Genomic DNA, 57,494 nt, shown 5'->3' with positions numbered 1-57,494 from the left:
AAGGGCCAGGCATCGCCAGCGCGCCGGTCTTGTCGGCCGAGAAGCCGAAGCGGCCGTAGTAAGGCGCATCGCCGACCAGCAAGATCGCGGCATGACCGAGACGCGCGGCCTCGGCCAGCGCATGACGCATCAGCGCCGAACCGATGCCGGCGTTCTTCAGCGCCGGGTCGACGGCGAGCGGGCCAAGCAGAAGCGCTGCCGGACCGCCCTCGCCCAAGCGCACATCCCACAACCGCACGGTGCCCATAACCGCGCCGGCCGCATCGCGCACGACAAAGGCGAGGCCTTCGGAAGGCCGGCGGCCGCGCCGCAGCTTTTCCGACGATTTCTTGCGCCGCATCGGGCCCATGGCCTCGTCCAGCAAGGCTTCGCGCGATGCAATGTCTGCCGCAGTTTCGGCGACGATGACAATGGCGCGGGCACTCTCCCCCCTTGAGCGGGAGATGTCGCCGAAGGCGACAGAGGGGGTCGCCACGCGTGAAGCGCTAACGCCCTTTATCGCAAAAGAAGTCGAGGCAGCCGAAGCGACCCCCTCTGGCCTGCCGGCCATCTCCCCCTCAAGGAGGGAGAATCCCATGGCACCGTCAACGATGAAATTTGCAATATCCATTTCCGCGATCCTTCACGAGCGGAGCTTGTTCCACAGGCGAACCCAAGTGGGCGACTGACGCCTACTTGGGATGATCTGATCGGTTCTCAGAGCATTTTCAGGCGAAGTGGAAACCGGTTCGCCGTCCGAAAATGCGCCAAATAAAGAACCGTCAGATCACGTAGGATCGGAGAGGCTCGAAGCCGTTGAAGGCGACCGCCGAGTAGGTGGTCGTGTAGGCGCCGGTGCCTTCGATCAGCACCTCGTCGCCGATGGTCAACGACAGCGGCAGCGGATACGGCGTCTTCTCGTACATCACGTCGGCCGAATCGCAGGTCGGGCCGGCGAGCACGCAAGGGGCGGTCTCCGAACCGTCGTGGCGGGTGACGAGCGGGTAGCGGATCGCCTCGTCCATCGTCTCGGCCAGACCGCCGAACTTGCCGATGTCGAGGAACACCCAGCGCACATTGTCGTTGTCGGCTTTCTTCGAGATCAGCACGACTTCCGACTTGATGACGCCGGCATTTCCGACCATGCCGCGGCCCGGCTCGATGATGGTCTCCGGGATGGCATTGCCGAAATGCTTGCGCAGCGCCGAGAAGATCGCCTGGCCATAAGCCCGGGCCGCCGGCACGTCACGCAAATAGCGCGTCGGGAAACCGCCGCCCATATTGACCATCTTCAACACGATGCCTTCGTCGGCGAGCGTGGCGAACACCTTCTTGGCGTCGCCCAGCGCGCGGTCCCAGGCCGTCAGGTCGGTCTGCTGCGAGCCGACATGGAACGACACGCCATAGGCGTCGAGGCCGAGTGTCTTGGCATGGCGCAGCACGTCGACGGCCATGTCAGGCACGCAACCGAACTTGCGCGACAGCGGCCATTCAGCACCTTCGCCGTCGGTCAGGACGCGGCAGAACACGCGGGCGCCGGGAGCGACGCGGGCGATCTTGTCGACTTCCTCGACGCAATCGACCGCGAACAGCCGGATGCCGAGCTGGTAGGCGCGTGCAATGTCACGCTCCTTCTTGATGGTGTTGCCGAAAGAGATGCGGTCCGCCGGCGCACCGGCGTCCATCGCCATCTCGACTTCGGCAACGGAAGCGGTGTCGAAGGACGAGCCCATCGCAGCAAGCAGGCGCAGGATTTCCGGCGCCGGGTTTGCTTTCACCGCATAGTAGATCTTGGAATCGGGCAACGCCTTTTCGAAGGCGCGGAAATTGTCGCGCACGACATCGAGGTCGACGACGAGGCAGGGGCCGGACGGACGTCGGGTGGCGAGGAAGTCAAGGATGCGCTGGGTGGCCATCGGGGTCTCTCCATAAACGCCTTGCGGCGCGCAATAAGGCTGCGGGACGCGGGCTGTCAGCCTCGCGAACTCGCGGTGGACAAAGGCGGGACGGAAATTCATGGAACCAGCCGGTGGAGACCCCGGAACCATGAAACGCCGTCTCGCGGCGGTGAACCTTGGCCTTGCCCGGCCTCGGTTCGCTTTGTCTGCCTTGGCTTGGATGGGAGACCCGTCCGCACTGCCGGCAATGAAGGTGTGCCTCTTCAGTAACCCCGGTCTTTGGACAACCGGCAGAACACCAGAAAGGCCCGCACCGTCGTTGCTTCAAGGTGTCCTCGGGCTGGCGGTTGGCCGCTAGACCGACTGGAGGGGTTAGCTCCAGTTACCTTACCGATTTCCCTCACCATTCGAGGATCGGCGGACACCCACAGGCACGTGCGACTTTGGGCAAGCGCGATATAAGATCGAAAGATTTCACAATCAATAAAAATCGTATCCCAGGTTGTAAAATTTCTGGCATCGAACAATGCTGCGCCAACCGTATCCGGATATCGAACGATGACAGGCACGCACGGCCCGCTCAACGCCTTTCTCGATCTGCGTCGAATGCCGGTTGCCAATGCGGAACTGGGACCGCTGGCGGGGCTCAGGCTGGCCGTCAAGGACATTTACGACGTCGCCGGCTATCGCACCGGTTGCGGCAATCTGGTGAAATTCGCCGAAGCCCACGCCGCCTCCAGCACCGCACCCGCCGTGCAGAAGATTCTCGATGCCGGCGCACGCTTCATCGGCAAGACACAGACCGATGAGCTCGCTTTCTCGCTGATGGGCCAGAACGCGCATTTTCCGTTTCCGGTGAACCCGGCCGCGCCCGACCGCGTCACCGGCGGCTCGTCGTCCGGGTCGGCGGCAGCGGTGGCCGGCAAGCTTGCCGACATCGCCACCGGCTCCGACACCGGCGGCTCGATCCGCACGCCGGCGAGCTTTTGCGGGTTGATCGGACTGCGCACCACGCATGGCCGCATTTCGCTGGAAGGCACGATGAAGCTGGCACCGAGCTTCGACACGTTCGGCTGGTTCGCCGACGACATCGAGACCTATGAGACGATCGGCAAATTGCTGCTCGGCCGCGACCCGCACCAGCACCCGCTTAACCGTCCGCTTTCGATCCGCTGGCTGGATGCCTTCGTCGCCGGCCCCGCCGAGGCCGCCGAGTATGCCAGGATGAGGGCGCTGGCGGCCACCGTCGTCGGCGAACCAAAGCCGGTGGAATACGTCTTCGCTTCCTTCCCGGACGAGCTCTACTGGTGCTTTCGCCGTCTGCAGGCGGCCGAGGCCTGGAACCAGCACGGCGGCTGGATCATCTCGGGCGAGCGTGATCTCGGGCCGGGCGTCGAGGAACGCTTCGGCTTTGGCCGGACGATCGACGCAAAGACGGCGCAGGCCGAAGCGGCGCGCCGCTTGGCCTTCCGCTCCGAGCTCGCCGCTCTGCTCGGCCAGGACGGGTTTCTGGTCCTGCCCACGGTTCCAGGCCCCGCCCCTCTCGTCAACAGCACGGCTGAACAGCTCCAGGCCTACCGCGAAAGGGCCTTGCATCTTCTGTGTCTTTCGGGTCTTTCAGGCTTTCCGCAAATCACCTTGCCGCTCGGCTCGGTTGACGGCGCCCCTTTCGGCCTCTCGCTTCTCGGCCCTCCCGGCAGCGACATTGCCCTGATACGGCTCGGCCGGCGGCTTCTCGATACGGCACGAAAGGCCTGATCCATGGACACACTGACCCGCATGCGCGCCTTCATCGACGTCGTCGAGGCCGAAGGCTTTTCGGCCGCCGCGCGCAAGATCGGTCGCTCCAAGGCGCTGCTGTCGAAATATGTGCGCGAACTCGAGGACGAGCTCGGCGCGCTGCTCCTCAACCGCACCACGCGGCAGTTCTCGATGACCGAGGCCGGCCATACCTATTACAGCCGCGCTTCGGAAATCGTGCGCGAGGTCGACAGCCTGGCCGACGCCGTGCGCGAATCCTCGGGCGACGTGCGTGGCCGGATCAAGCTCTCCGCGGCGCGCACCTTCGCCGACGCGCCGATCGGCCAGTCACTGATCGACTTCGCCAAGCAGCATCCCGATATCGTGCTCGACATCCATCTCGACGACCGTTTTGTCGATCTGGTCGAAGAAGGCTTCGATCTTGCCGTGCGCATTTCGCGGCTGGAGAACTCCTCGCTGATCGCCCGGCGGCTCGGGCCATTTTCGGTCAGGCTGTGCGCATCGCCGGAGCTGATCGCCAGGCACGGCAAGCCGACGCGCCCGCAGGATCTCGCCAACATGCCCTGCATCGTCGACACCAATGGCCGTTCACTCGCCAACTGGCGCTTCAAGGGCGAGGGCGAGGAGTCGGTCAGCGTCAACGTGTCGGGGCCGATCGAGGTCAACAGTCCGATGGCCGCGCGTGCCGCCGCCGTGTCGGGCCTGGGCTTCGCCATCCTGCCCGATTTCATCGCCGCCCCCGACCTCGCATCGGGCCGGCTGGTTTCTTTGCTCGACGACCGCATTCAGTCGGGCAGCGGCATTTTCGCCGTCTACCCGCATCGCCGCTATCTGCCGGCCAAGGTCCGCGTTTTTGTCGATTTCCTGGTGCAGTGGTTCAAGAACCGCGAGGGCGCCTGACCGGCTTTTGCCGTCAACGCGCTTTCCGCTTTGAGTTTTTGTTGGGTGCGTGTCGTTGTCCCAAAGCCACTTCGCACTTTTGGGCGACACGCAGCAGCGGTCCCAATTTCGCCCGCTTTCTGGTAACCTCTCGAAATCTCTCAGAGGCCGATGGAACAGCGACCGAGAATGCACCTGAAACAGCACGCAATCATGCTGGCTTCGGCCTTGGCGGCGACTTTTGCCGCCGTCGGAGCGGCTGGCGCGCATCCTCATGTCTTCGCCGAGGCCCGCCTCGACGTGATCCTGTCCCCGGATCACCAAAGTGTGAAAGCGCTGCGCCATCTCTGGCGCTTCGACGATTTGTTTTCGAGTACGGTGATGATGGAATTCGACAAGAACTCCGACCTGAAGCTTGACGACAAGGAGCTGAAGGATGTCGCCGACACCGTCCATGCCTCGCTGGCCGAGTTCAACTATTTCCAGCTCGTCACCGTCGACGGCAAGGACGTGCCGATGACGCCGCCGCCGCACCTGATGGCCAATTTCGACAACGACCAGTTGATCATCCTGTTCGAATCCGAACCGAAGGAGCCGATCAAGCTCGCCGGCAAGATCGATTTCGGCGTCTATGATCCGACCTTCTACACGGCGATCGATTTCACCGAGGATTCCAACATCACCGTTGAAGGCCTGCCCTCGAACTGCACCAGCAAGGTCATCCGGCCCGACCCGGACGAGGCGATCAAGGAAAACCAGAAGACCCTGACGGAAGCCTTCTTCAACGACCCGACAGGCACCGACATGAGCAAGATCTTTGCCACCAAGCTCGAACTGAACTGCCCGCCAGAAGGATAGATCCGGTGATGAAACCGTCCCTGCGTTTGGCATTCGGCCTCGTGGCCGCTGCCCTGGTGATGACGCACTTTCTCGGGCAGGCCCACGCCCAGAGTTCGCTCGGCATCGGCGTCAATGACGGCATGGCTCCTACCACCGGACCGTTCGCCCACATCCTGATGTGGATCAATCTGCGCCAGCAGGAATTTTATCGCGCGCTGGCCACCGCGATGAAGGCGATGCGCGAGGACGGCAGCAAGATGTGGCTGCTGATCGGCCTGTCCTTCGCCTACGGCATTTTCCACGCCGCCGGCCCCGGCCACGGCAAGGCGGTGATCTCCTCCTACATGGTGGCCAATGAAGTGGCGCTCAAGCGCGGCATCCTGTTGTCCTTCGTCTCGGCGCTGCTGCAGGGCCTGACCGCGATCGTGGTGATGCTGCTTGCCTATTTCGTCCTGCGCGGCACCGCCATCTCGATGACCGACGCGGCCTGGTTCATGGAAATCATGAGCTATGTCTTCGTCACTCTGTTCGGCGCCTGGCTGTTGTGGCGCAAGCTTGGGCCGACGGTCCAGCGCTGGTTCGGCAAGGCGCCCGCCTACAGCCTGTCGGCGGCGCATGCCGGCCATTCCCATGGCGGCCATTCGCATGCGGGCCATTCGCATGGCGGTCACTCTCACGCCGGCCATTCGCATACCGCTCACAGCCATGCGGCGCATGCGCATGCCTTGCATGTGCATGACGAGCACGACCATTCGCACGATCATCACGATCACGGCGCCCACGATCACGCCACACACGATCATACCCATCACGACCAAGCTCATCACGATCACGCGCATCATGATCACGCGGCGGGCGAGGTCTGCGACACGTGCGGCCATTCGCATGCGCCCGATCCGGCGCTGCTGTCGGGCGACCGCTTCGACTGGCGCACGGCCTGGTCGGCGGTGGCCGCCGTCGGCATTCGCCCCTGCTCCGGCGCGCTGATCGTGCTCAGCTTCGCGCTGCTCAACGGCCTGTGGCTCGGCGGGCTGCTGTCGGTGTTGGCGATGTCGATCGGCACCGCCATCACCGTCTCGGCGCTGGCGACGATCGCGGTCACCGCCAAGAACTGGGCGGTCTATTTCGCTGGCGACGGCCGCATGGGCAATCGCATCCACACATTCGTCGAAATCGGCGGCGCCGCCTTCGTCTTCCTGTTCGGATTGCTGCTTTTGTCGGCGAGCCTGTCCGGCAGCGTTTGATCCCTCCGATCAGGCCTGACCCACGACCTTCCCGCCCAGCTCATCCTCGATATGCGCGCGGATGATCTCGTCAAAGCTCTTCTCGGCGGTGAAGCCGAGGTCCCTTGACCGCTTAGCCTCGAAGCGCGTTGGCCAACCCTTGACGATCGCCCAGATTGTTTCGTCCGGCTGTTCGCGGATCAGCTTCACGACCTCGGCGCCGGCAATGCGTTCCAGCGCCTCGATCTGCTCGCCGACCGTGACGGCGACGCCGGGCATGGTGAGATTACGGCGCGGTCCGACGGCGGCACCATCGATCCCCGCGGCATGGATCAGGAAGTTCACCGCCGAGCGCGGGCTGGCGTGGGTGTGCAGCACCGAGCGCGGCACCGGCAGGATCGCCTCCTGCCCGCTCAGCGGCTCGCGGATGATGCCGGAGAAGAAGCCCGAGGCCGCCTTGTTCGGCTTGCCCGGGCGCACGCAAATCGTCGGCAGCCTTATGCCAATGCCGTCGAAGAAACCCCGCCTGGAATAGTCGGCGAGCAGCGCCTCGCTCATCTGCTTCTGGGTGCCGTAGGAGGTCAGCGGCGTCGGGTGGAAGTCGTCAGGGATGACATCCGGGAACGGCGCGCCGAACACTGCGATCGATGAGGTGAAGACGAGGCGTGGTGCAAAGCCCGCCAGCCGGACCGCGTCGAACAGCGCCCTGGTGCCGTCGAGATTGACGCGGTAGCCAAGATCGAAATTGGCTTCCGCCTCGCCCGACACGATGCCGGCGAGATGGAACATGACGTCGGGGCGTGAGGCGACCAGGCTCTCTGCGGCGCCCGCCTCAGCAAGGTCGCCCGTATGCGTGGCGATGCTGACGCCGTCCATCGCCGGCGCCTGTGGCGGCACGATGTCGTGCAGGTCGAGTGCCGTGATCTTGCGGCCGTTGAGCGTGCCGTCCTTGGCCAGCCGGGCGATAAGCTTGCGGCCGACCATGCCGGCTGCACCAGTGATTAGAATGCGCATTTGTAAGAGCCTCTTATTTGTCCTTGTTCTGGCGGCGCCCGCGCAACCAGAACACCAGAAAGAATGCCAGCACGAAGGCGGTGCCGACGATGCCGGCAAGTACGGTCGAGATACTGCCTACAGCCAGCATCACGGTCGGCAGATAGAACGCCGCGATGCCGAACAGCAGCATGATCCAGAGTGCGGCAATCGCCGCGTTTCGCGTGTCGCGATCCATCACGCCGTCCCGACGCTGCGGGAACTCGTCAAATCAGGTGCCAATGCCATGAAATTTCCTGTCAATGATAATGGCCGTGATGCGGTGGCGCACCATGGTCGTGGTCATGATCGTGGTCGTGCTCGTCATGGCTGTCGGCGCACTGGCCGAATTCCGGCTCGACGGTGGCATGGCTGATGCCGTGTTCGGCGGCGAGCCGCTTCTTGATGGCGCTGACCGCCTGATGCGCATCAACGCCATCATTGAGGCAGGCATGCAGCGTCGCCATGTTGCTGGAGCCATCCAGCGACCAGACATGCATGTGGTGCACCTCGCGCACGCCCTTGACCGTGCCAGCGATATCCTTGGCGATGAGATCGCGGTCGAGGCTCGCCGGCACGCCTTCGAGCAGGACATGGGCGGCTTCGCGCATCAGCGACCAGGCGGTGGACAGGATCAGCACCGAGACCAGCACCGACAGGATCGGATCGATCGGCGTCCAGCCGGTCGCCAGGATGACCAGCGCCGCGACGATCGCCGCCGCCGAGCCGAGAAGGTCGCCCAGCACATGCAGGATGGCGCCGCGCATGTTGAGGCTGTCGCGGTCGCCGCCATGCAGCACGAAGAACGATGCGATGTTGACCGCGAGGCCGACGACCGCCACCACCAGCATCGGCCCGCCGAGCACCGGCGCCGGCGTCATCAGGCGGCCCCAGGCTTCGTAGATGATCCACAGCGCGATGGCGAAGATGGCGATGCCGTTGGTGTAGGCGACCAGCGTCTTGACCCGGCCGAAGCCATAGGTGAGGCGCACCGTCGCCGGCCGTCCGCCAAGATGGAAGGCATACCAAGCGAGACCGAGCGCGATCGAATCGGCGAGCATGTGGCCGGCATCAGCCAACAGCGCCAGCGATCCCGTCAAAAGGCCGCCCAGCACTTCGGCGACCATGAAGCCGGCGGTCAGGCAAGCCGCGATCAGCACGCGTTTCTTGTCGGTCGAGCCATGCACGTGACCGGCGCCGTGGCTGTGGCCAGCATGCGAACCATGATCATGGCTATGCGCCATCGCCGAAACTCCTGTTACGCGCCGAATTCGGCGCGGAAATCCTCGAGCCGCCGCTTCTGCCCGCCTTCGCCATCGAAATTGGCCGGGTCGAGCCATGCCTCATAGGCTTTGCGCAAGGACGGCCATTCCTTGTCGATGATCGAGTACCACGCGGTATCGCGGTTTTCACCCTTGACCACAAGATGTTGGCGGAAAATGCCCTCGAACTTGAAGCCGAACCGTTCCGCCGCGCGCTTTGACGGCTCGTTGCGGTTGTTGCATTTCCACTCGTAGCGGCGATAACCGAGCCCGTCGAAAATATACTTCATGAACAGGAACTGCGCCTCGGTCGCCGCAGGCTTCCGCGAAATCAGCGGCCCCCAATAGATGTTACCGATCTCGATGACGCCATAGGTGGGATCGATGCGCATCAGTGTCTGCCGCCCGGCGACCTTGCCGCTGGCCTTGTCGATGACCGTGAAGAACAGCGGATCTTCGCTGGCCTCGACCTTGTCCAGCCATGGCTGGAAATCGGCGCGGGTCTGCGGCGGATAGTCGGGCAGCCAGGCAAAGCGGCCATCGATGTCGGGCACAGATGAGGCTTCATAGAGCCCATCGCCGTGCTTTTCGGCGCTCAGCGGTTCGAGCCGGACATAGCGGCCGTCAATGGGCTTGCGTTCGGGTCGCGGACGCACTTGCCAGTCTTTGAGATTTTCGGACACGTAAAACTCCAATCCGTTTGACTTTTGTGAGCAGACGCTCACAAAAACGCGACCCAACAGTAAGAACCACACGGACGGGAAAAATGCTCCACACGATTTCGGCCTTCGACCGCCTCGGCGAGGAAAACGCCTTTGCGGTGCTCGCGAGGGCGACGGCGCTGGCGCAACAGGGCCGCGACATCGTCAACCTCGGCATCGGCCAGCCCGACTTCAAGACGCCGCAGCACATTGTCGAGGCGGCGATCAAGGCGCTGCGCGACGGCCATCATGGCTATACGCCGGCCAACGGCCTGCTGGCGACGCGCGAAGCGGTGGTGCGGCGCACGCTGACCACCACCGGCGTCGAGGTCTCGCCCGAGAATGTGATGATCCTGCCCGGCGGCAAGCCGACCATGTTCGCGGCAATCCTGATGTTCGGCGAACCAAGCGCGGAGATCCTCTATCCCGACCCCGGCTTCCCGATCTACCGCTCGATGATCGAGTTCACCGGCGCTGCACCCATTCCAGTGCCGATCCGCGAGGAGAACGGCTTTGCCTTCTCGGCTGAGGAGACGCTGGCGCTGATTACGTCGAAGACCAGGCTCCTGATCCTCAACTCGCCGGCAAACCCGACCGGCGGCGTCACACCGCGCGCCGAGATCGTGAAGCTGGTCAAGGGACTGGAGAAGCACCCGCAGGTCGCCATCCTTTCCGATGAGATTTACGACGTCATGACCTATGACGGCGAGACGCATTTCTCGCTGCTCAATTTCCCTGAAATCCGCGACCGGCTGATCGTACTCAACGGCTGGTCGAAGACCTGGGCGATGACCGGCTGGCGCATGGGCTGGTCGATCTGGCCGAACGGCGACAAGGGCGCCCACCTCTACGACAAGGTGCGCAAGCTGGCCGTCAATTGCTGGTCCTGCGTCAACGCGCCCAGCCAGTTCGCCGGCATCGCTGCCATCGACGGCCCGCAGGACGATGTCGACAAGATGATGCGCGCCTTCGACAACCGCAGGAAGATCGTGGTCGAGGGGCTGAACGCCCTGCCCGGCGTCTCCTGCATCACGCCGAAGGGTGCCTTCTATGCCTTTCCCAACGTTTCGAAGACCGGCTGGAAGGCAAAGAAACTTGCCTCGGCGCTGCTGGAGGAAGCTGGCGTGGCCCTGATCGGCGGCCCCGATTTCGGCATTCTCGGCGAAGGCTATATCAGGCTCTCCTACGCCAATTCCGAAGAGAACATCCTGCGCGCGCTGGAGCGGATCGAGGCGTTTTTGAAGAAAGAAGCACAGAAATAGGCGGCTGTTTTCGCGCTAATGCAGCCGATGAATCCGCCTGTTTTGGTCGTACCACTGTTCAAGAAGTTCATTGTGCCGGTCAGAATCGATAGCGCTGATGAGCGCTTCGGCGCGGTCGATACAAACGGCGCACCAGTCGCGCCCGTCAGCGATGTAGTATGAGATTGCAGTTTTAAGAGCTTCCGTCGCTCGGACTTTATCAGAGGACCCGGCCTCGGCGACTCCGATTTGAAACCATCGGTGGTGTTCTGATCCCCAGCGCTGGGCGCGCAAATATCGGGCATGTTGTTGGTAGCTGCTGTTCTCCGCAAAAAAGTGCAACGCTTGAACGATCGCAAGCTGAAGCATTGTGATAGCCGATTTTTCTGCATCATCAGCGGACGCTGACGGCAACCAAACATCAGCGCCATTAGGCGCCGCCAGCCGAAAGCCAGGCTGAAGAACCGGCATGTCATTGCCCGCAATGCTGAAGGCTGCAACATTGACGCAGAAATCGCGCGATCCGGACGCCGAGATCTGGAAATTGAACTCGTGCAGGATACCACCACAAACTCGGACGAAATCGCGACGACCTGCCCGCTGAAAGCCATGGTCGTGCATTGCTGAACGCCATACCCGGTCAATAGCTGGGGTAAGTAAGTCCCGCACTTTCGCCATCTATGATGTCCTGCACTACCCCCTACCCACGAACGGCATCTTCGTCGCCATCACCGTCATGAACAGCACATTGGCGTCGAGCGGCAGGCTGGCCATGTGGACGACGGCGTCGGCGACGCGCTGGACATCCATCACCGCCTCGGCGGCGATCGAGCCGTTGGCCTGCGGCACGCCGACGGTCATGGCATACGCCATGTCGGTCAGCGCATTGCCGATATCGATCTGGCCGCAGGCGATGTCATAGGGCCGGCCGTCGAGCGCCAACGTCTTGGTCAGCCCTGTTATGGCGTGCTTGGTGGCGGTATAGGGCACCGAGCCCGGCCGCGGCGCATAGGCCGAGACCGAGCCGTTGTTGATGATGCGGCCACCCATCGGCCGTTGCTTGCGCATCGCGCCGAAGGCGGCGCGGGCGCACAGGAACGATCCGGTAAGATTGACGCCGACAATGTCGTTCCAGACCTCGACCGGGATCTCGTCGATCGGCGTCGACTTGTAGCTCATGCCGGCATTGTTGAAGAGCAGGTCGACGCGCCCGAAAGCCGCCGCCACGGTCTCGAACAGGTCATCGACCTGGCCGGCCTTGCTGATGTCGCAGGCAACCGCCAGCGCCTTGGCGTCCGTCTTGCCGGCCTCGGCGATGGCGGCGTCGAGCACCTGTTTGCGGCGGCCGCAGAACACCGTGTTCCAGCCCGCCTTGAGCAGAGCCGTGGCGACGCTCTTGCCGATGCCCGTGCCGGCGCCGGTGACGATAGCGGTTTTCTCTGTGAGGGCTGTCATGATTTTGCTCCTGCGCGCCGCGCATCCCCGGCACAGATCGGGATGCATCCGAATGCACCGAGGCATCGCAAATGACGGGGATCATGGCAAGCCGAACACGCGGTGATCGGCTGAACAAAAAGGGCGGTCATTGGCGACCGCCCCTGATCTGAACCGGGCTTGGGAGGAGGATAAGCCGATCCGACTGCTAGAATCATGCGCTTCCTCGGTAAACGAGACGTTAAAGCGCCTTCCAGCCTCGGTCGTGCTGCCTTAGCCGCGCCGCAGCGCCGGCTACCAGCGCGGGTTCGGCGCGGTCCCGGCCGGAACCGCCACCTTGGCCGCCGACACCGTCGCCTCGACATGGTCGACCAGCGCATCCGGCAGGCCGAGCCGGCCGGCGAGCAGGTCGAGATAGCCGCGTTCGGCGCGCGTGTCGGGATCGATGGTCAGCCGCGACGCCGTGTAAAGCTCAAGCCTCTGCTCGTCGGTCTTGGCGCCGGCGACCAGCGTGTCGAGATCGAGCGGGCTGTCCAGCTCGGCGAGCAGGAATTTTTCGGCATCGGAACCGACGCCGGCGAGCTTGAGCTTGCCGGCGATCTTTTCGCGCTCCGCGTCGTCGACATGGCCGTCGGCCTTGGCCGCCGAGATCATCGCCCGCACCAGGGTCAGCGTGAACTCGTCCTCGCCTTGCGGCGCCTGCGAGGGATGGAAGGCGGTGTCGGCGGGCGGCGGCAGCAATTCCGGCTGGCCGGCCGCCGGCGCCTGCTCGGGCGCATTGCCGGCCTTGTAGTTCTGGTAGGCCTTGTAAGCGAGACCGCCGATCGCAGCCAGTCCGCCGAGCTTGATGGCAGTGCCCGTCACCTGGCGTCCGGTGCCGGTCCCCAGCAGCACCGCGGCCAGCGCGCCGGCGGCCAGCGGATTGTCCTTGGCCATCTGCACGGCTTGCCCGGCCTTGTCGCGAACGGTGCCGGTGGTGCCGGGGACTTGCGAGCCGAGCAGGTCGTCGAGAAGCTTCTTGGGGTCGAACATGGTGCCTCCAGAAAAGGGCCCGCGCCTGATAGGAACGAGCAGGTTTTGGACGTTGCAGACGTAGGGCCCGCACATTGACATTACAATGACGGGTACGCCCTTTGCTATCGGCGCCGGCAATCCGCGAAATCGAATTCGATGTGTCGAAACCCGCCGCGGCTTCGGTTAGTGTCGCCGCGACATTGGCGAAGGAGTTTTGCTGTGACCGATCAGCCTGACCGCGAGCCGGCTCGTGATCCGCAGGATCTCGAGCGCCTGCTGATTGACCGGCAGTGGGTGGGAGACATTGACGGCATGGTGGCGCTGTTCGAAGCCGATGCCGTCGTCGACACCGGCGAAGCCGAATTGACGCGTGGTCACGGTGCGATCCGCGCTCTGTTCGACGCCTTTGCCGCCAGCGGGCGAAAATTCCAGCGCGGCGAGCAGCGCCCGGCGGCAATCAATGGCGACCTGGCGCTGACCTCGACCCGGCTTGCCGACGGCACGATAACCTCCGAGGTTGCGCGGCGGCAGAGCGACGGCACATGGCTGTGGGTGATCGACCGCTATTCCGTCGCGTGGTGACTGAGCCAGCGATACCGATCTAGCTGCCGATATGTCCCCTGCCCTGCGCCTGCGCCAGTTCGACCTGGCGCTGGCGCTCGGCGTAGCGGGCACGATCCTCGTCCGAGCGGGCTTCGAAGCAATGTGGGCAGGACACGCCGGTGGCAAAATGAGGCGACAGCCGGTCCTCCGGCGTCAGCGGATGCCGGCAGGCGCGGCACAGTTCGGCTTCGCCCTCTGTCAGCCCATGCGAGACCGAGACCCGCTCGTCGAAGACGAAACACTCGCCCTGCCACAGGCTGTCTTCGGCCGGCACCTCTTCGAGATATCTGAGGATGCCGCCCTTGAGATGGAACACATCCTCAAAGCCGAGCGACTTCACATAGGCCGTCGCCTTTTCGCAGCGAATGCCGCCGGTGCAGAACATCGCAACCTTGCGGCCATCGAGCGCGTCGCGATGCTTTTCCACCCAGGCCGGGAATTCGCGAAAGCTCGACGTCTGTGGATCGACGGCGCGCTCGAAAGTGCCGATCGAAACCTCGTAGGCATTGCGGGTGTCGATGACGATGGTGCCGGGATCCGAGATCAGCGCGTTCCAGTCGGTCGGCGCGACATAGGTGCCTGCACCCGTCGCCGGGTCGAGGTCTTCGACGCCCATGGTGACGATCTCGCGCTTCAGCCGCACTTTCATGCGATGGAACGGCATTTCGGCGGCGTGGCTGTATTTGACCTCGAGATCGGCAAGACCTTCGATGGCCTCGAGATAAGCGATCAGGTCGGCAATATCGGTCTCGCTGCCGGCGACCGTGCCGTTGATGCCTTCCTGCGCCAGAAGTAGCGTGCCCTTGATGCCGCGGCCGCAGCAGAAGGCGGCAAGCGGCGTGCGCAATTCCCGCAGCGCGTCGAAGTCGCCCAGCGCCGCAAATTTATAGAGCGCGGCGACGCGCACAGGTTCATGGTTGGACAATGTCATCGCCAAGCCACTAAACCGTGGTCAAAGCGGATTCAAGGCAGAGCTAAAGAAGCTTGGCCCGCCTTCAGCCGTCGGCCTACACATGTGACATCGCGGCAGGCCGGGTTTCGTGGACTCGGAATCTGCCTTCTGCTAATCGGTTGAAATCATCGTTGCCGGAGAGACAAGCCAATGCCCAGCAAGACCGAAAAGCTCCTGTCGCTGCTCAACGGCCAGCCGGTCATTCCGGTGCTGAAGATCGCCAATGTCGCGGACGCCGTACCGCTAGCCCGGGCGCTCGCCGCCGGCGGCCTGCCGGCGATCGAGATCACGCTGAGAACCGCTGATGCGCTGGAAGCGATCCGCCGCGTCGCTGGCGAGGTCGAGGGCGCCATTGTCGGCTCCGGCACCATTCTCGATGCCAAGCAGTTCGACGAGGCAGCGGCGGCCGGCTCGAAATTCATCGTCAGCCCCGGCATCACGCGTGAGCTGCTGGCAGCAGCCAAGGACAGTGACGTCCCCTTGCTGCCAGGCGCCATCACGCCCGGCGAGATCATGGCCGCCCGCGAGGCTGGCTTGCGCTTCCTGAAATTCTTCCCGGCCGAACAGTCCGGCGGCATTGCCTCGCTGAAGGCCTTCGCCTCGCCGCTGGCCGACGTAAAATTCTGCCCGACCGGCGGCATCTCGGCCAAGAACGCCGCCGACTATCTCAGCCTTCCCAACGTCATCTGCGTCGGCGGCTCGTGGGTGGCGCCGGACGAGTTGGTCAAGGCCGGCAAGTGGGATGAGATCGAGACGCTCGCACGGGCCGCGAGCAAGCTCGGAAAGTAGCCTCCGCAGGCACGAAAAATCCGGCCGGCTTACGCCGACCGGGTTGCTGCTTCCAGAAATACGGTCAGCCGCAGACCGTAATCTTCTTCACGATCTTCTGGTGATGCCGCCAGGTCGTGACCCACTTGGTCCGGCAGTGCTTCTTGTGCATGTGCATGTGGTTGTTGGTCTTGATGACAACGGTCGCAGCCTGTGTCGGGGCGATTGCGGCCGAAACCGTTGCCAATGCGATGGCCGACGCCTAACCTGCAACAGACTGAGTCGTTCCGGCTTCACGAGAAGTTCAGTCTCGCGTGATCGCCCGGGCTGGCGTGGCACAAATGTCTGCGATCGCAGATCGAAAGTTGGTTCCCGCTCATGGGCTCGAACCACGATTCACGCCTTCAAAGGGCGCTGTCCTACCATTAGACGAAGCGGGAATGCAGCCCGGTGGTTAGCATTCTGGCGCGCTGGAAGCCAGCCTGCGCGTTCTGCCACACGACAAAAAGCCGCGCAGGTTTTCCCAACGCGGCTTTGATACCTGTCCGTGTCGAGCCGTTACTTCGTCTGGAAGCGGGCGACTGAAAGGAATTTCACGGCATTGCCGGTGAAGCGGTTGGCGTCGGCCATCTGGTTGTCGGACTGGAAGCCTGCGGTGTAGACCTCACTCGGCGGCGTATGCACGATGTTGTAGGCATAGCGCGGCGCTGTCGTCGGGCTGGAAACGGTGGCGATATTCTCGCCGCTGCTCAGTGCCCAGCGCGCCGCCTGCGGTTCCGCCGCGACGACCACGGCCTTCGGCCCTGGCTTCAGGTCGCGGGCTGAGGCCCTGGCTTCCTTGCGCGTCGTCTTCACGCCGGCGCCGATCACTGAGGCCGGATCGGTACCGGCGGGACGGGCGGCAATGGCGCCGCGCGGCGTTGCGGCATCGACGCCTGACGGATCGTTGAACGCCGAGCGCGGCTCGAGCGAGGCGACCTGATAGTCATCGGTAACACCGGCGGTGTCAGCGGCACTGACCTGTTCGAGAACGGCCTTGACCTCATCCGGACGCTGCGACGGCAGCACCGAGAAGGCGTCCGTTGCGGTCTGCTGGTGGGCGGCCGTATCGGCCAGCGCCAGCAGCACGCCCTTGTCCTGCTGCGCAAGCTCAGCCGGCGGCGAAGAGCGGTCGGGACGCCAGGTCGGCAACGGGACGTTGACGGCAACCTGCGCCGGAGCGGCGGCTTGATCGGTGGCGCCAGCATCGGCCATGCCGAACGGCACATTAGCAGGCGCCTGCGCCGTTGCCACCGTCTGTTCGGTGGTGGCATCGGCCACGCCGAACGGCACGGTCTCAGGCTGCTGCGCACCGACATCGGCCTTCGGCCGCGGCGCGAAATCAGGCAGCGGCACTTCCTTGGCTGGGAGTGCGGCGATGATCGTCTCCGGCGTATCCTGCTGCGGCTCGGAATCGTCCGCGCTGTCGTCGGCAAGCTGCGGAATATTGGCGCGCTTGGCGTTCTGCGGCGACACGATCGCGATGCCGGGCAGATCGCTGTTGTTGTTGCTCTTGGCAGCCAGGACCGGCTTCACGCTTCTCGGCGACGGCGCGGCGGTCGCGACATCGGCGCTGTCGTCGGCTTCGTCTTCGCCGCCACCGCCAAAGAAAGCGGACAGGAACCCACCAGATTTCTTGGAGCTGCCCCCAGCGCTGGCCATCATGATGGCCGGAGAACCGGCGCCCTTGCGCGCCTTGTACGAGGCGAGCGCCTGGTCATAGCCCGGCAACGGCTTGCCGTCGCTCGGCACATGCAGCGTCTTGCCATTGGGGAACAGGCTGACCAGTTCCTGGCGGCTGATGCCGGGCCAATGGCGCACATTGCCGACGTCCATATGGACGAAGGGCGAACCCGACGACGGATAATAGCCGACGCCGCCGCCCTGCATCTTGAGACCGATGTTGCGCAGCTTCTTCAACGGCACGCCGGGAATGTAGAAGTCCATCGCCTTGCCCAGCATGTGCTGGCTTTCCTTGGCGACACCCCGGCTGCGGCTGCGCAGCATCGAGTTGGTCGCCGGCGAGCGATAGCCGCAGACGACCTGGATATAATCGGTAGCTCCCGCCTGCCGGTAGGCTTCCCACACCAGGTCGAGCAGGCGCGGGTCCATCTTGGTCGGTTCGTTGCGACGCCAGTCGCGCAGGATGATGTTGATCTTCCTGAGGCCTTCCGGATCGTAGCGGCCATTGCGCTTGTAGACGATCTCGGCCTTTTCATGTGTGTGGAGGTGATAGAGCTTGAGCGAGCGCGTTTCAGCGCTGGCGCCGCCGACAGCAGTTGCGGCAAGGAACCCGAACGCAACAATCACCGCTGCCAGCCATCTCGGCCAGACGCCAATGTGATAGTGCCGCCCGTTTCTGTGTCGTTCGACTTTGTTCAAATCAAAAGGCCTTGCAGGCTGCCGTTTGTCCCCGGATTTGCCCAAACGGATGCGTGGTTCTCACATCCGAATATCGATCCTAATGGTTAATCATCGCTTATTGAAGCCGAAATGCGGTAACACCGTGGCGATATCCCGTCAAAAATAATACACAGGATTTCTTGGTAAACTGCTGGTTTAGATCAAGATTCAGCCTTTTCCCGCAACACGATCTGTTACCGTTAGCCTTAATGCGTGAACACGGCTGTTCGCATCGGCCATATTCCCGCCGCAACCCCTTATGCAGTGCGGAAATATTGCCTGGCAAGCTGGTCCCGACCTTGCGTTGGCAAGCTGTGGAATTCGGTTTTCCAATGCATGTCGCTCAAAAGTGGTCCCGGTTTTGAGAGAACGACATGCATAATGCAAAGACCTGAAGCGCGTCGCCTGAATCCGTTCAAACGCGATGCGCTTCAGGAGGCAAGGCGGTCGAGGCGGCCGGTTTCCGGGTCGATGCCGTATTCCTTGAGCTTGCGGTAGAGCGTCGAGCGGCCGATGCCGAGACGCCGGGCTACCTCGCTCATCTGGCCGTTATAGTGGTCGATGGCGAGCTTGATCATTTCGAGTTCGACATCGGCCAGCGCACGCACATTGCCGCGCTCGTCCAGCGCCCTCAGCGTGCCGAAACGCTGAAGCAGCCTGGCCGGAGGATCTAGCTCGGCAGCGACAGTGCCGACGTCATCTGTCTGCGCGCTATCGCCTTGCGATTCGCTACTCCAGGCCATGCCGGAGTCCGACAGGGGCGCGTCGGCGTCGAGGTTGATTGTGCCATCGACCTGCGCCCGGATCTGCGGGAATTCGTCTGGTGTCAGCACGTCGCCTTCGGCAAGCACCGAGGCTCTGAACACGGCGTTTTCCAGCTGCCTGATGTTTCCCGGCCAGTCATAGGCCTGCAGCATGGCCAGTGCGGCTTCCGAAATGCCGTGCAGGCGATGGCCCGCCGGCGCCACCTTGTCCATGAAATGCTTGACCAGATAGGGGATGTCGTCGCGCCGGTCGCGCAGCGGCGGCACGAAGATCGGATAAACGTTCAGCCGATAGAACAAATCCTCGCGGAACTTCCCATCCTTGACCTGCTGCAGAAGGTTGCGGTGCGTGGCCGAGATCAGCCTGATATCGACCCTCACCGTGGCACGGCCGCCAACGGGATCGACCTCGCCGTCCTGTACGGCACGCAAAAGCTTGACCTGTACATCGAGTGGCAGATCGCCGATCTCGTCGAGAAATAGCGTGCCCGAATGCGCCTCGACGAACTTGCCGGTGTGTTTGTCGGTGGCGCCGGTGAACGAGCCCTTCTCGTGGCCGAACAGGATCGATTCGACCAGATTGTCGGGGATGGCGCCGCAATTGACGGTGACGAAGGGTTTTGAACGACGATCCCCTGTGCCCTGGATGGCGCGCGCCACCAGTTCCTTGCCGACACCCGATTCGCCCTCGATCAGGATCGGAATGTTGGAGGCAGCCGCCTTCTGGCCAAGGCGGATCACCCGGTCCATCGCCGGGCTGTGCGTGATCATGTCCTTGAAGGTCAGGTGGCCGCCGCGCCGCCGCGACGTGCGCTTGACCTCGTCCTCGACCGCCTCGACCTTGAGCGCGTTGCCGATCGCGGTCTGCAGCCGGTCGGGAGAAGCCGGCTTGACGACGAAATCGAAAGCGCCGTGGCGCATCGCCGAAACCACGGTCTCGATGCCGCCCTGCGCAGTCTGCACGATGACGGGAACAGTGATGCCGCGCTCGCGCATCGCCTTCAGCACACCGATGCCGTCGAGGCCGGGCATGACAAGGTCGAGGATAACCGCCGACACATCGCGCGCGCTGGGTCCGTCGAGGGCCTCCAGGCCGGCCTCGCCGCCATCCGCAACGATGGCGCTGTGGCCGAATTTCGTCACCGCCGCCTCGAGCAGCCGGCGCTGCACGGGATCGTCATCGACTATGAGAATGGAACCTGTCATGACTGATTTGAGTTGCCCGCCTGGGAAATCCCCATGGATCATCTTGGCACAGGGTTCTAAATAAGGTTTCAAAAAACCCGGTGAACGAATTCCTTAGGATTTGACCGGCTTGTCCTTTCCCGTTGATTCCAGAAGGTAATTGTTGATGCGCAGGATTCTCGGTCGGCAGCTTGCAGCGGCAGCGTCCGGTCAGGGCGCGGCGGAGCTCGGCGACCTGCCGGAATGGAACCTCGCCGACCTCTATTCCGGCATGGAGGCGCCCGAACTGAAGCGCGACCTCGCCAAGGCGGCCGCCGATGCCGTCGCCTTCGAGAACCGCTGGAAAGGCACGCTGGCCGCGGAGGCCGAGCGCGGCAGCGCCGGCAAGCTCGGCGAGGCGCTGGCAGCCTACGAGGCGCTGGAAGAATTGATCGGCCGCATCGTCTCTTATGCCGGCCTCGTCTATGCCGGCAACACCGCCGATCCGCAGCGCGCCAAGCTCTATGGCGACATCCAGGAGAAGATGACCGACGCCAGCGCGCATCTGTTGTTCTTCGCGCTGGAGCTGAACCTGATCGACGACAAGGCGCTCGAAGCCGCCCTCGCCGCCGACGTCGGCTTTGCGCATTACCGGCCCTGGGTGCTCGACCTCAGGATGGACAAGCCCTACCAGCTCGAGGACCGGGTCGAGCAGCTCTTCCATGAAAAGTCGATCACCGGGCGCGGCGCCTGGAACCGCCTGTTCGACGAGACGATGACCGATCTGCGCTTCGACATAGACGGCGAGGAGCTGACGCTGGAGCCGGCGCTGAACCGCCTGCAGGACGCCGACGGGGAGGTCCGCCGCCGCGCCTCCGAGGCGCTCGCCGCAACCTTCCGCAAGAGCCTGCGCACCTTCACGCTGATCACCAACACGCTGGCCAAGGACAAGGAGATTTCCGACCGCTGGCGCGGCTTCGAGGACATCGCCGATTCACGCCATCTCGCCAACCGTGTCGAGCGCAGCGTGGTCGATGCGCTGGCGTCGGCCGTGCGCGAGGCCTATCCGCGCCTGTCGCATCGCTACTACGCGATGAAGGCGCGCTGGCTCGGCATGGAGGTGATGAACCACTGGGACCGCAACGCACCCTTGCCTGAAACGCCGCAAGCGGTGATCCGCTGGGACGACGCCAGGAACACGGTGCTGTCGGCCTATCAGCGCTTTTCCCCTGATATGGCGGAGATCGCTCGTGTCTTCTTCGATCGCAACTGGATCGACGCGCCGGTCAGGCCCGGCAAATCGCCTGGTGCCTTCGCGCATCCGACCGTACCTTCGGCGCACCCTTACGTGCTGCTCAACTATATGGGCAAGCCGCGCGATGTGATGACGCTGGCGCATGAGCTCGGCCATGGCGTGCACCAGGTGCTGGCCGGCGGCCAGGGCGCGCTGATGGCCTCGACGCCGCTGACTTTGGCCGAGACGGCATCGGTGTTCGGCGAGATGCTGACCTTCCGTTCGCTGCTCGACCAGACCACCGACAAGCGGGAGCGCAAGGCCATGCTCGCCCAGAAGGTCGAGGACATGATCAACACGGTCGTGCGCCAGATCGCCTTCTATGAGTTCGAGCGCAAGGTGCATGCCGAGCGCAAGAACGGCGAACTGACCTCCGACAAGCTCGGCCAGTTCTGGCTGGAGGTGCAGGCCGAAAGCCTGGGGCCGGCGATCAAGCTGCGTGAGGGTTATGAGGTCTTCTGGACCTACATCCCGCACTTCATCCACTCGCCCTTCTACGTCTATGCCTACGCCTTCGGCGACTGCCTGGTGAACTCGCTCTACGCGGTCTACCAGAATGCCGAGCACGGCTTCCAGGACAAGTATTTCGAGATGCTTCGGGCCGGCGGCACCAAGCATCACTCCGAGCTCCTCGCCCCCTTCGGCCTCGACGCCACCGACCCCGCCTTCTGGCAGATCGGCCTTGGCGTGATCGGCGGCCTGATCGACGAGTTGGAAGCGCTCGACAGTTGACGCCTCGCACCCCGTGGCAGGGCGGCGCAAAACGATAGATTCACCGGCGGCCTCGACTTTACGAAATCGCAGAACAGTTTAGCCGGAATGCATGTGACGGCAGCTCTGTTCTTGTTCTAAATATCTGTTCTTGAAGAACTCTCCGGCGAAATTTTCCGTTAGCTTTCCAGAATCCGTATGATAGCCTTTCCGACTGAAGCTCAGCCGGGCGCGCGGCTCAGGCCGGACAGCATTCCGGCCATGGCAGCGGTCTGGCGAATGCGACAGCGACGGTTGGCAATGGGCGGGAAAGCCGGGCGCCGGCAGTCGACGACAGACCGGCTGTTCCGTGAACCGCCGAACCACCATTGGATGATCCGATCTGCCAAGGTCATGACTTGAGGCGGCGGCGGACGGGTCCGACTGGAGAGAGACGATGACCTTCTTCTACATTGTCCTGGCGTTCCTTGTAGGTGTGTTGGTTGGCTGGTTTATCTGGGGCCGGCTGCGCGGTGAGCTTGACAGCCTGCGCGGCGACCTCGACCGCACCCGCAGCGAGCGCGACAGGCTGCGCGCCGACGCCGATCGCCTGACCGGCGAACTCGACGCCTGCGGCAAGACTCGCGCCGATCTCGAACGCCGGTTGCGCGAAACATCGACTCCGTCTGCCAAGCCTTCCACCTCGGCGCCGGCCGCACTCGTGTCGACATCCGCAACGGCCAAGTCCGCCCCGGCCGCGAAGCCGGCCGCGCCCGCCAAACCCGCCGCGGCCAAACCTGCCGCCGCCAAGCCAGCTGCGACCAAATCCGCGGCCGCAAAACCAGCAGCCAGCAAACCTGCCGCCGCCAAGGCCGCGCCCAAGGTCGCGGCTTCAAAGCCCGCCGCAGCCCCGAAGAAGGCCGCACCGGCAGATGGGAAGGCTGATAATCTGCGCCGCCTGATCGGCATCGGCCCGGTCAACGACAAACTGCTCAAGGGCCTTGGCGTCACGACCTACGCCCAGATCGCCGCCTGGTCGGCTGCCGACGTCAAGCGCATCGAGGACACGCTGAATTTCGATGGCCGCATCGCGCGCGAAAAGTGGATCGAGCAGGCCAAGCTGCTTGCCGCCGGCGACGAGAAGGAATTCGCGCGCCAGTTCCCGACCGCCGGGACCGCCAACAACACCTGATCTGATCATCGGCAATAAGGCCGACAAGGCGGCGCCTTCGGGCGCCGCTTTTGTTTTCGCAAGCGCCACCGTCTTTGCGCCTTGCGACGCCGCTCCCTCGATTGCACGCTGCCCGGCCCCCATATAGAGCGGTTGTGGCGTCATTGACCGCAGCATCCGAGCCCCATGCCCCTGCCCTCTGCCATTTTCCGCAACGACGAAAGCGGCCGTCAGCTGGTCTTCGACCGCCCGGCCGACATCATCGTCGCCTATGATGCCAAGGATTTTCTGCCGGCGCTGGCGGCTGCGCAGGCGGCATCCGAGGCCGGCAAATGGCTGGCGGGCTATTTCTCCTACGAAGCCGGTTACCTGCTGGAACCGAAACTGGTGCCGCTGCTCCCCGAGGGCCGGCGCGCGCCGCTGGTCTGTCTCGGCGTGTTCGACGCCCCGGTTGAACAGGCGGTGCCGCAGAACAACGCGCCGGCCAGCAACGGCCCGATCTTCGACGCCAGGGCCGTCTGGTCAGAGCGGGATTACGCCAAACGCTTCGCGCGGCTGCACGATCACATCCGCAAGGGCGATTGCTACCAGGGCAATCTGACCTTTCCGGTCCAGGCGCAGTGGTCCGGCGATCCGCTGGCCGCCTTCGACGCGCTGACCGGGCGCCAGCCGGTCAAATACGGCGCGCTGATTTCGCTCAGTGATCCCATTATCTTGTCGCGCTCGCCCGAACTGTTCTTCGAGATCGACGCTGCGGGCATGATCGAAACCCATCCGATGAAGGGCACCGCGCCGCGCGGCGCGACCAAGGCCGAGGACGCGCGGCTGAAGGCGTTCTTGCGCAATGACGAGAAGAACCAGGCCGAGAACCGGATGATCGTCGATCTCCTGCGCAACGACATTTCGCTGATCAGCGAGGTCGGCACGCTGGAGGTGCCGGAACTGTTCCGCATCGAGAGCTACCCGACCGTCCACCAGATGGTCAGCCGCGTCAGGGCGAAGCTGTTGCCCGATCTCGGCGTCCGCCAGATCTTCGCGGCTCTGTTCCCCTGCGGCTCGATCACCGGGGCGCCAAAAATCCGTGCCATGGAAATCCTGCACGATCTGGAAGCCACGCCGCGCGATGTCTATTGCGGCGCCATCGGGTGGATCGCGCCCGGCGGCACGATGCGCTTTTCGGTGGCGATCCGCACCATCTCGCTCTTTTCCAGCGGCGAGGCCGTCTACAATGTCGGTGGCGGCGTCGTCTTCGATTCGACCGCCGAGGAGGAGTATCAGGAGTGTCTGCTGAAGGCGCGCTTCGCGACGGGAACACCGCCGACTTCGAGCTGATCGAGACCATGCGCTGGGAGCCCAGTCCGGGCTTCCTCCGCTTCGAGCGCCATCTCGCGCGCCTTTACGGCTCGGCGGAAGAACTGGGCTTTGCCTGCGATCCGCCGCGCATCGGCGAGGTGCTGGCAAACACTGTTGGCCGGCAGCAGACGGCACTGCGCGCCCGTCTCGCCTTGCAGCGCAATGGCGAGGTGACAGCTGCGGCTCAGCCCTACGAGGCGCTCGCTGCCGACAAGGTCTGGCGGCTGCAATTGGCGCGGATCCGGCTCAATTCCGGCGATACGCTATTGCGCCACAAGACCAGCCGGCGGCAGGTCTATATCAATGCTCGTGCCGAATACCTCGCTACTCGCGCCGACGAGGTGCTTTTGGCCAATGAGCGCGGCGAGATCTGCGAAGGCACGATCACCAATGTCTTTGCCGATTTCGGCGATGGCGTGCTGATGACACCCCGGCTCGACTGCGGCCTGCTGCCTGGCGTATTGCGCGCCGAGCTGCTGGACGAAGGCCGCGCCCAGGAAGCGATCTACAGCTATAGTGATTTGAAATCCGCCAAGGCGCTGTTCGTCGGCAATTCGCTGCGCGGCTTGATCCCGGCAACATTGGCCTGATACGAAGCGGCTGCGAGAATGACCGCCGGCATTGGACACTTTCTAGCAAAGCATGAATTCTCGTCAGCCCACCCACACGCCCTATGACGGATCGTCAAAGCTCTTCACCATCGGGCTGAAGCCGCTCGAGCTCGACAAATGGATCGAAGTCGACGGGCACCTCGTCGACCATCTCGCCGAGAAGCGGCGGCTCTATGCTGAAATTCCTGACAAAGTGTTTGTCGAGGAAGACGGCACCCGCGACGCCCAGCGCGAAGTGCGCGACCTCATCGAAGCGCATCTGATGGCGACATTTCCCGAAACCTATCGGCGCACGAGCGCCGGGATCGAGGTCATCGGCGCCAAAGGCAACAGAATTGATGTCTTCAGCGACGCCCCGTTGGTCGCAGCCTCGCTGCTCGTCCAGGAAGACCTGATCCTGATGCGCCGCGACGACAGCGGCTGGCGGCTCGCCGCCGGGTCGCTGTGCTTCCCCTCATCCTGGCTGCTGGTCGAAAAATTCGGTCGGCCGCTGCAAGAGATTCACGCACCGGTGCCGGGTTTCGGTCCGGGCACCAGGCCAGCCGAACTCATCAACCGCATGTTCGACGGCCTCCAGGGCCAGGCCGTCGAGCGCTTCAATTGGTCGATCCAGGCCGACGACGCACTCTATCATCCACTCTCCAATGTCGAGCGCATCGACCGTGCCACCAACCGCCCGTCGCGCTTTCCGGACGGCGACGTCAACGCACACGCCTTCATCCGCGTCGAGCGCCAGACGCTGCGCAAGCTGCCTTCCTCGCGCGACATCTTGTTCACCATCCGCATCCATCTCGATCCGCTGAAAATGCTGGCGCGGCATCCCGACCGGGCAACGCTTGCCGCATCTTTCGCCGCGCAATTGCTGGCGCTGGACGAGGCTCAGCTCGACTACAAGGGCATGACCGCCGACCGCGACCGGTTGATTGGCGTCCTTAACCACATGGCCAATGACGGCTAGCCACCAGTTGGCGCTTTTCACTGGTTTGTGACAATGATCTGTGATGTAGCGCTTGGTTGCCGGGCAAAAAAATGCCCGGTTTTGCGCATGTTTGCCCCAATTTCCCGGGTTTTTTGAAGGAGTGCTCGATAAAATGGCGAATGAAAACTGGCCCGTTTACGGTGAAATCACCGGCCCTGTCGTGATGATCGGCTTCGGTTCGATCGGACGGGGAACGCTGCCTCTGATCGAGCGTCATTTCAAATTCGACAAGTCGCGCATGACGGTCGTCGACCCGCGTGACACCGACCGCAAGCTGCTCGACGAGCGCGGCATCGCCTTCGTCCAGGAACACGTGACCGAGAAGAACTACAAGAAGCTGTTGACCCCGCTTCTGACCAATGGTGGCGGCCAGGGCTTTTGCGTCAATCTATCCGTCGATACCGGCTCGGTCGACCTGATGCGGCTCTGCCGCAAGCTCGGCGTGCTCTACATCGACACCGTCGTCGAGCCGTGGCTCGGCTTCTATTTCGACACCAAGGCCGACAATGCAAGCCGCACCAACTACGCGCTGCGCGAAGCCATGATCAAGGAAAAGCACGACAAGCCCGGCGGCGCGACCGCGGTTTCGACCTGCGGCGCCAATCCGGGCATGGTCTCGTGGTTCGTCAAGCAGGCGCTGCTTAACCTCGCCGGCGATCTCGGCCTCGAATTTTCCGAGCCGGCACAGGACGACCGTGACGGCTGGGCCAAGCTGATGAAGAAGGCCGGCGTCAAGGGCATCCACATCGCCGAGCGCGACACCCAGCGCACCAAGAAGCCGAAGCCGATGAACGTGTTCTGGAACACCTGGTCGGTCGAGGGTTTCATCTCTGAGGGCCTGCAGCCGGCCGAACTCGGCTGGGGCACGCATGAGAAATGGATGCCGAAGAACGGCCAGAAGCACAAGCATGGCTCCAAGGCGGCGATCTATCTCGAACAGCCCGGCGCCAACACCCGCGTGCGTTCATGGTGCCCGACGCCGGGAGAGCAATACGGTTTCCTGGTGACGCATAACGAGGCGATTTCGATCGCCGACTTCTTCACCGTGCGTGGCAAGAAGGGCAAGGTCCACTACCGCCCGACCTGCCATTATGCCTATCACCCCTGCAACGACGCCGTGCTGTCACTCCACGAAATGTTCGGCGCCGCAGGCAAGGCACAGCCCGTCCATCACGTGCTTGACGAGAACGAGCTGGTCGACGGTGTCGACGAACTCGGCGTGCTGCTCTACGGCCACGACAAGAACGCCTACTGGTACGGCTCGCAGCTCTCGCTGGCGGAAGCCCACAAGCTGGCCCCCTACCAGAACGCCACCGGCATGCAGGTCACCTCGGCCGTGCTCGCCGGCATGGTCTGGGCGCTGGAAAACCCGGAGGCCGGCATCGTCGAGGCCGACGAGATGGACTACAAGCGCTGCCTGGAAGTGCAGTCCCAGTACCTCGGGCCGGTCAAGGGCTACTACACCGACTGGACGCCGCTCGATAACCGTCCGGGTCTCTTCCCCGAGGACCTCGACAAAAACGACCCGTGGCAATTCCGCAACATCCTCGTCCGATAGCGGTTCCCTACCCCTGCCTCACTGCCTTGCAATCGCCCGGAAATCGGGCGATTGAAGGGATGCGGACGAGAGCAGTGTGCGCCCATTTGGGCGCACGAGGGACCGCTCTGGAAACTTGAGGCCACGCACATCGTGTTCCCAAACGTCGTTTGGCGATTGGGCCGATGCGCCAGGAGAGGATTTGATATGACGATTGCGCGCAAAATTCTTTCGGCGGGCGCGGCGGGCGCTCTTGCCACGATGCTTGCCGCCTGCACCACCGGCGGTTCCGACGGACCACCGATCTCATCGCAGTCGCGAGGCGTCGAAGGCTCATGGCTGAACGCCGAAGGCAAGGCGGTCTCGACCTTGAACGGCGGCGTCTTCACCACCGTTTCGGCAGAGACCGGCGAGAAATTCGCTGATGGCAGCTATACCAAGACCGGCGCCACCTCGGTCGAGATCAACGGAACCTCGCTGATCCGGCAGCAGCCGATCGCTTTCAACTGCCTGCTGGTGTCCATCAACCAGCTGAATTGCACCAGCTCCGCCGGCCAGAACTTCGTCCTGACCAGGCGCGGCTGAGCCTGTCTGATATAGCCTTCTAAAAAGGCGGCGGCGTGATGCCGCCGCCTTTTTTATGCCGGCAAACCGATGCCGATTTCGCTCGCCCTGATTCTTCTTGCATCGCTACAACCGCGATGTGAACATGACCAAAAGCTGGCTGTTATCCTGCAGTCAAGCAAGAGCGTTGAACGCTTTGATCAGGTTCCATCCAGGAGACGATGATGAAGAAGCTCGCTGCCATTGCCGCCCTTTCTGCCTCGACGCTCGGCCTGTCGGCCGCACCATCCTTTGCCGACTACACGTTGAACATCCTGCATTTCAACGATTGGCACAGCCGCATCGAAGGCAACAACAAATACGAGTCGACCTGCTCGGCCGAGGAAGAAACCAAGGGTGAATGCATCGGCGGCGCCGGCCGGCTGGTCACCGCGATCGCCCAGGAGCGCAAGAAGCTCGAAGGCCAGAACGTGCTGCTGCTCAATGCAGGCGACAGCTTCCAGGGATCGCTGTTCTACATCACCTACAAGGGCACAGCGGAGGAGGAATTTCTCAATCAGATCAAGCCCGACGCGGTGACGCTTGGCAACCACGAGTTTGACGATGGCGAGAGCGCGCTGGTGCCCTACCTCGACAAGGCGCAGTTCCCGGTCGTCAGCGCCAATGTCGTGGCCAACGACAAGTCTGGCGCCTCGGGCAAGATCAAGCCGTCGATCGTGCTTGAGGTCGGCGGCCAGAAGATCGGTATCATCGGCGCCGTGACCAATGACACGCCGGAACTCGCCTCGCCCGGCCCCAACATCACCATCGCCGACGACGTCAAGTCGATCACGGCGGAAGTCGAGAAGCTGAAGGCGCAAGGCGTCAACAAGATCATCGCCGTCACCCATATCGGCTACAGGCGCGAGCGCGACGTCATCGCCAAAATCCCCGGCATCGACGTGGTCGTCGGCGGCCACAGCCATTCGCTTCTGTCCAACACCGATCCGAAGGCGGAAGGACCCTATCCGACCATGGTCGACAACCCCGACGGCTCCAAGGTGCCGGTGGTGCAGGCGGCCTCCTATTCGAAATATCTCGGTGAATTCAAGGTCGTGTTCGACGACAACGGCAACGTCAAGGAAGCCAGCGGCGACCCGATCTTCCTCGACAAGTCGATCACCCCGGACCCGGCCGTGCTTGCCCGCATCGAGGAGCTGGGCGCCCCGATCGAGGCGCTGAAGAACAAGGAAGTGGCCGAGACCACCGAGGCCATCGACGGCAGCCGCGAGAATTGCCGCACCAAGGAATGCGCGATGGGCAACCTCGTCTCCGACGCCATCCTCGACCGCGTCAAGGGACAGGGCGTCGAGATCGTCGTCTCCAATGGCGGCGGCCTGCGTGCCTCGATCGACAAGGGCACCGTAACCATGGGCGAGGTGCTGACCGTGCTGCCCTTCCAGAACACGCTGGCGACCTTCCAGATTTCCGGCAAGGATCTGGTTGCCGGGCTGGAAAACGGCGTCAGCCAGGTCGAGGACGGCGCCGGCCGCTTCCCGCAGGTCGCAGGTCTCAAATATTCCTTCGACAAGTCGGTCGCGCCCAATGCCGGCCGCGTCAAGTCGGTCGAGGTGATGGAAGGCGGCGCCTGGGCGCCGATCAACCCGGACAAGGACTATCTGGTCGCCACCAACAATTATGTCCGCCAGGGCGGCGACGGCTACAAGGTCTTCGCCGACAAGGCCAAGAACGCCTATGATTACGGTCCCGGCCTGGAACAGGTGGTCGCCGACTATCTCGCCGCACACCGGCCCTATACGCCGAAACTCGACGGCCGCATCACCGAGATCGCGGCTACCGTGGCGGCTGCCCCGGCCGCCGAGCCGGCCAAGCCAGCCGAGCCGGCGATGCCCGCATTGCCGGCAGGATCCGGCGACATCACCACCACGCCGCCGACTGTCCCGGCGGAAACCGCCCCGGCAACGCCGGCACCAGCCGAACCGGCAAAACCAGCCGAAGCTGCGCCTGCTCCGGCAAAACCGGCTGAGGCTGCACCTGCAACGCCCGCCCCGGCCGAGACCAGCCATATCATCGTTGCCGGCGATACCTATTGGGATCTGGCCAAGAAGGCCTATGGCGACGGCACCAAATGGAAGGTGATCTCCGAGGCCAACAAGGGTTTTGAGCCGCGCCGGCTTCCTGTAGGCGCGACCCTGACCATCCCGCCGGCTGCCAAGTAACGCAGGTCTGGAATTCGAAACACCCGCCCGGTCCGCCGGGCGGGTGTTGCTTTTTCGGACAAGGTGCGGCCAGACGTGGCATTGAAAACCGGCGCGGCGTCGTTAGTTTCGCGCCGTGTCCGGAGAATTGCCATGACCCTTGCCCCCAAAGCCGCGAAAGCGCCCGAGCCGCTGCCGTCAGGCCGTGCACCGGCGCAGGCGGGCAGTAGGCCGGGCAAGATCGGCGTCATGCTGGTCAATCTCGGCACGCCCGACGGCACCGATTTCAAGCCGATGTGGCGCTATCTCCGTGAATTCCTCTCCGATCCGCGCGTTATCGAGCTCAACAAGGCAATCTGGTATCCGATCCTCTACGGCCTGGTGCTGACGACGAGACCGAAGAAGTCCGGCGCCAATTACGCGAGAATCTGGAACCGGGAGAGGAACGAGTCGCCGCTGCGCACCTACACCCGCGCCCAGAGCGAAAAGCTGGCTGCGGCGCTCACCGACCTGCCCGATGTCATCGTCGACTGGGCGATGCGCTACGGCAGTCCGTCGACCGCGAGCGTTGCCGAAAAGCTGGTCGCGCAGGGCTGCGACCGCATCCTGTCGTTCCCGCTCTACCCGCAATATTCGGCGACCACGACCGCGACCGCCAACGACCAGCTGTTTCGCGCCCTGATGAAAATGCGGGCCGCACCCGCGGTCCGCAGCGTGCCGCCCTACTATGCCGAGCCGGTCTATATCGAGGCGCTCGCCCATTCGATCGAGCGGCATCTGGCAACGCTCGACTTCGAGCCGGAGGTGGTCATCACCTCCTACCATGGCATCCCCAAACCCTATTCCGACAAGGGCGACCCCTACCGCGCGCATTGCCTGGAAACGACGCGGCTGCTGCGCGAAAAGCTCGGCTGGAGCGATCAGAAGCTGATCACCACCTTTCAGTCACGCTTCGGCGCGCAGGAATGGCTGCAGCCCTACACCGACAAGACTGTCAAGAAACTGGCGAAGGACGGCGTGAAATCGATCGCCATCCTCAATCCCGGCTTTTCCGTCGACTGCATCGAGACATTGGACGAGATCGGCCGCGAGGCGGCGGAAACCTTCCACCATGCCGGCGGCGAGAAATTCGCCCACATCCCTTGCCTCAACGACAGCGCCGAGGGCATGGCGGTCATCGAGGCGATGGTGCGGCGCGAGCTGTCGGGCTGGGTCTGAGGCCGCCGCATTTCGGCGATCGATCGCTCCTGTTGTGCTATTCCACGCGCTAATAATCAGCGATCACCTGATTGTAACATTATTGAAACACACCTAAGTGTTTGGTGAAGTCGGTTGCATGGAATCAACGCCATGGCCGGCATCTGAGGGAGATACAAATGGACTTCAGTGGTTTCGGTATTGCAATTGGTGCGCTTGCCTTTCTGGTGTTGGTGCTTCTTATCAAAGGCATCCGGACAATCCCGCAAGGCTACAATTATACGGTGGAGCGCTTTGGCCGTTACACCAAAACACTAAGCCCCGGCCTCAATCTCATCGTGCCGTTCGTCGACCGTATCGGCGCCAAGATGAACATGATGGAGCAGGTGCTCGATGTGCCGAGCCAGGAAATCATCACCCGCGACAACGCCATAGTGGGTGTCGACGGCATCGCCTTCTATCAGATCCTCAATGCCGCGCAGGCCGCCTACCAGGTCGCCGGCCTGGAGAACGCCATTCTCAACCTGACAATGACCAACATCCGTACCGTCATGGGCTCGATGGACCTCGACGAACTCTTGTCCAACCGCGACGCCATCAACGAGCGCTTGCTGCGCGTCGTCGACGAAGCGGCGCATCCGTGGGGCATCAAGATCACCCGCGTCGAGATCAAGGACATCAATCCGCCGGCCAACCTCATCGAATCGATGGGCCGGCAGATGACGGCAGAACGCAACAAGCGCGCGCAGATCCTCGCCGCCGAAGGTCTCAAACAGTCACAGATCCTCGAGGCCGAAGGCCGCAAGGAAGCCGCCTTCCGCGATGCCGAAGCGCGCGAACGCTCGGCCGAGGCCGAAGCCCGCGCCACCCAGGTTGTGTCGGAAGCGATCTCCAAGGGTGACGTGCAGGCGCTCAACTACTTCGTGGCGCTGAAATACACCGAAGCGATGGGCAAGATCGGCACCGCCAACAACAGCAAGGTCGTGCTGATGCCGATGGAAGCCTCGGCGCTGATCGGCACGCTCGGCGGCATAAGCGAGATCGCCAAGGAGGTGTTCCGCAGCGAAGGCACCGCCGGCGCCGCGCGGCAGGCTGCCCGCCCTCCGGTGGTTCGTCCAAGCGAGAATTGAGGCTAGGCGAGAACTGAGATCATAGGAGCATGATCCCGAAAAGTGGGAACCGGTTTTCGGACAAGATCATGCTCCACTGGAAGTAGGAGCACACTCCCATGTTCGACCGCATTATTTCCGAACTTGGCCCGTGGAACTGGATGGTTCTTGGTTTCGTCCTCCTAGTGATGGAGGTCATAGCGCCAGGCATCTTCATGCTGTGGATCGGCATCGCCGCATTGGTGATCGGCTTGATTTCCCTGCTCATCTGGGGCGCAAGCTTCTGGACCTGGGAAGTCCAGGTGCTGGCCTTCCTGGCGCTGTCGCTGGTCTCGGCGTTCGCCGGCAAGAAGCTGGTTGGCGGACGAAATGTCCCGAGTGACCAGCCGCTGCTCAACCGGCGCGGCGCGCAGCTGGTCGGCAAGATGGCTACCCTTGCCGAACCGATCAAGGACGGCCGCGGCCGCATAAAGCTCGGCGACACGCTGTGGCGCGTCTCCGGCCCTGACCTGCCGGCCGGCACGCAGGTGCGCGTCGTGAGTTCGGCCGACACCGATCTGGAACTGACGGTCGAGGCTGTCTGAACGCTTGAAGGCGCGCAGCGCTTTCGGAATGGAAAATCAGGGCGCGTCGCGTAGGGCTTCCCGACCGTGAAGCGCCCTTAATTTTTCAGGCAGCGCCGATGCGCAACAGATCATGCAGGTGGACCAGCCCGACCGGCCGCTTTCCCTCGACAACCATCAGGCTGGTGATGGCCGAGTTGTTGATGGTCTGCAGCGCGGTCGCCACCAGCGTATCAGGTGTGGCCGTCTTCGGTTTTTTCGTCATCACCTGATCGACGCTCATCTCCATGAGATTGCTGCCGATGTGGCGCCTGATGTCGCCATCGGTGATGATGCCCACCAGCGCTCCGTCGGCCGCTGTGATGGCCACGCAGCCGAACCCCTTGTTCGACAATTCCAGGATCGCCTCGCGCATGCCGGTGCCCGAAGCCACCAGCGGCAGCCTGTCACCGACATGCATGATCTCGTGGATCTGCGTCAGATTGGCGCCGAGTTGGCCGCCAGGATGGAAGGTGCGGAAATGGTCGGGGGTGAAACCGCGCGCTTCGAGCAGCGCGATGGCCAGCGCATCGCCGACGACCAATTGCAGCAGCGTCGATGTCGTCGGCGCCAGGCCGTGCGGGCAGGCTTCCGGCACGGATGGCAGAAGCAGCACCACATCGGCCGCGCGCGCCAGCGCCGAAGTCGCGCCGGAGGTAATCGCAATCAGCGGGATCGAAAAACGCCTGGAATAGGCGACAATGCCCATCAATTCCTTGCTCTCGCCGGACCATGACATGGCAATGATGGCATCATCCTTGGCGATCATGCCGAGATCGCCATGATTGGCCTCCGCCGGATGGACGAAGAAGGCGGGCGTGCCGGTCGAGGCCAGCGTAGCCGCGATCTTGGAGCCGATATGGCCGCTTTTGCCGACGCCGGTGACGATGACCCGGCCATCGATGCGCGAGATAATGTCGACGGCGTGGGCGAAGGGTTCGGCCAGTCCGTTTTCCAGCGCGGCGGCCAACGCCGCCACTCCGGCCTGTTCCGTGGCTACCGTTCTCAGCGCCGAGGCGATCGAAGCCTCCAAAGGCTTCTTTTCTGGGGATCCCGCATGCATGGCTGATGCGCTTAGCGCTTTGCCGTTCGCCTGTCCAACAGAATTGCCGTCCGGCAAGGTCTGACAGGCACCCCCTCAACCCTCCGTTAACCATCCCCGTTTACGGTTCGGTAAGTATGGCGCGCTTGCGCCGCGCAAGCAGTGGTGACGATGTCGCGGGCCCATCCTGAAAAGAAAAAAGGTCGAACGGGCGGAGCCTTTTGCGCTCTGCTTCTGGCGACGAGCGTGCTCGCTCTGCTGCGGCCAACTGCGCTTCATGCCCAGGAAACCGAGTTGCGCGGTGAAGTCTCGGAATCGGCGATCCTGTCCGACCAGCAGCGCAGGGCCAGGCAATTGAGCAAGGCCAACACGCAGGTCAAGCCGGCGCCTGCCGACACCACCCCCACGGAAAACACGCCAACCGCCTATGTGCCGGCCAGCGATGGCGCCTTGCCTGACGGCACCGACCCGTCACAGGCCGGCGCAAACAGCATTTTCGACCCGCCGGCAGCTACCGACGACTCGTTCGCCGATCAGCCGCCAACCGTCCAGCCACGCCGGCCATCGACGGCAAAACAACGCGCCGCCGATGCGGACAAGACCAAGGACAAAACCAAGGCTGCCGACAAGAAGAAGCCTGGCCAAACCACGGACCAAACCACCACTGGAACGACTTCGACCAGCACTGCGGCAGACGACACCGACCAGGATACGGCCAACCGCCGCGCCCTCACCATCGACAGCGTCGACCGGCAGAAGCTCGACCCTGGCGCCGAGCGCACCGATGCCATCGAGGGCCAGAAGAAGAAGCCCGAGGACGACCCGTACGCGGCAACCGGCATCAAGGTCGGCTCCTTCCTGCTGCGGCCGACGCTGGAGCAGGGCGTTACCGTCACCTCGAACGCCGATTCCAGCGCTGGCGGCAAGTCGGCGGTGCTGTCCGAAACGGCGCTGCGCTTCTCCGCCACCTCCGACTGGCGCGAGAACTCGGCGGTCATTGACGGCTACGGCAACTTCCGCAACACCATTTCGGGCCAGAAGATCAATGAGGGGCGTGGCCGTATCGAAGGCACGCTCAATGTCGACCTCGACAATGAACTGCGCGCCATCGCAAAGCTCGGCTACGAGATTGCGCCGGAATCGGCGTCCTCGCCCGACGCCATTGCCGGCGTCACGTCGCAGCCGATCCGCCAGACCGTCGACGGCAGCCTCGCCGTTAAGAAAGATGTCGGCAAGCTGCGCTTTGCGCTGACCGGCGCGGTCTCCCACGACATCTACGGCGACGCCAAGCTGACGAACGGCACGATATTGTCGCAGAAGGATCGTGATTCCACCCTCTACACAGCGACCTTGCGCACCGGCTACGAGATTTCGCCCGCCATCACGCCTTTCGCCGAAGTCGAAGTCGGCCGCCGCGCCTATGATCTGCGCGTCGATTCAAGCGGCTTTGAGCGGTCATCGACGCGGCTTGGCGCGCGCGCCGGTGTCGAAGTCGACATGGGCGAGAAACTGGCCGGTGAATTCTCGGCCGGCTGGCTCCGGGAAGCGATCGACGACAACCGGCTGGAGGCGAATTCGGGTGCGTCGGTGAATGCCGACCTCAAATGGTCGCCCGAACGCGGCACCATCATTGGCCTCACCGCGCAGACCATGATCGAAGGCACGACGACCGCCAATGAAAGCGGCGACATCCTCTATTCCGGCCGCCTCACCGGCGAGCGGCAGATCCGCGCCGACCTGACCGGCAACGCCGCCCTTGGCCTCGACTGGCGCAATTACACCGGCTCCGACGGCCATGACATGACGCTGAGCGCCGAGGCCGGGCTGACCTGGTGGCTGAACCGCTATGTCGGCCTCACCAGCCGCGCCCGCACCGAAAAGCTGACCAGCAATCTGCCCGGGCGCAACTACACCGCCAACAGCATCTACCTCGGGCTGAAGCTGCAGCGTTAAACCGGAAGACCAGGTCAAGCGGCCGCGCGGATCTCAATGGGTAAGCCGGCGGGACAGCACCCCCCTCTGTCCTGCCGGACATCTCCCCCTCAAGGGGGGAGATTAGCAGTGTCGGCCGCGGCGCCTTTCTTCAACATTGAAAATTGGCGGACGCATTCGCGAAAATTCGATCTCCCCCCTTGAGGGGGAGATGTCCGGCAGGACAGAGGGGGGTGGGCGGGAACTCGATCTAAGCCCTATGTCACGAGAGCGAATACTGAGTGTCCGCTCTGCTCCTGACACGAATGGCGAACTAGAAGGCAGCGCCGCGACGCTCGGAAGGCTTCATCTCGTCGAGCAGCGTGCGGATGACGCCGGCCATGTTCTCGTTCATATCGCTGCGCCACAGCGCGAAAGCGACATTGGCCTCGACGAACCCTTCGGGCGACCCGCAGTCGAAGGTGCGGCCCTGATAGTGAAAGCCAAAGAAGGGCTGCTGCTTTTCCAGCTTCAGCATCGCGTCGGTCAGCTGGATCTCGTTGCCGGCGCCCTTTTCCTGGCTTTCGAGTATCTTGAAGATCTCAGGCTGCAGGATGTAGCGGCCGTTGATGTAGAGATTGGAGGGTGCTGTACCGGTCTTCGGCTTCTCCACCATCTCGGTGATGCGGAAGCCGTGATGCGTATCCTCACCGCGGCCGACAATGCCATATTTGTGGGTTTCGGCCGGATCGCATTCCTGCACGGCGATGATGTTGTTGCCGGTCTCCTCGTAGAGTTCAACCATGGCCTTCATACAGCTCTTTTCCGACTGCATGATCATGTCGGGCAAGAGAAGAGCGAAGGGCTCGTCGCCGACCAGTTCGCGCGCGCACCAGACGGCGTGGCCGAGGCCCATCGGCACCTGTTGGCGGGTGAACGAGGTCTGCCCCGGTGCCGGCTGCAGCCGCTGCAGGCGGGCCAGCTGCTCGTCCTTGCCGCGCTGGGCGAGCGTGTCATAGAGCTCGAACTGGATATCGAAATGGTCTTCGATGACCGCCTTGTTGCGGCCGGTGACGAAGATGAAATGTTCGATGCCGGCCTCGCGTGCCTCATCGACGACATACTGGATGACCGGTCGGTCGACGACGGTCAGCATTTCCTTGGGGATGGCCTTGGTGGCCGGGAGGAACCGCGTGCCGAGACCGGCGACCGGGAAAACTGCCTTGCGAACTCGCTTCATGCGTCAATCATCCGTTTGAGGGCGTGCCCGGCAATCCGCCTCGCGACATTTTCGCGCCGGAATTGAGGATTATCGGGCGATTGAGGGAACATCAACCGGTAAAGCATCCAGGTGTCTTTTCGTTCCAGGCGCCGCCTATGGTAAACTAATTCCTAACCCGGTTCGGCGATGAATGGTCTTTCCTGAGATAGAGAAGGGGGAAAATATGTCCGTTCGCAGTGCCGCAAAACTCTTTACCAGCGTGCTGACGGCGGCCAGCCTCTCGCTCGCCTTGCTGATGCCGGCCGGACCGGCCTTTGCCGATGCCGGCTTCCGGCAATGGGTCGCCGGTTTCCGCGCCACCGCCGTGGCGGGCGGTGTTTCCGGCGCGGTCTACGACCAGGCGTTCCGGGGTATCAACGAACCCGACCCGGTGGTGCTTGAAAAGGCCCGCACGCAGCCTGAGTTCACCGCACCGGCCTGGGACTATTTCGACAACCGCGTCCATGACCAGTCCGTTGCCGTCGGCCAGCAGATGGCCAAGAAATGGAAGCCGTGGCTGGACCGGATCGAGGCCAGGTTCGGCGTCGATCGCTACATCCTGCTCGCCATCTGGTCGATGGAATCGAACTATGGCGAAATCCTCAAGCGTGACGACATCGTGCGCAATGTCATCCGCTCGCTGGCGACCCTCGCCTATGGCGACCCGAAGAGGTCGAAATTCGCCCGCACCCAGTTGGTCGCCGCGCTGAAAATCCTGCAGACCGGCGACATCGACGAAAGCCACCTCATGGGTTCCTGGGCCGGCGCCATGGGCCAGACCCAGTTCATCCCGACCAGCTACCAGCATTATGCCGTCGACATGGACGGCAATGGCAAGCGCGACATCTGGAATTCGATCCCCGATGCGCTGGCGACATCGGCCAATCTGTTGAAGAAGAATGGCTGGCAGGGCGGCAAGACCTGGGGCTATGAAGTCACCATTCCGGCCGGCAAACTGCCGGCCGGCTCGAAGACACTGGCGCAATGGCAGGCGCTCGGCGTCACCAGGGCCAGTGGCAAGCCGTTCAAGAATGCAACCGACAAGGCGACGCTGAAGGTGCCGGACGGCCGCGGCGGGCCGGCATTCCTGATGATCAAGAACTTCTCCGTCATCAAGGCCTACAACAACGCCGACAAATATGCCCTTGCCGTCGGCCTTCTTGCCGACGAAATCGCCGGCTCTAGTGGTCTGGTCCAGGACTGGAAGCGGCCTTTCACCAAACTGTCCTTCGAGGAACGGCAGGAGTTGCAGAAGCGGCTTTCGCAGCACGGGCTTTACGACGGCAAGTTCGACGGCAAGATCGGTGACGGCACGAAAACCGCCATCATGACTTATCAGGCAACGGTCGGCTTGACCCAGGATGGGTATCCGAGCATGGAAGTGCTCAAATGGCTCAGAAAGAAATAGGGCCAGCTGCGGTGCCGCGCATTTTCGACGCGCAAGGAATGCCGTAGCATGGATTTGTGCATGAGCCCCCGAGGGGTCATGCGCCAAGGGATGGAGAGGGAGCTTGGTTTCGGCAGCGCGTATCCGTGTGATCGTTTTCCGCTTGCCGATCCTCATTCTGGCCATCGTCGTCTTGGCGACAGCGGTCGCCGGCACGTTCCACACACCGGCTTTGGCGCAGGAACAGCAGCAGAACCGCGGCTGGTCGCTGCGCGACCTGTTGTTCCCGCGCCGCAGCGAGCGCATCGAGCCGCCGCTCGACATCCAGAAGGCGAAGCCGAAGCCCAAGAGAAAACCGCGCCCGCCCAGTGAGCCGGCCGTGCCGATCGTCGAGAAGGCGCCGGATTCCCGCGTTGTCCTGGTGATCGGCGATTTCATGGCGAGCGGCCTCGCCGAAGGCCTCGATACCGCCTTTGCCGTGAACCCTGCCATCAGGATCGTCGAGCGCGCCAACGGCTCCTCGGGTTTCGTGCGTGATGATGTCTACAACTGGCCCGAACAGGTCAAATCGCTGATCGAGACCGAAAAGCCGGCCGCCGTGGTCGTCATGCTGGGCTCCAACGACCGCCAGCAGATGCGCGTCAACGACGTGCGCGAACAGCCGCGTTCCGAGAACTGGACCAAGGAGTACGAACGCCGGACCGAGGCGTTCGGCAAGGCGCTGGCGTCGACCAAAGTGCCGTATCTGTGGGTTGGCATGCCGGCCTTTAAGGCGCCGAAGATGACATCCGACATGCTGGCCTTCAACGACATTTACCACTCGGCCGCCGAGAAGAACGGCGGCGAATTCGTCGACGTCTGGGACGGGTTTGTCGACGAGAACGGCGCCTTCGTCTCGACCGGTCCCGATATTAACGGCCAGGCCGTGCGGCTGCGCTCCGACGACGGCATCAACGTCTCGAAAGCCGGCAAGCGCAAGCTCGCCTTCTACACCGAAAAGTCGCTGGCCAAGATCCTCGGCCTGGCAGCACCGGGAAGCGTGGTGACGACTGCCGCGCCGGCCGGCGCCCCGGTCGAAGCACCGTCGCTTCCGGCCGCACCCATTGTGGTCGACCGCACCGTTCCGATGCTGCTCAACGATCCGGCGCTCGACGGCGGCACCGAACTTCTCGGTGCTGCGGCAGCGCCCAAGGCCAATCCGGATCTGCCCGGCGAAAAACTCATCCTCGAAGGCAAGGCGCCCGAGGCGTCACCCGGCCGCGCCGACGATTTCTCCTGGCCACCCAAGGCACCCGCCACGGCCGCCGCGACGGATACGACGACGGCGATCAACCGTTAAGTCCTGAGACTGTTTTCAGCGGGGCAGGACGGTCGATCCCATGAGAGCTTCGTCGATCGAGCGGGCCGCCTGGCGCCCTTCGCGGATCGCCCACACCACCAGCGACTGGCCGCGGCGCACATCGCCGGCGGCATAAAGCTTGTCGACGCTGGTCTTGTAGTCGCGGTCGTTGGCTTCGACGTTCCTGGAACGGCGGCTGTCGGTGGTGATTTTCATCTCACCGTCCAGCTCCTTCGCCACGCCCACGGCGGCCGGTCCGGCAAAGCCGATGGCGATGAAAGCGAGATCGGCGCGGATGACGAATTCGGTGCCGGCGATCGGCTTGCGCTTCTCGTCGACCTCGCAGCACTTGACGCCGGTCAGCTGGCCTTCCTCGCCGATGAATTCGAGCGTCGCCACCTGGAATTCACGCTCCGCACCTTCGGCCTGCGATGACGACGTCCGCATCTTCGTCGCCCAGTAGGGCCAGACCGAGAGCTTGTCTTCCTTCTCCGGCGGCTGCGGGCGGATGTCGAGCTGGGTGACGCGCACCGCGCCCTGGCGAAAAGCCGTGCCGACGCAGTCGGACGCGGTATCGCCACCGCCGACGACGACGACATGCTGGCCGCCGGCGATGATCGGATGCGAAGGCCACGCTACCGATTGGATCGGCTCGCCGCCGACCCGGCGGTTCTGCTGCACCAGATAGGGCATGGCATCATAGACGCCGCCGAGATCGTCGCCCGGAATGTTGGCCGGACGCGGCGATTCCGAACCGCCGCAATAGAGCACCGCATCGTATTCGGCGAGCAACTCGGCGACGGGCTTGTCGACGCCGACATTGACGCCGCAATGGAAGGTCACGCCCTCGCCCTGCATCTGTTCGATGCGGCGGTCGATATAGTGCTTCTCGATCTTGAAGTCGGGAATGCCATAACGCATCAGCCCGCCCGGACGGCTTTCGCGCTCATAGACACTGACCTCGTGTCCGGCGCGGCCAAGCTGCTGCGCCGCCGCCATCCCTGCCGGGCCGGAGCCGATGACGGCGACCCGCTTGCCGGTCTTCTTCTCCGGCGGGTAAGGCCGGATATGGCCGGTCTCATAGGCCTTGTCGGCGATAGCCTGCTCGACCGTCTTGATGGCGACCGGAATGTCTTCGAGGTTCAGCGTACAGGCTTCCTCGCAGGGCGCGGGGCAGATGCGGCCGGTGAATTCCGGAAAATTGTTGGTCGAATGCAGGTTGCGGATCGCATTGTCCCAGTCACCATTGTAGACGAGATCGTTCCAGTCGGGGATCTGGTTGTGGATCGGGCAGCCGGTCGGCCCGTGGCAGAACGGAATGCCGCAATCCATGCAGCGCGCGGCCTGTTTCTCGACCTCCTTGTCCGACATCGGCAGCGTGAACTCACGGAAATGCCGGATGCGGTCGGAGGCCGGCTGGTACTTGTGCACCTGCCGGTCGATTTCGAGAAAGCCTGTTACCTTGCCCATAGTCCAGTTCCTGCTGTCCAGATGGTGCGGTTTTCGCACCCGTTAACCCCTTGAGGCAGCCATGGCAACCTTGCATCCGAGGTCAAACTGTCGCTGAAAGTTCAGCCGGGAAGCCTGCGCCTCCCGGCAAGTCTCAAAAGCCTATTCCGCCGCCACGCCCATGCGCATGCGTTCCATCTCGATCAAGGCGCGGCGATATTCGACCGGCATGATCTTGCGGAATTTCGGCCGGAAGCTCGTCCAGTCGTCGAGGATCTCGCGGCCGCGCACCGAACCCGTGAAATGGACGTGGTTCGAGATCAGCTGGTAGAGCCGCTCCTCGTCATGGCTGGTCATGTCGCCGGAGACGTCGACGCGGCCCTTATGGTCGAGGTCGCCGCCATGGTGCAGCAGCCTTTCCATCAAATCGTCTTCTTCCGGAACCGGCTCCAGCTCGACCATCGCCATGTTGCAGCGTGCGGCGAAGTCTCCGGCTTCGTCCAGCACATAGGCAACGCCGCCCGACATGCCGGCGGCGAAATTGCGGCCGGTCTGGCCGATGACGACGACGATGCCGCCGGTCATGTATTCGCAGCCATGATCGCCGACGCCTTCGACGACGGCGGCCACGCCCGAATTGCGCACCGCGAACCGTTCGCCGGCGACACCGGCGAAATAGGCCTCACCCTCGGTCGCACCATAGAGCACCGTATTGCCGACGATGATCGATTCAGCGGCTACGATCTTGGATTCTTCCGGCGGCCGGATGACGATACGTCCGCCCGACAGGCCCTTGCCGACATAGTCGTTGGCGGCGCCGACAAGATCGAACGAGATGCCGCGCGCCAGGAAGGCGCCAAAGGACTGGCCGGCGGTGCCGGTCAGCTTCACCTGGATCGTGTCCTCGCGCAGGCCCTTGTGCCTGAAGCGCTTTGCGACTTCGCCCGACAGCATGGCGCCGGTCGAACGGTCGACATTGCGGATGTCGACCTCGATCTTGACCGGCTGCTTGGCCTCGAGCGCGGGCTTGGCCAGTTCGATCAGCTTGCGGTCGAGCACGTCGTCGATCGGATGCTTCTGCCGCTCTGTCCAGTGCACCGCTTCATGCGGCGCATCCGGCTTGAAGAACATCTTGCCGAAATCGAGCCCGCGCGCCTTCCAGTGCTGGATCATCTCGCGCTTTTCCAGAAGGTCGCTGTCGCCGATGATCTGGTCGATATGGGTGTAGCCCATCTCGGCCAGCAGCCCCCTCACCTCTTCCGCGACGTAGAAGAAGAAGTTGATGACATGCTCGGGCGTACCCTTGAAGCGCTTGCGCAGCACCGGGTCCTGCGTCGCCACGCCGACCGGGCAAGTGTTGAGATGGCACTTGCGCATCATGATGCAGCCGGCCGCGATCAGCGGCGCGGTCGAGAAGCCGAACTCGTCGGCGCCGAGCAGCGCGCCGATGATGACGTCGCGCCCGGTGCGCAGGCCGCCATCGACTTGAAGCGCGACGCGTGAACGCAAGCCGTTCAGCACCAGCGTCTGGTGGGTCTCGGCAAGGCCCATTTCCCACGGACTGCCGGCATGCTTGAGCGAAGTCAGCGGCGATGCGCCGGTGCCGCCATCATAGCCGGAGATGGTGATGTGGTCGGCGCGCGCCTTGGCGACGCCTGCCGCAACCGTGCCGACGCCGACTTCCGACACCAGCTTGACCGAGACATCGGCCGCCGGGTTGACGTTCTTCAGATCGTAGATCAGCTGCGCCAGATCCTCGATCGAGTAGATGTCGTGATGCGGCGGCGGCGAGATCAGGCCGACGCCGGGCGTCGAGTGCCGGACCTTGGCGATGGTCGCGTCGACCTTGTGGCCGGGCAGCTGGCCGCCCTCGCCGGGCTTGGCGCCCTGCGCGACCTTGATCTGCATGACATCGGAATTGACGAGATATTCGGCCGTCACGCCAAACCGCCCCGACGCCACCTGCTTGATTGCCGAGCGTTCGGGGTTCTTGCCGCCGCCGGGCAGCGGCAGATAACGGTCGGCCTCCTCGCCGCCCTCGCCGGTGTTCGACTTGCCGCCGATCTGGTTCATGGCGCGCGCCAGCGTGGTGTGCGCTTCGCGCGAGATCGAACCGAACGACATCGCCCCGGTCGAGAAGCGCTTGACGATATCGGCCGCCGACATCACGTCGTCGAGCGCCACCTTCTTGCGGCCGGTCTCTTCCGCCAGCTTGATCCTGAACAGGCCGCGAATGGTCTGGGCGTGGGCCGTCTCGCTGTCGATCTGCGCCGAGTATTCCTTGAACGTCTCCCACGAGCCTTGGCGCACGGCGTGCTGCAAGGTGGCGACAGCGTCGGGCGACCACATATGGGCTTCGCCGCGCATGCGGTACATGTACTCGCCGCCGACCTCGAGGCTGTTGCGCAGCACAGGATCGTTGCCGAAGCCGTCGGTGTGGCGGCTGAGCGTCTCGGCCGCGACCTCGTCCAGGCCCACACCCTCGATCAACGTCGCGGTGCCGGTAAAATACTTCTCGACGAAATCCGACTTCAGTCCGATGGCGTCGAAGATCTGCGCGCCGCAATAGGACTGATAGGTCGAGATGCCCATCTTGGACATCACCTTGAGGATGCCCTTGCCAATCGACTTGATGTAGCGCGAGACGACTTCGTAGGCGTCGACCTCCGCCGGCAGTTCGCCGCGCTTGTGCATGTCGAGCAGCGTGTCGAAGGCGAGGTAAGGATTGATCGCCTCAGCGCCATAGCCAGCGAGGCAGCAGAAATGATGCACTTCGCGCGGCTCGCCGGATTCGACGACAAGGCCAACCGCGGTGCGCAGCCCCTTGCGGATCAGATGGTGATGCACCGCCGCCGTCGCCAGCAATGCCGGGATGGCGATGCGGTCCGGACCGACCTGGCGGTCGGACAGGATGATGATGTTGTAGCCGCCGGCAACAGCCGCCTCGGCGCGCTCGCACAGACGCTCGACCGCGCCCTGCATGCCGGCGGCGCCCTCGCTCGACCCGTAGGTGATGTCGATCGTCTTGGTGTCGAAGCGGTCTTCCGTATGGCCAATCGAGCGGATCTTTTCCAGATCGCCATTGGTCAGGATCGGCTGGCGCACTTCGAGCCGCTTGCGGCGCGAATTGCCGACCAGATCGAAAATGTTCGGCCGCGGCCCGATGAACGATACGAGGCTCATCACCAGCTCTTCGCGGATCGGGTCGATCGGCGGGTTGGTGACCTGGGCGAAGTTCTGCTTGAAATAGGTGTAGAGCAGCTTCGACTTGTCCGACATCGCCGAGATCGGCGTATCGGTGCCCATCGAGCCCACGGCTTCCTGGCCGGTGGTCGCCATCGGCGACATCAACAGCTTGGTGTCTTCCTGGCTGTAACCGAACGCCTGCTGGCGATCGAGCAGGCTGACATCCTTGCGCAGCGCGCGCGGCTCGACCGGCTTCAGATCTTCGAGGATCAGCTGCGTGTTGTTGAGCCAGGTCTTGTAGGGATGCCTGGTCGCGATCTCCGACTTGATCTCCTCGTCGGAAATGATGCGGCCCTTGGCGAGGTCGATCAGAAGCATGCGGCCGGGTTGCAGCCGCCACTTCTTGACGATCCTCTCCTCCGGCACCGGCAGCACGCCTGCTTCCGAGGCCATGATGACACGGTCATCATCGGTGACGATGTAGCGCGCCGGGCGAAGCCCGTTGCGGTCGAGCGTCGCGCCGATCTGGCGGCCGTCGGTGAAGGCGACCGCGGCCGGCCCGTCCCACGGCTCCATCAGGGCTGCGTGGTATTCGTAGAAAGCCTTGCGATCGGCATCCATCAGCTTGTTGCCGGCCCAGGCTTCCGGGATCAGCATCATCATGGCGTGGCTGAGGCTGTAGCCGCCCTGGAACAGGAATTCGAGCGCATTGTCGAAGCACGCAGTGTCGGACTGGCCGTCATAGGAGATCGGCCACAGCTTGGAGATGTTGTTGCCGAACAGCTCGGAATCGACCGAGGCCTGGCGCGCCGCCATCCAGTTGTTGTTGCCGCGCACCGTGTTGATCTCGCCATTATGCGCGACCATGCGGTAGGGATGCGCCAGCTTCCACGACGGGAAGGTGTTGGTCGAGAAGCGCTGATGGACCAGGATCAGCGCCGTCTCGAAACGCGGATCCGACAGGTCCTTGTAGTAGGCGCCGACCTGGTAGGCCAGGAACATGCCCTTGTAGACGATGGTGCGCGCCGACAGCGACACGCAATACGCGCCGATATCCCTGTTGTTGTTCTCGGCATAGATGCGGCCGGAAATGACCTTGCGCAGCAGGTACAGCCTGGCCTCATACTCCTCGTCGTCGGTAATGTCGGCCGTGCGGCCGATGAAGACCTGGCGATGGAACGGTTCGGATGCCGCGATATCGGGCGCCTTCGACAGCGACGAATTGTCGACCGGCACGTCACGGAAGCCGAGCAGAGGCAGCCCTTCGGACTGCGCCGATTCGGCGATGATGTCTTCGATATGGGCGCGCAACGCCGCGTCCTGCGGCATGAACCAGTGGCCGACGCCGTATTGGCCCGTCGGCTGCAGTTCGACGCCCTGCGCCGCCATCTCTTCGCGGAAGAAACGGTCCGGAATCTGCACCAGCACGCCGGCGCCGTCGCCCATCAGCGGATCGGCGCCGACGGCGCCGCGATGCGTCAGGTTTTCGAGCACGAAAAGCCCGTCCTTGACGATCTGGTGAGACTTCACGTTCTTCATGTTGACGATGAAGCCGACGCCGCAGGCGTCATGCTCGTTGCGCGGATCGTAGAGACCCTGCGCAGCCATGCCGTTGGCGGTTCGGCCGCCATTGGTCAGGCCAGTGGTGATGGACGGATTTTTTACGGCTGCCGCTTTCGTCTGCGCGGCCTGGCCGGTAATCGCAGATGGCGTCCGTTCCGTCATCGTCCTGTCCTCCGTTCCGGCCCCTTGCACGTCTAGCGTTTGGGGCGCTGGTCTACCTTGGGAAGCGACTGGCTTCCGCTCTCATTCTTGCGGCACGTCTTGCGAAATCCTTGGCGAACCGAGCGGTGCGCCGCTGGTTCGTATCCGGTATCGTACAGGCCTCAGCCGAGCCGTCTACCCGTCGCTCGCGGCAACGGCCGGAGTGGCCCAAATGATACGCCAATCCAGCCTAACTTGTGCGACAAAATAAGACAGCACTACTGTCCTAAATTTTTATGGCAGAAATCCCGGGCGCACACAAGACCGATTCACAAAAATCTTGGGCGTTTCGCGACAGAAAATTACGCGACGCGCAGTCGAAACGAAAACTTCGGTCCCCACACGCCTTCGTGATCCGCCGCTGGCTTTACCGCTTTTCCAGCCTTTGGCCCTTGCGCGTGAAACCCCGAAGCGGCCATGGTCGCGCTCCTTTTCGCAATCAGCCATGGACTTTTCCGAATGTTCTTTGCATCCGACAACTGGGCGGGCGTCCATCCCGATATCTCGGCCAACCTGACCCGCCATGCTGCCGGCATCGCCACCGCCTATGGCGACGGCGACCTCGACCGCGCCGTCTACAAGCGCTTCAACGAGATTTTCGAGCGCGAGGTCGCGGTGTTCTTCGTCGCCACCGGCACGGCGGCCAACGCGCTATCGATGGCGTCATTGAACCGGATCGGCGGCGTCGCCTTCTGCCATGCCGAAGCGCATATGAATGTCGATGAATTCGGCGCCGCGGGTTTTTACACCGGCGGCGCGCGCATGTCGCCCGTTCCGGGACCTCTGGGGCGCATCAATCCGCAGGCGCTCGACGGGGCCATCAAGCGCTATTCGCGGGATCTCGTCCCCGCCGGACAGCCGATGGCGGTGACAATCACCCAGGCGACCGAAGTCGGCACCGTTTACACCGTCGACGATATCAAGGCGATCGCCGAGGTGGCCCGCCGTCACAAGCTGCCGCTGCACATGGACGGCGCGCGCTTCGCCAATGCCGTTGCGGCGACGGACATCAGCCCTGCGGAAATGACCTGGAAGAGCGGGGTCGACATCATCTCCTTCGGCGGCACCAAGAATGGCTGCTGGATGGCCGACACGGTCGTGGTCCTCAACCCCGACGTGGCGCGCGATCTGCGCCTGCTTCGCCAGCGCGCCGGGCAGACCTTCTCCAAGGCGCGCTTCATCTCGGCTCAGTTCGAGGCCTATTTTGCTGACGATCTGTGGCTGAGGATGGCGCGCCACGCCAATGCGATGGCCGCACGGCTGGCCGCGACGATCGAGGATGCGCCGGCCGGCCGGCTGGCATGGCTGCCGCAGGCCAATGAAGTGTTCGCCATTCTCGACCGTACCAAGGCGGAAAAAATGCAAGGCGCCGGCGCCAAATTCTATGAATGGGGACTGCCGCAGAGCTTCGACGGCCATCTCGGCGACAATGAAGCAATCTACCGCTTCGTCGCCAGCTTCGCGACGACCGCTGAAGAGGTGGACCACCTTGGCCGCATGATCGCCTGAGCTTTTCCGATGACCAGACCTCCCCTCGGCTCGACCATGCGGCTGGTTCGCCCGGCGCCAAACGTGCTCGGCTTCTACGATGGCCGCATCGACGGCGTTCGCGCCTGGTCGGACGAGCCGAACTGGCTGGACGACGGCGCCTATGCCCTCGGCATCTGCACCTATGCCGTTGTCGACGGGCCGCAGGCGCTTGTCTACGACACGCATATTTCGCTGCCGCATGCGCGCTCTATCAGGCAGACGCTCGAAGCCATGGGCGTCAGCTCGATCCGGGTCGTGCTCAGCCACTGGCATGACGATCATATTGCCGGCAATGAGGTGTTTCAGGATTGCGAGATCATCGCCAATAAGCTCACGGCCTCGGCGCTGGCGAACAATCGGGCCGAGATCGAAGGCGGCGTTCCGCCGATCAAGCCGCTCGTGCTGCCGAACAGGACCTTCGAAGGCAGTCTTGACCTCACCGTTGGATCGATCGCCGTCGAATTGCGCCAGGTCGAAATCCACAGCCATGACGGCACGGTGCTGTTCATTCCCAAGACCGGCCTACTGCTTGCGGGCGACACGCTGGAGGATCCGATCACCTATGTCAGCGAGGCGGATCGGCTGGCCGAGCATCTGGTGGATCTCGAACGCATGGCCGGCTGGCCGATAGACCGCATCCTGCCCAACCACGGCTCGCTCGAAACGATAGAACGAGGCGGCTACGACAAAGGCCTCATCACCGCGACACAAGCCTATGTCCAGAAACTGCTCCGCTGCCGGCACGAGCCCGATCTGGCGAAGCAGGATCTGAAAACCTTCGGCGCCGATATGTTCGCCACCGGTGCGGTCGAGTACTTCGCGCTATACGACCCCGTTCACCGGCAAAACGTCGAGGCCGTTCTCGCAGCCGGTACCGATCACTAGGCAAGGAAGGGTCGAAGCAAAAGCTCCAGGCCAAGCAAGATCAGGAAAATGAGAAACCAGCGCCGGAAGGTCGCCGGGCTGATCCGCTGCCGGAGCAATTGTCCCAGCCACATGCCGAGCAACGCCGGCAGGACCGCCAGCGACGACATGGCGATATGCTCGACCTGGAATGCGCCATGCGAGGCAAGGCCGGCCGCAAGCGCGATAGTCGACACGGTGAAGGACAGGCCGAGCGCCTGGATCAGGTCGTCCCGGCTCAGGGCGAGCGCCTGGATATAGGGCACGGCAGGAACGACGAACACGCCGGTGCCGCCGGTCACGAGGCCGGTGAGGAACCCGACAATGGGCGACGCCCAGCGCTCGGCCGACACCGGAACCGTCAATTGCCGCGCCAACAGCGTATAGGCGGCGTAGATGATCAGCGCCGCGCCGAGGCCAGCGGTCGTCCATTTGACGTTGTCGCTGGCCAGCAGCCACGAGCCGGCCAGCGTGCCGGCAACGATGCCGATCATCATCAGCCACAACCGCTTGAGGATAGAGGCGAAGCTCGGTCCGGCAAACAGCTGCCAGATGTTGGTGACGAAGGATGGCACGATCAGCAGCGAGGCCGCCGCGACCGGCGGCATGATGGTGCCGAGCAGCCCCATCGCCAGCGTCGGCAGGCCCATGCCGGTAACGCCCTTGACGATGCCGGCGAGCAGGAAGGTGACGGCAATGGTGGCGGTCAGCGCCAAGGAGAAATCAGCCGAGAGATCAGACATGGCCCTTCATGGGAAGGCGGCGTGTGCCGCAAAAGAGCCAGAACTCGTGGTTCTGGGTGACAGAGACTTCGGCGCAACAAAAAAGCGGCGCCTCGCGGCGCCGCTTTCGTCTCGGGAGGAGACGCTTCTATCCTTGGGCAATTACGCCGCCGTCTTGATTACGCGGCGTTCTTGGCCTCGATCTGCTTGGCCTTCTCGGAGCTCGCGGTAATCGCGATCTTGCGCGGCTTCAACTCCTCGGGGATGTTGCGCGTGAGATCGACGAAGAGCAGGCCATTCTTCAGCGTGGCGCCAACGACTTCGACATGGTCGGCAAGCTGGAAGCGGCGCTCGAAGGAACGCGAGGCGATGCCGCGATAGAGCAGCTCGGAGCCTTCGCCATTGCCCTCTTCCTTGCGCTCACCCTTGACGGTCAGCACGTTGCGATGGGCTTCGATCGAGATCTCTTCATCCGAGAAGCCAGCAACCGCCATCGAGATGCGATAGGCGTTCTCGCCGGTGCGCTCGATATTGTAGGGCGGATAGGTCTGCGCGCCATCGGGCTGAGCCAGCGAGTCGAGCATGGTGAACAGGCGGTCGAAGCCGACGGTCGAGCGATAGAGCGGGGAAAAATCAACGTGACGCATGAGGTGTTCTCCTGTTGAGCAACATGGTTTGCGTGTGGCCGGTGCGAAACCCTGTGAAAGGCGTTTCGGGTGGGCCAGCAGCCCCGACATCGGCGGCTGCCTTCGACATTTGGGGAGCGCAAAAGCGCATTTCAAGGATTTTTGAAGAGCTGTGACTTGAGGCGTCGATGAACGGCAGATGAACCGCCGCTTCGGCGCCCGTTCAGCCGGCCGGCGCTAGAGTGCAGCCAGGATAAAGAACCAGGCGGCGCCGGATGAGGTGCCGCGACGAGGCCGAACCGGGTGTAACGTCCCTTCCTCCCGGATCGACAGAGGCCGGAAGCACGCCGCCACAGGCTGCTTCCGGCCTTACTCGTTGTTCGTCCGCCCCTTGGCGCCCCTCCCTTTGCTTTTCATCCATTGGCGTCTATCACCATGCCGACGCCCTGCCGGGTAGACACCACGAAGACGCAAGCGCCGAATGACGGACCTCTTCCATCCCACCCCAGGCAATCCGCCGCCGCAAAATGTCGCCGGCGGCTTCTTCACCACGCGCGACGGCAAGAAGATCCGCTACGGCCTTTTTGCCGCGGTCACCCGGCCGCTGAAGGGCACCGTCGTCCTGCTGCCCGGCCGCAACGAGTGCATCGAGAAATATTTCGAGACCATCCGCAACCTTACCGATCGCGGCCTCGGCGTCGCCACGCTCGACTGGCGCGGCCAAGGCGGTTCGGACCGGCTGATCCGCGACCCGCAACGCGGCTATGTCCGCTCCTTCTACGACTACACCGGCGATCTCGAGCAATTCTTCGAGGACATCGTGCTGCCCGACTGCCGCGGCCCGTACTACATCCTCGCCCACTCAGCCGGAGCCGTGATTGCGCTGCTCGCGGCGCCGTCGATGGTCAACCGGGTGCGCCGCATGGTGCTGATAGCGCCATTCCTGACGGTGCCCGATTTTCCGCTGTCTGTAAAAACGGTGCGCCGCGTCTGCTCGCTCTTGTGCTTTCTCGGCCTTGGCCGGCTCTATGCCGCCTGGGGGCCTAGGCCTAGGCAGACCCTGCCTTTTGCCGTCAACAAGGTGACATCGGACCCTGAGCGCTATCAGCGCAACACGAAAATCTACGAGGACTATCCACAACTGGCGCTCGGCGGCCCGACGATCCGCTGGCTGCGGGCCGCCATCAAGGCAGCTGAGGTCATCAGCGAGCCGGACTTCATGGCCAGGATCCAGGTGCCGCTGCTGGTGATCGCCGCCGGCGCCGATCGGGTCGTGTCGACCAAGGCGGTGGAAGCCTACACCAGGCATCTGCGCCTCGGCTCGCTGCTGATGATCGATGGCGCCCAGCACGAGATCCTGCAGGAGGCCGATGTCTATCGCGAGCAGTTGCTCGCCGCCTTCGACGCCTTCATTCCCGGCAACGACGACCCCACTGCCTGACGACGCCAGCGCCGCGGGGTGCGGCGTGTCGAGTTCATGCCTGCTGACAGCCTTGTGTCAGGAGGACCGCCCGGTAGCGCCGGCCGCACGCAAAGAGCTAAAGATTCTGACAGCCGGTTCTGCCCCGAAATGATCATCTCTGCGCGTCGAACTGAACGCCAAGGAGATGACATCATGACCGAGAAAACCTGCGCTGCCTGCGATTGCCAGCTGGACGCCAACCCGATCCGCGTCAAGGTCGGCGGCAAGACCGTCGAGGTCTGCTGCGAGGAATGCGCGATTGCGCTGAACGAAGCCGGGGCTTCTGTGGCCGGCGCCTCAGTGGTCGGCAACGGTGAGGCCTGAGCGATGCGCCCCGATCATGCAACGATGGTGCACCTGGCACAGGCACCCACAACCCAATCCACGACCTTCTGGCGGTCCTTGCGAACACAAGGCATTGCAGCCGCCAACTGGATCGGCCGTCAGCTGGAAAGGCGGCGAAGCCGCCTTGCCTTGCTCGAAATGACCGACGAGCAGCTCAAGGACATTGGCCTGTCGCGGGGCGAAGCCCACTGCGAATACATGCGCCATTTGTGGGATTGAGCCATGGCCGTTGCGGAGGCACTGACAGGTGAAGTCTCCTGACAGGTCTGGGCAGGCCGATCGCCTAAAGTGCCGGGACAGCTTTCGGCGCAAAGGGGAACGCAACGACCATGTCTCAGTTCGCGGTACTGACGCTTCTGGACACCGGCACCGTCAGGGTCCGGGACGTCGTCTGCAGCGGCGAATGCCGGCACAAGAGCGACGAGGAATGCACCGCGGCCACGCATCTGGTGTTTCCCTATCGCGGTGTCTTCGTGCGCCATGTCGGTCGCAACGATGCGGTCGCCGAAGCCAACCAGTTGCTGTTCTTCAATGAGGCCGAGCCCTACCGGATCAGCCACCCCGTCGAGGGTGGCGATTCCTGCCTCGATCTCGTCATCGAGGAGGCGCAACTACAGGAATTGACGCCGAAGGAGCAGTTGCGCTCGGGCAGCGCGTTGGCGTTTCGTCGCCAGCGCCGCCGCGTCGACCCGCGGGCTCAGGCACTGGTGGCGGTGCTGCGCCACAGCCTGAGCCGCAACATCGCCGAGACGCTGGAGGCCGAAACTCTGGCGCTGACGCTGGTGCGGCGCTCCCTCGGCGAGCGCACCTCGCACGCCGCCGGCGCCAGCGCTGGCCGGCAGAAGCTGGTCGACCGCGCCAAGCTCGTCCTGTCCTCGGATCTGTCGCGGCGCTGGACGCTGGCCGAGATCGCCGCTGAGGTCGGGGTATCGCCGGTCTATCTCACACAGGTATTCCAGCAGGTCGAGGCGATGCCGCTCTATCGCTATCATCTGCGGCTGCGCCTGGCGCGTGCGCTCGACCTGCTTGGTCGCTACGACAATCTGACCACGCTCGGCATGGACCTTGGCTTTTCCAGCCACAGCCATTTCAGTTCAGCGTTCAGGCAGGTCTATGGACGAACGCCGGCGGAATTCCAGCGCTCGATCAAGCCGCGCTGACTGCGCGGAAATTTCAGCCGCGCAGTGCCGCCATTGCCGCCGCGTGGAGTTCCGGCGTCGCCGCGGCCAGTATGTCGCCGCCCTTTTCAGCCGGGCCGCCCTCGAATGTGGTGACCACGCCGCCGGCCTTCTCGATGATCGGGATCAGCGCCACGATGTCATAGGGCTTCAATCCGGGATCGGCGACGATGTCGACGCTGCCAGACGCGATCATGGCGAAGGCATAGCAATCGGCTCCGTAGCGGGCGAGCTGGATCTGTTTCTCGAACGCATCGTAGCGCGTGCGCGCCTCGCCCTTGAACAGCGCCGGCGTGGTGGTGAACAAGGTAGCCTCGTCGAGCTTCGTCGTCTTGCGGGTCGAAAGCTTCCGCGGGCCGCCGGGGCCTTCATAGTAGGAGCCGGAAGCGTTGGCATAGAACAGCTCCCCGGTGAAAGGCTGCGCCATCATGCCGGCGACAGCATCGCCGTCGACCGTGAGCCCCACCAATGTCCCCCATACCGGCAGGCCGGAGATGAAAGCGCGCGTGCCATCGATGGGATCGATCACCCAGACATGCCTCGAGGAGATGTTTTCGCTGCCATGCTCTTCACCCAAAATGCCGTGATCGGGATACTCGGCTGAAATCAGCGCCCGGATGGCGCGTTCCGTCTCGCGGTCGGCTTCCGTGACCGGATCGAAACTGCCTTTTTCCTTGTTGGCCACCGCGCCCTGCGCGCGGAAACGCGGCAAGGTTTCAGCCGCCGCCGCTTGCGCGATCCGGCGCATGAAATCGATGCTGATGTCCACCTGATTCTCCCGCATTGCAGAGTGCCTGAGCCGGTCTGCCGACACTTTTGCGCCAAAACAAGCCAGTTTATCGATTTATCAATGAGATAATTGTTGCCAAAATGTCACGCCGGCGCCATCCCAACGCAATTTCCACATCAGAGTGAATTAAAAAAGCGTGGAGTCGGTTGACATTTGTGCATCGCACAATAACCTTGTTGTCGGACAGGTTTTCCTGTCCATGCCCTCCTTGGGCGTTTCCTCCCTAGACTTCGACCGTGTCGTGCAAGCGATGCGGTCTTTTTTTACGCCGCCGCATGCTCGGCGCGAGAACCATCACTCGTCGCCCTTTTTGGCCTCATTCGGCCGCCAGCGGCAGGTCAATGAAATGATGGTCGGGCATCGCCATCAGGTCGGCCGAAAAGCGCGCCATATCGTCGGCCAGCGCATCGAAACCGGCCGATTTCTGGAACGTCCGCTCATTCATGTAGAGCCCGCGATTGACCTCGATCTGCAGCGCGTGGAGATGGCGCGCCGGCCGGCCGTAATGCTCGGTGATGAAGCCGCCGGCATAGGGTTTGTTGTGGGCGACGGTATAGCCCATGCCGATCAGCAGGCCGATCGCCGTCTCGGTGAGCGCGGCGGTGGCCGAGATGCCGAAACGGTCGCCGACGATGAAGTCCGGCCGCAGGCCGCTGTCGCCCACCCTGATGCTCGCCGGCATCGAATGGCAGTCGATCAACACGGCATAGCCGAACCTCGCATGGGTTCTGGTCAACAGCCGCTTCAGCGTCTCGTGATAGGGTTTGTAGACGGCCTCGATGCGCTGCACGGCCTCCGCCAGCGGCAGGCGGCCGGAATAGATGTCGAGCCCCTCGCCCACCAGCTTGGGCACGGTGCCGAGCCCGCCGGCGACGCGAGCCGAGCGGATGTTGCAGAAGGACGGCACCGGCTCGGCGAACATGCGCGGGTCGAGTTCCCAGGGTTCGCGATTGACGTCGAGATAGGCGCGCGGAAAATTCGCTGCCAGCATCGGCGCGCCGAGCGCCACCGCGCCGCCAAACAGCTCGTCGACATAGCAATCCTCGGAACGGCGGATGGCGTTGCGGTCGAGCCTGGCCATGGCCAGGAAGCGATCGGGATAATAGCGACCGCTATGCGGTGAGTTGAAGACGAAGGGAACGCGCTGCTCGGCGCCCGATCGGATTTCGAAGGGTGGAACGACCGAAAAATCCTCGGCTGCCGTCGTCAATTTGAACGAACCCGGAAACAGCAATGCATCATGATGGGAAACTGCCACCTCATCGGCCGCATGTCCAGCATTTCGGCATGTCAGGAACGCCGTCAAATCAGGATTAATGCGGCCAGCGTTCACTTGATGTTTACCGTCACCTCCTCATATACAGGATGGTTAACGGGTTTGCCGGACGGCAGGCTTGGGTGGGGTGATTCGGACGGGATAAGATGGCACGCATTCTGCTGGCGGAAGACGACGACGACATGCGCCGGTTCCTGGTCAAGGCATTGGAGCGGGCCGGCTACCAAGTCAGCGATTTCGACAATGGCGCCAGCGCCTATGAGCGGCTGCGCGAGGAACCCTTCTCCCTGCTATTGACCGATATCGTCATGCCGGAGATGGACGGCATTGAGCTCGCCCGCCGCGCCACCGAGATCGACCCCGACCTCAAGGTGATGTTCATCACCGGTTTCGCGGCCGTTGCGCTCAATCCCGATTCAAAGGCGCCGAAAGACGCCAAGGTGCTGTCGAAGCCCTTCCACCTGCGCGATCTCGTCAACGAGGTCGAAAAAATGCTGCAGGCAGCCTGAAGCACTTCGGGCGCGATGCCGCCGCTTGCCTGGCGGCGCGACAAAACGAGCCCTTCTTTCCCTTTTCCGGCTATTGACGCGCTGGACCAAAAATGGTGTATGCGCGGCTTCGGATGGGCGTGTAGCTCAGCGGGAGAGCACTGCATTGACATTGCAGGGGTCACAGGTTCAATCCCTGTCACGCCCACCATCCAGACCAAAATCGGCTTGATTTGTTCCGCATGCGCTCATCGGAACTCACTGTTCATGGCTCCGCTATGGCGCAAGATCAACGTTTGGCGGCGGCGCCGCGGAACCACTTCCTCCAGAACATCCATTTGGACCTTCTGCGCTTGCGAAGCCGGACAATCGGCCTATCGAAATCATCCGGGTTGCCGGACTCGGCAAGAAACCGCCGCCGCCATTCGTCGCTTTCCTCGTTTCGCTGCGGCCTGAGACTCACCTTGCCCTCGCGAGGCACGGGAGCATCCAACCCCGCCAGCAGGCCGATGCGCTGGCTGATGCTGTCGAAATCGTCAAGCGTGTCTTCGTAGAAAAGGCGGAGCGGTTCGATCCCGGTCCTGGCAAAAAACGAATTCCAGCGACCGGTGCCGATGGCGATCTGGGCAAGGGCGAAGTCGATGCCATACGCCGAGTACTCGGCTTTCTTCACGGCATCAGTCTTGCTGGTCCAGGCGCCGTCCTGCCATGCTTTCGCCCAGGAGATTGCCTGGCCCAGTCGATCGCGTCTTTCAAGGTATATCCACCCTGGGTCGGGAAACCACTCCGTAAGCCTGATATCCCTGCTTAGCTCGTAGAAATGGGACGGAAACAGTTTGGTTGCGGCCACTCCGTTCGGCGTAGCGCTGGCGGCAATACGGGCGCAACGCTCGACAGTCGGGGTCTTCTCTTCCCGGTTGAAGTATTCTTCCGGATTTCCCAGCACGCCCGTGCTGCGCATCTTTTCGCAAAGAAGCGTGCTGCCGGATCGCTGCAAGGTCGCGATAATGAGCGTCTTGCCAGGAGGTTTCCAACCTGTGGGCGGGCTGATCAGCATGTATGACAGATACCAACGGGATCACGACCGAGTCCACCTTGCCAATTCAGGAATGCAAAAACCGTCCCGGTGCGAGTCGGGACGGCTCAGGCACGTGGATCATTGCGGCCGCGGATCGGGCCTGTCGGGCTTGTCATGAGGGGTGTTATCGCCTTCACGGCACGGCGTGCCGATGCCGCAGCATTTGCCGTTGTAGGTGACACCAGGCTTGGTCTTCTCGCATTCCCTCGGCGACGCCGTCTGGCACCCTGCCAGCACCGAAACGGCGATGGCGGCGAGAAAGACGTTTCTTGAAGTGATAAACATGGACGTTCTCCTTAATGGACCGCGTTTGCTACACAGCGCTCGGTCGCGTGCGGCAACGAAATGGTCCACGAGCAAAACTGAAATTGCCGGCAAAGCCTTCCCGGCGCAGGGCGGGGCAGGCGCGCCAATGCCTGGACAAATTTTCAGTCGTGACGACCGGGAGCGATGGCTTTAAGGCTGGGGCAGACGCGATGCGAATGACGACATCAG

At 63.2% G+C, this 57,494-nt stretch carries 50 protein-coding genes and 2 tRNA genes (1 of these 52 running past the window's edge); 29 read left to right on the top strand and 23 right to left on the bottom strand.

Annotated features, from left to right (window positions below):
* Both H0241_RS11265 and odc2 read right to left on the bottom strand, forming a co-directional pair.
* On the bottom strand, nucleotides 1–445 hold the 5' portion of the coding sequence (locus tag H0241_RS11265) for a GNAT family N-acetyltransferase (RefSeq protein ID WP_181057674.1). It extends 119 nt beyond the left edge of the window; 445 of the gene's 564 nt are visible here — the first part of the coding sequence; its start codon is at nucleotides 443–445; the stop codon falls past the left edge of the window.
* Between the two features lie 316 nt (nucleotides 446–761).
* A complete protein-coding gene (gene odc2 / locus H0241_RS11260; protein WP_181057485.1) occupies nucleotides 762–1,895 on the bottom strand; it encodes an ornithine/lysine decarboxylase in 1,134 nt (377 codons plus the stop codon).
* Nucleotides 1,896–2,435: 540 nt separating this feature from the next.
* Between odc2 and H0241_RS11255 the strand changes: the two genes are divergently transcribed.
* The 4 genes from H0241_RS11255 to H0241_RS11240 all read left to right on the top strand — a co-directional run bounded on the left by H0241_RS11255 (nucleotide 2,436) and on the right by H0241_RS11240 (nucleotide 6,601).
* Complete coding sequence (locus tag H0241_RS11255; RefSeq protein ID WP_181057484.1) at nucleotides 2,436–3,635, top strand: amidase; 1,200 nt, start codon at nucleotides 2,436–2,438, stop codon at nucleotides 3,633–3,635.
* 3 nt (nucleotides 3,636–3,638) lie between these two features.
* Entirely contained in the window at nucleotides 3,639–4,538 is a 900-nt protein-coding gene (locus H0241_RS11250; RefSeq protein WP_181057483.1) for a LysR family transcriptional regulator, read from the top strand.
* Nucleotides 4,539–4,706: 168 nt separating this feature from the next.
* The gene (locus H0241_RS11245) at nucleotides 4,707–5,375 is read left to right on the top strand and encodes a DUF1007 family protein (RefSeq protein WP_181057482.1); all 669 of its coding nucleotides are present in this window, start codon (nucleotides 4,707–4,709) and stop codon (nucleotides 5,373–5,375) included.
* Nucleotides 5,376–5,383: 8 nt separating this feature from the next.
* A complete protein-coding gene (locus tag H0241_RS11240; RefSeq protein WP_210284873.1) occupies nucleotides 5,384–6,601 on the top strand; it encodes a nickel/cobalt transporter in 1,218 nt (405 codons plus the stop codon).
* A gap of 9 nt (nucleotides 6,602–6,610) precedes the next feature.
* Here the strand turns inward: H0241_RS11240 and denD are convergent, their stop codons facing one another.
* From denD to H0241_RS11220, 4 genes are read right to left on the bottom strand one after another with little or no spacing between them, the layout of a single operon-like run.
* Nucleotides 6,611–7,594: a D-erythronate dehydrogenase gene (gene denD / locus H0241_RS11235; protein ID WP_181057481.1), complete on the bottom strand. Its 984-nt coding sequence runs from the start codon at nucleotides 7,592–7,594 to the stop codon at nucleotides 6,611–6,613.
* Nucleotides 7,595–7,607: 13 nt separating this feature from the next.
* Entirely contained in the window at nucleotides 7,608–7,814 is a 207-nt protein-coding gene (locus H0241_RS11230) for a hypothetical protein (RefSeq protein ID WP_407941737.1), read from the bottom strand.
* A 58-nt stretch (nucleotides 7,815–7,872) separates the two neighbouring features.
* Nucleotides 7,873–8,856, bottom strand: a complete 984-nt coding sequence (locus tag H0241_RS11225) for a cation diffusion facilitator family transporter (protein ID WP_181057479.1) — start codon at nucleotides 8,854–8,856, stop codon at nucleotides 7,873–7,875.
* A gap of 14 nt (nucleotides 8,857–8,870) precedes the next feature.
* A complete protein-coding gene (locus H0241_RS11220; RefSeq protein ID WP_181057478.1) occupies nucleotides 8,871–9,557 on the bottom strand; it encodes a GNAT family N-acetyltransferase in 687 nt (228 codons plus the stop codon).
* Between the two features lie 83 nt (nucleotides 9,558–9,640).
* Here H0241_RS11220 and H0241_RS11215 point away from each other — a divergent pair, with 83 nt between their 5' ends.
* Complete coding sequence (locus H0241_RS11215) at nucleotides 9,641–10,837, top strand: pyridoxal phosphate-dependent aminotransferase (RefSeq protein ID WP_181057477.1); 1,197 nt, start codon at nucleotides 9,641–9,643, stop codon at nucleotides 10,835–10,837.
* 15 nt (nucleotides 10,838–10,852) lie between these two features.
* Here H0241_RS11215 and H0241_RS11210 read toward each other — a convergent pair whose 3' ends face one another.
* The 3 genes from H0241_RS11210 to H0241_RS11200 all read right to left on the bottom strand — a co-directional run bounded on the left by H0241_RS11210 (nucleotide 10,853) and on the right by H0241_RS11200 (nucleotide 13,282).
* On the bottom strand, nucleotides 10,853–11,494 hold the full coding sequence (locus H0241_RS11210; protein ID WP_181057476.1) for a hypothetical protein: 642 nt from the start codon (nucleotides 11,492–11,494) through the stop codon (nucleotides 10,853–10,855).
* Between the two features lie 15 nt (nucleotides 11,495–11,509).
* Nucleotides 11,510–12,271 carry an SDR family oxidoreductase gene (locus tag H0241_RS11205; protein WP_181057475.1) on the bottom strand — a complete coding sequence of 254 codons (762 nt, stop codon included), beginning with the start codon at nucleotides 12,269–12,271 and terminating at the stop codon, nucleotides 11,510–11,512.
* Nucleotides 12,272–12,544: 273 nt separating this feature from the next.
* Entirely contained in the window at nucleotides 12,545–13,282 is a 738-nt protein-coding gene (locus H0241_RS11200; RefSeq protein WP_181057474.1) for a tellurite resistance TerB family protein, read from the bottom strand.
* 201 nt (nucleotides 13,283–13,483) lie between these two features.
* On the opposite strand from H0241_RS11200, the gene H0241_RS11195 reads away from it, so the two are divergent.
* Nucleotides 13,484–13,846 carry a YybH family protein gene (locus H0241_RS11195; RefSeq protein ID WP_181057473.1) on the top strand — a complete coding sequence of 121 codons (363 nt, stop codon included), beginning with the start codon at nucleotides 13,484–13,486 and terminating at the stop codon, nucleotides 13,844–13,846.
* A 19-nt stretch (nucleotides 13,847–13,865) separates the two neighbouring features.
* Here H0241_RS11195 and trhO read toward each other — a convergent pair whose 3' ends face one another.
* On the bottom strand, nucleotides 13,866–14,798 hold the full coding sequence (gene trhO, locus H0241_RS11190; protein ID WP_181057472.1) for an oxygen-dependent tRNA uridine(34) hydroxylase TrhO: 933 nt from the start codon (nucleotides 14,796–14,798) through the stop codon (nucleotides 13,866–13,868).
* A 171-nt stretch (nucleotides 14,799–14,969) separates the two neighbouring features.
* Between trhO and H0241_RS11185 the strand changes: the two genes are divergently transcribed.
* Nucleotides 14,970–15,608: a 2-dehydro-3-deoxy-phosphogluconate aldolase gene (locus H0241_RS11185; RefSeq protein WP_181057471.1), complete on the top strand. Its 639-nt coding sequence runs from the start codon at nucleotides 14,970–14,972 to the stop codon at nucleotides 15,606–15,608.
* 345 nt (nucleotides 15,609–15,953) lie between these two features.
* On the opposite strand, the gene H0241_RS11180 is transcribed toward H0241_RS11185, so the two are convergent.
* The 3 genes from H0241_RS11180 to H0241_RS11170 form a co-directional block, all read right to left on the bottom strand.
* Nucleotides 15,954–16,027 (bottom strand) — tRNA-Gln (locus H0241_RS11180).
* A 118-nt stretch (nucleotides 16,028–16,145) separates the two neighbouring features.
* On the bottom strand, nucleotides 16,146–17,966 hold the full coding sequence (locus H0241_RS11175) for a DUF882 domain-containing protein (RefSeq protein WP_181057670.1): 1,821 nt from the start codon (nucleotides 17,964–17,966) through the stop codon (nucleotides 16,146–16,148).
* A 494-nt stretch (nucleotides 17,967–18,460) separates the two neighbouring features.
* Nucleotides 18,461–19,999, bottom strand: coding sequence for a sigma-54-dependent transcriptional regulator (locus H0241_RS11170; protein WP_181057470.1), 1,539 nt, complete (start codon nucleotides 19,997–19,999; stop codon nucleotides 18,461–18,463).
* Nucleotides 20,000–20,144: 145 nt separating this feature from the next.
* On the opposite strand from H0241_RS11170, the gene H0241_RS11165 reads away from it, so the two are divergent.
* From H0241_RS11165 to H0241_RS11115, 11 genes are all read left to right on the top strand, one after another.
* Entirely contained in the window at nucleotides 20,145–21,983 is a 1,839-nt protein-coding gene (locus H0241_RS11165) for a M3 family oligoendopeptidase (RefSeq protein WP_181057469.1), read from the top strand.
* A gap of 415 nt (nucleotides 21,984–22,398) precedes the next feature.
* On the top strand, nucleotides 22,399–23,133 hold the full coding sequence (locus H0241_RS11160; RefSeq protein ID WP_181057468.1) for a proton-conducting membrane transporter: 735 nt from the start codon (nucleotides 22,399–22,401) through the stop codon (nucleotides 23,131–23,133).
* Between the two features lie 165 nt (nucleotides 23,134–23,298).
* Complete coding sequence (locus tag H0241_RS11155) at nucleotides 23,299–24,444, top strand: aminodeoxychorismate synthase component I (protein ID WP_181057467.1); 1,146 nt, start codon at nucleotides 23,299–23,301, stop codon at nucleotides 24,442–24,444.
* Entirely contained in the window at nucleotides 24,393–25,055 is a 663-nt protein-coding gene (locus H0241_RS11150) for an aminotransferase class IV family protein (RefSeq protein ID WP_181057466.1), read from the top strand. The genes H0241_RS11155 and H0241_RS11150 overlap by 52 nt, the downstream gene beginning before the upstream one ends.
* Nucleotides 25,056–25,107: 52 nt before the next feature.
* A complete protein-coding gene (locus tag H0241_RS11145; RefSeq protein WP_181057465.1) occupies nucleotides 25,108–26,034 on the top strand; it encodes a heme-dependent oxidative N-demethylase family protein in 927 nt (308 codons plus the stop codon).
* Between the two features lie 133 nt (nucleotides 26,035–26,167).
* Nucleotides 26,168–27,613: a homospermidine synthase gene (locus H0241_RS11140; RefSeq protein WP_181057464.1), complete on the top strand. Its 1,446-nt coding sequence runs from the start codon at nucleotides 26,168–26,170 to the stop codon at nucleotides 27,611–27,613.
* A gap of 186 nt (nucleotides 27,614–27,799) precedes the next feature.
* On the top strand, nucleotides 27,800–28,177 hold the full coding sequence (locus tag H0241_RS11135; protein ID WP_181057463.1) for a hypothetical protein: 378 nt from the start codon (nucleotides 27,800–27,802) through the stop codon (nucleotides 28,175–28,177).
* A 203-nt stretch (nucleotides 28,178–28,380) separates the two neighbouring features.
* On the top strand, nucleotides 28,381–30,375 hold the full coding sequence (locus H0241_RS11130) for a bifunctional metallophosphatase/5'-nucleotidase (RefSeq protein ID WP_181057462.1): 1,995 nt from the start codon (nucleotides 28,381–28,383) through the stop codon (nucleotides 30,373–30,375).
* A 132-nt stretch (nucleotides 30,376–30,507) separates the two neighbouring features.
* Nucleotides 30,508–31,572 (top strand): ferrochelatase, encoded by a 1,065-nt coding sequence (gene hemH / locus H0241_RS11125; RefSeq protein ID WP_181057461.1) that lies wholly within the window; start codon nucleotides 30,508–30,510, stop codon nucleotides 31,570–31,572.
* Between the two features lie 158 nt (nucleotides 31,573–31,730).
* Nucleotides 31,731–32,681: an SPFH domain-containing protein gene (locus H0241_RS11120; RefSeq protein ID WP_112559280.1), complete on the top strand. Its 951-nt coding sequence runs from the start codon at nucleotides 31,731–31,733 to the stop codon at nucleotides 32,679–32,681.
* 98 nt (nucleotides 32,682–32,779) lie between these two features.
* Entirely contained in the window at nucleotides 32,780–33,244 is a 465-nt protein-coding gene (locus H0241_RS11115; protein ID WP_181057460.1) for an NfeD family protein, read from the top strand.
* An 85-nt stretch (nucleotides 33,245–33,329) separates the two neighbouring features.
* Here the strand turns inward: H0241_RS11115 and H0241_RS11110 are convergent, their stop codons facing one another.
* Nucleotides 33,330–34,325, bottom strand: coding sequence for a KpsF/GutQ family sugar-phosphate isomerase (locus H0241_RS11110; RefSeq protein ID WP_181057459.1), 996 nt, complete (start codon nucleotides 34,323–34,325; stop codon nucleotides 33,330–33,332).
* Nucleotides 34,326–34,475: 150 nt separating this feature from the next.
* Between H0241_RS11110 and H0241_RS11105 the strand changes: the two genes are divergently transcribed.
* Complete coding sequence (locus tag H0241_RS11105) at nucleotides 34,476–36,257, top strand: outer membrane beta-barrel protein (RefSeq protein ID WP_181057458.1); 1,782 nt, start codon at nucleotides 34,476–34,478, stop codon at nucleotides 36,255–36,257.
* Between the two features lie 292 nt (nucleotides 36,258–36,549).
* On the opposite strand, the gene galU is transcribed toward H0241_RS11105, so the two are convergent.
* Entirely contained in the window at nucleotides 36,550–37,455 is a 906-nt protein-coding gene (gene galU / locus H0241_RS11100) for a UTP--glucose-1-phosphate uridylyltransferase GalU (protein WP_181057457.1), read from the bottom strand.
* 205 nt (nucleotides 37,456–37,660) lie between these two features.
* Between galU and H0241_RS11095 the strand changes: the two genes are divergently transcribed.
* Complete coding sequence (locus H0241_RS11095) at nucleotides 37,661–38,884, top strand: lytic murein transglycosylase (RefSeq protein ID WP_181057456.1); 1,224 nt, start codon at nucleotides 37,661–37,663, stop codon at nucleotides 38,882–38,884.
* Between the two features lie 103 nt (nucleotides 38,885–38,987).
* The gene (locus tag H0241_RS11090) at nucleotides 38,988–40,202 is read left to right on the top strand and encodes an SGNH/GDSL hydrolase family protein (protein WP_181057455.1); all 1,215 of its coding nucleotides are present in this window, start codon (nucleotides 38,988–38,990) and stop codon (nucleotides 40,200–40,202) included.
* 15 nt (nucleotides 40,203–40,217) lie between these two features.
* Here H0241_RS11090 and H0241_RS11085 read toward each other — a convergent pair whose 3' ends face one another.
* Together H0241_RS11085 and gltB are read right to left on the bottom strand one after the other, a co-directional pair.
* Nucleotides 40,218–41,672, bottom strand: a complete 1,455-nt coding sequence (locus H0241_RS11085) for a glutamate synthase subunit beta (RefSeq protein WP_181057454.1) — start codon at nucleotides 41,670–41,672, stop codon at nucleotides 40,218–40,220.
* A gap of 141 nt (nucleotides 41,673–41,813) precedes the next feature.
* On the bottom strand, nucleotides 41,814–46,562 hold the full coding sequence (gene gltB / locus H0241_RS11080; protein ID WP_181057453.1) for a glutamate synthase large subunit: 4,749 nt from the start codon (nucleotides 46,560–46,562) through the stop codon (nucleotides 41,814–41,816).
* Between the two features lie 498 nt (nucleotides 46,563–47,060).
* Between gltB and H0241_RS11075 the strand changes: the two genes are divergently transcribed.
* Nucleotides 47,061–48,110 carry a threonine aldolase family protein gene (locus H0241_RS11075; RefSeq protein WP_181057452.1) on the top strand — a complete coding sequence of 350 codons (1,050 nt, stop codon included), beginning with the start codon at nucleotides 47,061–47,063 and terminating at the stop codon, nucleotides 48,108–48,110.
* Between the two features lie 9 nt (nucleotides 48,111–48,119).
* Nucleotides 48,120–49,016 (top strand): MBL fold metallo-hydrolase, encoded by an 897-nt coding sequence (locus tag H0241_RS11070; RefSeq protein ID WP_181057451.1) that lies wholly within the window; start codon nucleotides 48,120–48,122, stop codon nucleotides 49,014–49,016.
* Here the strand turns inward: H0241_RS11070 and H0241_RS11065 are convergent.
* Entirely contained in the window at nucleotides 49,013–49,777 is a 765-nt protein-coding gene (locus H0241_RS11065; protein ID WP_181057450.1) for a sulfite exporter TauE/SafE family protein, read from the bottom strand. The two genes, H0241_RS11070 and H0241_RS11065, sit on opposite strands and share 4 nt — an antisense overlap.
* Nucleotides 49,778–49,935: 158 nt before the next feature.
* Nucleotides 49,936–50,403 (bottom strand): Hsp20 family protein, encoded by a 468-nt coding sequence (locus H0241_RS11060; RefSeq protein ID WP_112559269.1) that lies wholly within the window; start codon nucleotides 50,401–50,403, stop codon nucleotides 49,936–49,938.
* Between the two features lie 460 nt (nucleotides 50,404–50,863).
* On the opposite strand from H0241_RS11060, the gene H0241_RS11055 reads away from it, so the two are divergent.
* The 4 genes from H0241_RS11055 (at nucleotide 50,864) to H0241_RS11040 (ending at nucleotide 53,349) form a co-directional block, all read left to right on the top strand.
* Entirely contained in the window at nucleotides 50,864–51,823 is a 960-nt protein-coding gene (locus H0241_RS11055; RefSeq protein ID WP_181057449.1) for an alpha/beta fold hydrolase, read from the top strand.
* A gap of 174 nt (nucleotides 51,824–51,997) precedes the next feature.
* Nucleotides 51,998–52,168, top strand: a complete 171-nt coding sequence (locus H0241_RS11050; RefSeq protein WP_181057448.1) for a hypothetical protein — start codon at nucleotides 51,998–52,000, stop codon at nucleotides 52,166–52,168.
* A 3-nt stretch (nucleotides 52,169–52,171) separates the two neighbouring features.
* Entirely contained in the window at nucleotides 52,172–52,408 is a 237-nt protein-coding gene (locus tag H0241_RS11045; RefSeq protein WP_181057447.1) for a DUF1127 domain-containing protein, read from the top strand.
* 110 nt (nucleotides 52,409–52,518) lie between these two features.
* Entirely contained in the window at nucleotides 52,519–53,349 is an 831-nt protein-coding gene (locus H0241_RS11040; protein ID WP_181057446.1) for a helix-turn-helix domain-containing protein, read from the top strand.
* A 13-nt stretch (nucleotides 53,350–53,362) separates the two neighbouring features.
* Here the strand turns inward: H0241_RS11040 and hisN are convergent, their stop codons facing one another.
* Nucleotides 53,363–54,136, bottom strand: coding sequence for a histidinol-phosphatase (gene hisN, locus H0241_RS11035; protein WP_181057445.1), 774 nt, complete (start codon nucleotides 54,134–54,136; stop codon nucleotides 53,363–53,365).
* Between the two features lie 337 nt (nucleotides 54,137–54,473).
* The gene (locus H0241_RS11030; protein WP_181057444.1) at nucleotides 54,474–55,415 is read right to left on the bottom strand and encodes an N-formylglutamate amidohydrolase; all 942 of its coding nucleotides are present in this window, start codon (nucleotides 55,413–55,415) and stop codon (nucleotides 54,474–54,476) included.
* 164 nt (nucleotides 55,416–55,579) lie between these two features.
* On the opposite strand from H0241_RS11030, the gene cpdR reads away from it, so the two are divergent.
* Nucleotides 55,580–55,942 (top strand): cell cycle two-component system response regulator CpdR, encoded by a 363-nt coding sequence (gene cpdR / locus H0241_RS11025; RefSeq protein WP_006199474.1) that lies wholly within the window; start codon nucleotides 55,580–55,582, stop codon nucleotides 55,940–55,942.
* A 115-nt stretch (nucleotides 55,943–56,057) separates the two neighbouring features.
* A tRNA-Val gene (locus H0241_RS11020) sits at nucleotides 56,058–56,132 on the top strand.
* A 78-nt stretch (nucleotides 56,133–56,210) separates the two neighbouring features.
* Here the strand turns inward: H0241_RS11020 and H0241_RS11015 are convergent.
* Entirely contained in the window at nucleotides 56,211–56,978 is a 768-nt protein-coding gene (locus H0241_RS11015) for a Stf0 family sulfotransferase (RefSeq protein ID WP_181057443.1), read from the bottom strand.
* Between the two features lie 99 nt (nucleotides 56,979–57,077).
* Complete coding sequence (locus tag H0241_RS11010) at nucleotides 57,078–57,284, bottom strand: hypothetical protein (protein WP_181057442.1); 207 nt, start codon at nucleotides 57,282–57,284, stop codon at nucleotides 57,078–57,080.
* Nucleotides 57,285–57,494: the final 210 nt, after the last annotated feature.

The organism is Mesorhizobium neociceri, assembly GCF_013520985.1.
In the GTDB taxonomy this organism is placed as follows: Bacteria; Pseudomonadota; Alphaproteobacteria; order Rhizobiales; family Rhizobiaceae; genus Mesorhizobium; species Mesorhizobium neociceri.
This window is presented reverse-complemented; position numbering and strand designations above follow the sequence as displayed.

Excerpts from the sequence above, each read along its gene's own strand:
- odc2 (WP_181057485.1), bottom strand. The coding sequence starts at position 1,895 with ATGGCCACCCAGCGCATCCTTGACTTCCTCGCCACCCGACGTCCGTCC.
- H0241_RS11255 (WP_181057484.1), top strand. The coding sequence starts at position 2,436 with ATGACAGGCACGCACGGCCCGCTCAACGCCTTTCTCGATCTGCGTCGA.
- H0241_RS11250 (WP_181057483.1), top strand. The coding sequence starts at position 3,639 with ATGGACACACTGACCCGCATGCGCGCCTTCATCGACGTCGTCGAGGCC.
- H0241_RS11245 (WP_181057482.1), top strand. The coding sequence starts at position 4,707 with ATGCACCTGAAACAGCACGCAATCATGCTGGCTTCGGCCTTGGCGGCG.
- H0241_RS11240 (WP_210284873.1), top strand. The coding sequence starts at position 5,384 with ATGAAACCGTCCCTGCGTTTGGCATTCGGCCTCGTGGCCGCTGCCCTG.
- denD (WP_181057481.1), bottom strand. The coding sequence starts at position 7,594 with ATGCGCATTCTAATCACTGGTGCAGCCGGCATGGTCGGCCGCAAGCTT.
- H0241_RS11225 (WP_181057479.1), bottom strand. The coding sequence starts at position 8,856 with ATGGCGCATAGCCATGATCATGGTTCGCATGCTGGCCACAGCCACGGC.
- H0241_RS11215 (WP_181057477.1), top strand. The coding sequence starts at position 9,641 with ATGCTCCACACGATTTCGGCCTTCGACCGCCTCGGCGAGGAAAACGCC.
- H0241_RS11210 (WP_181057476.1), bottom strand. The coding sequence starts at position 11,494 with ATGGCGAAAGTGCGGGACTTACTTACCCCAGCTATTGACCGGGTATGG.
- H0241_RS11205 (WP_181057475.1), bottom strand. The coding sequence starts at position 12,271 with ATGACAGCCCTCACAGAGAAAACCGCTATCGTCACCGGCGCCGGCACG.
- H0241_RS11200 (WP_181057474.1), bottom strand. The coding sequence starts at position 13,282 with ATGTTCGACCCCAAGAAGCTTCTCGACGACCTGCTCGGCTCGCAAGTC.
- trhO (WP_181057472.1), bottom strand. The coding sequence starts at position 14,798 with ATGACATTGTCCAACCATGAACCTGTGCGCGTCGCCGCGCTCTATAAA.
- H0241_RS11185 (WP_181057471.1), top strand. The coding sequence starts at position 14,970 with ATGCCCAGCAAGACCGAAAAGCTCCTGTCGCTGCTCAACGGCCAGCCG.
- H0241_RS11170 (WP_181057470.1), bottom strand. The coding sequence starts at position 19,999 with ATGACAGGTTCCATTCTCATAGTCGATGACGATCCCGTGCAGCGCCGG.
- H0241_RS11165 (WP_181057469.1), top strand. The coding sequence starts at position 20,145 with ATGCGCAGGATTCTCGGTCGGCAGCTTGCAGCGGCAGCGTCCGGTCAG.
- H0241_RS11160 (WP_181057468.1), top strand. The coding sequence starts at position 22,399 with ATGACCTTCTTCTACATTGTCCTGGCGTTCCTTGTAGGTGTGTTGGTT.
- H0241_RS11155 (WP_181057467.1), top strand. The coding sequence starts at position 23,299 with ATGCCCCTGCCCTCTGCCATTTTCCGCAACGACGAAAGCGGCCGTCAG.
- H0241_RS11145 (WP_181057465.1), top strand. The coding sequence starts at position 25,108 with ATGAATTCTCGTCAGCCCACCCACACGCCCTATGACGGATCGTCAAAG.
- H0241_RS11140 (WP_181057464.1), top strand. The coding sequence starts at position 26,168 with ATGGCGAATGAAAACTGGCCCGTTTACGGTGAAATCACCGGCCCTGTC.
- H0241_RS11135 (WP_181057463.1), top strand. The coding sequence starts at position 27,800 with ATGACGATTGCGCGCAAAATTCTTTCGGCGGGCGCGGCGGGCGCTCTT.
- H0241_RS11130 (WP_181057462.1), top strand. The coding sequence starts at position 28,381 with ATGAAGAAGCTCGCTGCCATTGCCGCCCTTTCTGCCTCGACGCTCGGC.
- hemH (WP_181057461.1), top strand. The coding sequence starts at position 30,508 with ATGACCCTTGCCCCCAAAGCCGCGAAAGCGCCCGAGCCGCTGCCGTCA.
- H0241_RS11120 (WP_112559280.1), top strand. The coding sequence starts at position 31,731 with ATGGACTTCAGTGGTTTCGGTATTGCAATTGGTGCGCTTGCCTTTCTG.
- H0241_RS11115 (WP_181057460.1), top strand. The coding sequence starts at position 32,780 with ATGTTCGACCGCATTATTTCCGAACTTGGCCCGTGGAACTGGATGGTT.
- H0241_RS11110 (WP_181057459.1), bottom strand. The coding sequence starts at position 34,325 with ATGCATGCGGGATCCCCAGAAAAGAAGCCTTTGGAGGCTTCGATCGCC.
- H0241_RS11105 (WP_181057458.1), top strand. The coding sequence starts at position 34,476 with ATGTCGCGGGCCCATCCTGAAAAGAAAAAAGGTCGAACGGGCGGAGCC.
- galU (WP_181057457.1), bottom strand. The coding sequence starts at position 37,455 with ATGAAGCGAGTTCGCAAGGCAGTTTTCCCGGTCGCCGGTCTCGGCACG.
- H0241_RS11095 (WP_181057456.1), top strand. The coding sequence starts at position 37,661 with ATGTCCGTTCGCAGTGCCGCAAAACTCTTTACCAGCGTGCTGACGGCG.
- H0241_RS11085 (WP_181057454.1), bottom strand. The coding sequence starts at position 41,672 with ATGGGCAAGGTAACAGGCTTTCTCGAAATCGACCGGCAGGTGCACAAG.
- gltB (WP_181057453.1), bottom strand. The coding sequence starts at position 46,562 with ATGACGGAACGGACGCCATCTGCGATTACCGGCCAGGCCGCGCAGACG.
- H0241_RS11075 (WP_181057452.1), top strand. The coding sequence starts at position 47,061 with ATGTTCTTTGCATCCGACAACTGGGCGGGCGTCCATCCCGATATCTCG.
- H0241_RS11070 (WP_181057451.1), top strand. The coding sequence starts at position 48,120 with ATGACCAGACCTCCCCTCGGCTCGACCATGCGGCTGGTTCGCCCGGCG.
- H0241_RS11065 (WP_181057450.1), bottom strand. The coding sequence starts at position 49,777 with ATGTCTGATCTCTCGGCTGATTTCTCCTTGGCGCTGACCGCCACCATT.
- H0241_RS11060 (WP_112559269.1), bottom strand. The coding sequence starts at position 50,403 with ATGCGTCACGTTGATTTTTCCCCGCTCTATCGCTCGACCGTCGGCTTC.
- H0241_RS11055 (WP_181057449.1), top strand. The coding sequence starts at position 50,864 with ATGACGGACCTCTTCCATCCCACCCCAGGCAATCCGCCGCCGCAAAAT.
- H0241_RS11050 (WP_181057448.1), top strand. The coding sequence starts at position 51,998 with ATGACCGAGAAAACCTGCGCTGCCTGCGATTGCCAGCTGGACGCCAAC.
- H0241_RS11045 (WP_181057447.1), top strand. The coding sequence starts at position 52,172 with ATGCGCCCCGATCATGCAACGATGGTGCACCTGGCACAGGCACCCACA.
- H0241_RS11040 (WP_181057446.1), top strand. The coding sequence starts at position 52,519 with ATGTCTCAGTTCGCGGTACTGACGCTTCTGGACACCGGCACCGTCAGG.
- cpdR (WP_006199474.1), top strand. The coding sequence starts at position 55,580 with ATGGCACGCATTCTGCTGGCGGAAGACGACGACGACATGCGCCGGTTC.
- H0241_RS11015 (WP_181057443.1), bottom strand. The coding sequence starts at position 56,978 with ATGCTGATCAGCCCGCCCACAGGTTGGAAACCTCCTGGCAAGACGCTC.
- H0241_RS11010 (WP_181057442.1), bottom strand. The coding sequence starts at position 57,284 with ATGTTTATCACTTCAAGAAACGTCTTTCTCGCCGCCATCGCCGTTTCG.